Source organism: Halomonas sp. KAO, from assembly GCF_015595025.1.
GTDB lineage: Bacteria > Pseudomonadota > Gammaproteobacteria > Pseudomonadales > Halomonadaceae > Halomonas.
Window position 1 is genome coordinate 59,135 of sequence record NZ_JADNRL010000025.1, and the last position, 55,109, is coordinate 114,243.

At 64.6% G+C, this 55,109-nt stretch carries 60 protein-coding genes and 4 tRNA genes (1 of these 64 cut by a window edge); 52 read left to right on the forward strand and 12 right to left on the reverse strand.

What is annotated here, in order from left to right:
* The 47 genes from IOC61_RS12925 to rplQ form a co-directional block, all read left to right on the forward strand.
* Positions 1-329, forward strand: a 329-nt coding sequence (locus IOC61_RS12925) for a hypothetical protein (RefSeq protein WP_229333131.1), incomplete at its 5' end; no start/stop codon positions are given.
* On the forward strand, positions 326-1,309 hold the full coding sequence (locus tag IOC61_RS12930) for a biotin--[acetyl-CoA-carboxylase] ligase (RefSeq protein ID WP_195689204.1): 984 nt from the start codon (positions 326-328) through the stop codon (positions 1,307-1,309). The genes IOC61_RS12925 and IOC61_RS12930, both read left to right, overlap by 4 nt.
* Positions 1,306-2,145, forward strand: coding sequence for a type III pantothenate kinase (locus IOC61_RS12935; RefSeq protein WP_195689205.1), 840 nt, complete (start codon positions 1,306-1,308; stop codon positions 2,143-2,145). The genes IOC61_RS12930 and IOC61_RS12935 overlap by 4 nt, the downstream gene beginning before the upstream one ends.
* Positions 2,146-2,267: 122 nt before the next feature.
* Positions 2,268-2,351: transfer RNA gene (locus IOC61_RS12940), tRNA-Tyr, on the forward strand.
* A gap of 51 nt (positions 2,352-2,402) precedes the next feature.
* Positions 2,403-2,476, forward strand: a tRNA-Gly gene (locus tag IOC61_RS12945).
* A gap of 23 nt (positions 2,477-2,499) precedes the next feature.
* A tRNA-Thr gene (locus IOC61_RS12950) sits at positions 2,500-2,574 on the forward strand.
* Between the two features lie 148 nt (positions 2,575-2,722).
* A tRNA-Trp gene (locus IOC61_RS12955) sits at positions 2,723-2,798 on the forward strand.
* A 72-nt stretch (positions 2,799-2,870) separates the two neighbouring features.
* Positions 2,871-3,239 carry a preprotein translocase subunit SecE gene (secE, locus tag IOC61_RS12960; RefSeq protein ID WP_195689206.1) on the forward strand — a complete coding sequence of 123 codons (369 nt, stop codon included), beginning with the start codon at positions 2,871-2,873 and terminating at the stop codon, positions 3,237-3,239.
* An 8-nt stretch (positions 3,240-3,247) separates the two neighbouring features.
* Positions 3,248-3,781: a transcription termination/antitermination protein NusG gene (nusG, locus tag IOC61_RS12965; protein WP_132044068.1), complete on the forward strand. Its 534-nt coding sequence runs from the start codon at positions 3,248-3,250 to the stop codon at positions 3,779-3,781.
* An 84-nt stretch (positions 3,782-3,865) separates the two neighbouring features.
* A complete protein-coding gene (rplK, locus tag IOC61_RS12970) occupies positions 3,866-4,297 on the forward strand; it encodes a 50S ribosomal protein L11 (RefSeq protein WP_132044070.1) in 432 nt (143 codons plus the stop codon).
* 2 nt (positions 4,298-4,299) lie between these two features.
* Complete coding sequence (gene rplA, locus IOC61_RS12975; RefSeq protein WP_195689207.1) at positions 4,300-4,992, forward strand: 50S ribosomal protein L1; 693 nt, start codon at positions 4,300-4,302, stop codon at positions 4,990-4,992.
* 274 nt (positions 4,993-5,266) lie between these two features.
* Complete coding sequence (rplJ, locus tag IOC61_RS12980; protein ID WP_132044074.1) at positions 5,267-5,770, forward strand: 50S ribosomal protein L10; 504 nt, start codon at positions 5,267-5,269, stop codon at positions 5,768-5,770.
* 89 nt (positions 5,771-5,859) lie between these two features.
* A complete protein-coding gene (gene rplL, locus IOC61_RS12985) occupies positions 5,860-6,231 on the forward strand; it encodes a 50S ribosomal protein L7/L12 (protein WP_195689208.1) in 372 nt (123 codons plus the stop codon).
* Between the two features lie 235 nt (positions 6,232-6,466).
* Positions 6,467-10,546: a DNA-directed RNA polymerase subunit beta gene (gene rpoB / locus IOC61_RS12990; RefSeq protein ID WP_195689209.1), complete on the forward strand. Its 4,080-nt coding sequence runs from the start codon at positions 6,467-6,469 to the stop codon at positions 10,544-10,546.
* Between the two features lie 85 nt (positions 10,547-10,631).
* On the forward strand, positions 10,632-14,852 hold the full coding sequence (rpoC, locus tag IOC61_RS12995; protein WP_195689210.1) for a DNA-directed RNA polymerase subunit beta': 4,221 nt from the start codon (positions 10,632-10,634) through the stop codon (positions 14,850-14,852).
* 177 nt (positions 14,853-15,029) lie between these two features.
* Positions 15,030-15,404, forward strand: a complete 375-nt coding sequence (gene rpsL, locus IOC61_RS13000) for a 30S ribosomal protein S12 (protein ID WP_102626761.1) — start codon at positions 15,030-15,032, stop codon at positions 15,402-15,404.
* Between the two features lie 129 nt (positions 15,405-15,533).
* Complete coding sequence (rpsG, locus tag IOC61_RS13005) at positions 15,534-16,004, forward strand: 30S ribosomal protein S7 (RefSeq protein ID WP_132044083.1); 471 nt, start codon at positions 15,534-15,536, stop codon at positions 16,002-16,004.
* Positions 16,005-16,048: 44 nt separating this feature from the next.
* Entirely contained in the window at positions 16,049-18,169 is a 2,121-nt protein-coding gene (gene fusA, locus IOC61_RS13010) for an elongation factor G (RefSeq protein WP_195689211.1), read from the forward strand.
* Between the two features lie 29 nt (positions 18,170-18,198).
* Positions 18,199-19,392, forward strand: coding sequence for an elongation factor Tu (gene tuf, locus IOC61_RS13015; RefSeq protein ID WP_195689212.1), 1,194 nt, complete (start codon positions 18,199-18,201; stop codon positions 19,390-19,392).
* Between the two features lie 163 nt (positions 19,393-19,555).
* Positions 19,556-19,867 carry a 30S ribosomal protein S10 gene (rpsJ, locus tag IOC61_RS13020; protein WP_021819602.1) on the forward strand — a complete coding sequence of 104 codons (312 nt, stop codon included), beginning with the start codon at positions 19,556-19,558 and terminating at the stop codon, positions 19,865-19,867.
* 149 nt (positions 19,868-20,016) lie between these two features.
* The gene (gene rplC / locus IOC61_RS13025) at positions 20,017-20,655 is read left to right on the forward strand and encodes a 50S ribosomal protein L3 (protein WP_132044089.1); all 639 of its coding nucleotides are present in this window, start codon (positions 20,017-20,019) and stop codon (positions 20,653-20,655) included.
* Between the two features lie 14 nt (positions 20,656-20,669).
* On the forward strand, positions 20,670-21,275 hold the full coding sequence (gene rplD, locus IOC61_RS13030; RefSeq protein WP_195689213.1) for a 50S ribosomal protein L4: 606 nt from the start codon (positions 20,670-20,672) through the stop codon (positions 21,273-21,275).
* Positions 21,272-21,568, forward strand: a complete 297-nt coding sequence (gene rplW, locus IOC61_RS13035) for a 50S ribosomal protein L23 (protein ID WP_132044093.1) — start codon at positions 21,272-21,274, stop codon at positions 21,566-21,568. The genes rplD and rplW overlap by 4 nt, the downstream gene beginning before the upstream one ends.
* A 17-nt stretch (positions 21,569-21,585) precedes the next feature.
* A complete protein-coding gene (rplB, locus tag IOC61_RS13040; protein WP_132044095.1) occupies positions 21,586-22,413 on the forward strand; it encodes a 50S ribosomal protein L2 in 828 nt (275 codons plus the stop codon).
* A gap of 22 nt (positions 22,414-22,435) precedes the next feature.
* Positions 22,436-22,711: a 30S ribosomal protein S19 gene (gene rpsS, locus IOC61_RS13045; RefSeq protein WP_084286553.1), complete on the forward strand. Its 276-nt coding sequence runs from the start codon at positions 22,436-22,438 to the stop codon at positions 22,709-22,711.
* 18 nt (positions 22,712-22,729) lie between these two features.
* Positions 22,730-23,062, forward strand: coding sequence for a 50S ribosomal protein L22 (rplV, locus tag IOC61_RS13050; protein WP_027962354.1), 333 nt, complete (start codon positions 22,730-22,732; stop codon positions 23,060-23,062).
* A gap of 11 nt (positions 23,063-23,073) precedes the next feature.
* Complete coding sequence (gene rpsC / locus IOC61_RS13055; RefSeq protein WP_132044097.1) at positions 23,074-23,772, forward strand: 30S ribosomal protein S3; 699 nt, start codon at positions 23,074-23,076, stop codon at positions 23,770-23,772.
* Between the two features lie 15 nt (positions 23,773-23,787).
* Positions 23,788-24,201 carry a 50S ribosomal protein L16 gene (rplP, locus tag IOC61_RS13060; protein ID WP_023007545.1) on the forward strand — a complete coding sequence of 138 codons (414 nt, stop codon included), beginning with the start codon at positions 23,788-23,790 and terminating at the stop codon, positions 24,199-24,201.
* Positions 24,201-24,392: a 50S ribosomal protein L29 gene (gene rpmC, locus IOC61_RS13065; protein WP_023007544.1), complete on the forward strand. Its 192-nt coding sequence runs from the start codon at positions 24,201-24,203 to the stop codon at positions 24,390-24,392. Before rplP ends, rpmC begins: the two co-directional genes overlap by 1 nt.
* A 1-nt stretch (position 24,393) precedes the next feature.
* The gene (gene rpsQ, locus IOC61_RS13070; RefSeq protein WP_132044203.1) at positions 24,394-24,654 is read left to right on the forward strand and encodes a 30S ribosomal protein S17; all 261 of its coding nucleotides are present in this window, start codon (positions 24,394-24,396) and stop codon (positions 24,652-24,654) included.
* A gap of 38 nt (positions 24,655-24,692) precedes the next feature.
* Complete coding sequence (gene rplN / locus IOC61_RS13075) at positions 24,693-25,064, forward strand: 50S ribosomal protein L14 (RefSeq protein ID WP_027962358.1); 372 nt, start codon at positions 24,693-24,695, stop codon at positions 25,062-25,064.
* Between the two features lie 14 nt (positions 25,065-25,078).
* Positions 25,079-25,393, forward strand: a complete 315-nt coding sequence (gene rplX / locus IOC61_RS13080) for a 50S ribosomal protein L24 (RefSeq protein WP_040183125.1) — start codon at positions 25,079-25,081, stop codon at positions 25,391-25,393.
* Positions 25,394-25,411: 18 nt separating this feature from the next.
* Positions 25,412-25,951, forward strand: coding sequence for a 50S ribosomal protein L5 (gene rplE, locus IOC61_RS13085; RefSeq protein ID WP_132044101.1), 540 nt, complete (start codon positions 25,412-25,414; stop codon positions 25,949-25,951).
* A gap of 10 nt (positions 25,952-25,961) precedes the next feature.
* Entirely contained in the window at positions 25,962-26,267 is a 306-nt protein-coding gene (rpsN, locus tag IOC61_RS13090; protein WP_132044103.1) for a 30S ribosomal protein S14, read from the forward strand.
* Positions 26,268-26,296: 29 nt separating this feature from the next.
* Entirely contained in the window at positions 26,297-26,689 is a 393-nt protein-coding gene (rpsH, locus tag IOC61_RS13095; protein WP_195689214.1) for a 30S ribosomal protein S8, read from the forward strand.
* 9 nt (positions 26,690-26,698) lie between these two features.
* Positions 26,699-27,229 (forward strand): 50S ribosomal protein L6, encoded by a 531-nt coding sequence (gene rplF / locus IOC61_RS13100; protein WP_132044107.1) that lies wholly within the window; start codon positions 26,699-26,701, stop codon positions 27,227-27,229.
* 9 nt (positions 27,230-27,238) lie between these two features.
* Positions 27,239-27,589 carry a 50S ribosomal protein L18 gene (gene rplR, locus IOC61_RS13105; RefSeq protein WP_027962364.1) on the forward strand — a complete coding sequence of 117 codons (351 nt, stop codon included), beginning with the start codon at positions 27,239-27,241 and terminating at the stop codon, positions 27,587-27,589.
* Between the two features lie 11 nt (positions 27,590-27,600).
* The gene (gene rpsE, locus IOC61_RS13110) at positions 27,601-28,101 is read left to right on the forward strand and encodes a 30S ribosomal protein S5 (protein WP_027962365.1); all 501 of its coding nucleotides are present in this window, start codon (positions 27,601-27,603) and stop codon (positions 28,099-28,101) included.
* Between the two features lie 5 nt (positions 28,102-28,106).
* A complete protein-coding gene (gene rpmD, locus IOC61_RS13115) occupies positions 28,107-28,289 on the forward strand; it encodes a 50S ribosomal protein L30 (RefSeq protein ID WP_132044109.1) in 183 nt (60 codons plus the stop codon).
* Positions 28,290-28,292: 3 nt separating this feature from the next.
* Positions 28,293-28,727 (forward strand): 50S ribosomal protein L15, encoded by a 435-nt coding sequence (gene rplO / locus IOC61_RS13120; RefSeq protein WP_132044111.1) that lies wholly within the window; start codon positions 28,293-28,295, stop codon positions 28,725-28,727.
* Positions 28,728-30,059 (forward strand): preprotein translocase subunit SecY, encoded by a 1,332-nt coding sequence (gene secY / locus IOC61_RS13125; RefSeq protein WP_132044113.1) that lies wholly within the window; start codon positions 28,728-28,730, stop codon positions 30,057-30,059.
* A gap of 72 nt (positions 30,060-30,131) precedes the next feature.
* The gene (gene rpmJ, locus IOC61_RS13130) at positions 30,132-30,245 is read left to right on the forward strand and encodes a 50S ribosomal protein L36 (protein WP_031384759.1); all 114 of its coding nucleotides are present in this window, start codon (positions 30,132-30,134) and stop codon (positions 30,243-30,245) included.
* 126 nt (positions 30,246-30,371) lie between these two features.
* Positions 30,372-30,728: a 30S ribosomal protein S13 gene (rpsM, locus tag IOC61_RS13135; RefSeq protein ID WP_161430190.1), complete on the forward strand. Its 357-nt coding sequence runs from the start codon at positions 30,372-30,374 to the stop codon at positions 30,726-30,728.
* Between the two features lie 39 nt (positions 30,729-30,767).
* A complete protein-coding gene (gene rpsK, locus IOC61_RS13140; RefSeq protein WP_132044117.1) occupies positions 30,768-31,154 on the forward strand; it encodes a 30S ribosomal protein S11 in 387 nt (128 codons plus the stop codon).
* A 12-nt stretch (positions 31,155-31,166) separates the two neighbouring features.
* Positions 31,167-31,787 (forward strand): 30S ribosomal protein S4, encoded by a 621-nt coding sequence (gene rpsD, locus IOC61_RS13145; protein WP_132044119.1) that lies wholly within the window; start codon positions 31,167-31,169, stop codon positions 31,785-31,787.
* Positions 31,788-31,873: 86 nt separating this feature from the next.
* Positions 31,874-32,872, forward strand: coding sequence for a DNA-directed RNA polymerase subunit alpha (locus IOC61_RS13150; RefSeq protein WP_195689215.1), 999 nt, complete (start codon positions 31,874-31,876; stop codon positions 32,870-32,872).
* A 39-nt stretch (positions 32,873-32,911) separates the two neighbouring features.
* Positions 32,912-33,295: a 50S ribosomal protein L17 gene (gene rplQ / locus IOC61_RS13155; protein ID WP_132044123.1), complete on the forward strand. Its 384-nt coding sequence runs from the start codon at positions 32,912-32,914 to the stop codon at positions 33,293-33,295.
* A gap of 233 nt (positions 33,296-33,528) precedes the next feature.
* On the opposite strand, the gene uvrA is transcribed toward rplQ, so the two are convergent.
* Complete coding sequence (uvrA, locus tag IOC61_RS13160) at positions 33,529-36,390, reverse strand: excinuclease ABC subunit UvrA (RefSeq protein WP_195689216.1); 2,862 nt, start codon at positions 36,388-36,390, stop codon at positions 33,529-33,531.
* 175 nt (positions 36,391-36,565) lie between these two features.
* On the opposite strand from uvrA, the gene IOC61_RS13165 reads away from it, so the two are divergent.
* The 4 genes from IOC61_RS13165 to IOC61_RS13180 all read left to right on the forward strand — a co-directional run bounded on the left by IOC61_RS13165 (position 36,566) and on the right by IOC61_RS13180 (position 40,449).
* Positions 36,566-37,954 carry an MFS transporter gene (locus tag IOC61_RS13165; protein ID WP_195689217.1) on the forward strand — a complete coding sequence of 463 codons (1,389 nt, stop codon included), beginning with the start codon at positions 36,566-36,568 and terminating at the stop codon, positions 37,952-37,954.
* Positions 37,955-38,109: 155 nt separating this feature from the next.
* Positions 38,110-38,775, forward strand: a complete 666-nt coding sequence (gene ssb / locus IOC61_RS13170) for a single-stranded DNA-binding protein (protein ID WP_195689218.1) — start codon at positions 38,110-38,112, stop codon at positions 38,773-38,775.
* Between the two features lie 40 nt (positions 38,776-38,815).
* Positions 38,816-39,703, forward strand: coding sequence for a sugar nucleotide-binding protein (locus IOC61_RS13175; RefSeq protein ID WP_195689219.1), 888 nt, complete (start codon positions 38,816-38,818; stop codon positions 39,701-39,703).
* The gene (locus tag IOC61_RS13180) at positions 39,700-40,449 is read left to right on the forward strand and encodes a lysophospholipid acyltransferase family protein (protein ID WP_195689220.1); all 750 of its coding nucleotides are present in this window, start codon (positions 39,700-39,702) and stop codon (positions 40,447-40,449) included. The genes IOC61_RS13175 and IOC61_RS13180 overlap by 4 nt, the downstream gene beginning before the upstream one ends.
* Positions 40,450-40,591: 142 nt before the next feature.
* On the opposite strand, the gene fabB is transcribed toward IOC61_RS13180, so the two are convergent.
* From fabB to IOC61_RS13225, 9 genes are all read right to left on the reverse strand, one after another.
* Complete coding sequence (fabB, locus tag IOC61_RS13185; protein WP_195689221.1) at positions 40,592-41,809, reverse strand: beta-ketoacyl-ACP synthase I; 1,218 nt, start codon at positions 41,807-41,809, stop codon at positions 40,592-40,594.
* 13 nt (positions 41,810-41,822) lie between these two features.
* Positions 41,823-42,338: a 3-hydroxyacyl-[acyl-carrier-protein] dehydratase FabA gene (gene fabA / locus IOC61_RS13190; protein ID WP_195689222.1), complete on the reverse strand. Its 516-nt coding sequence runs from the start codon at positions 42,336-42,338 to the stop codon at positions 41,823-41,825.
* A gap of 347 nt (positions 42,339-42,685) precedes the next feature.
* Positions 42,686-43,957, reverse strand: coding sequence for an SAM-dependent methyltransferase (locus IOC61_RS13195; RefSeq protein WP_229333144.1), 1,272 nt, complete (start codon positions 43,955-43,957; stop codon positions 42,686-42,688).
* Between the two features lie 21 nt (positions 43,958-43,978).
* Positions 43,979-44,749 carry a DUF1365 domain-containing protein gene (locus tag IOC61_RS13200; protein WP_195689224.1) on the reverse strand — a complete coding sequence of 257 codons (771 nt, stop codon included), beginning with the start codon at positions 44,747-44,749 and terminating at the stop codon, positions 43,979-43,981.
* Entirely contained in the window at positions 44,746-46,113 is a 1,368-nt protein-coding gene (locus IOC61_RS13205) for an NAD(P)/FAD-dependent oxidoreductase (protein ID WP_195689225.1), read from the reverse strand. The genes IOC61_RS13200 and IOC61_RS13205 overlap by 4 nt, the downstream gene beginning before the upstream one ends.
* A complete protein-coding gene (locus IOC61_RS13210; protein WP_195689226.1) occupies positions 46,110-46,895 on the reverse strand; it encodes an SDR family NAD(P)-dependent oxidoreductase in 786 nt (261 codons plus the stop codon). Before IOC61_RS13210 ends, IOC61_RS13205 begins: the two co-directional genes overlap by 4 nt.
* A gap of 41 nt (positions 46,896-46,936) precedes the next feature.
* Entirely contained in the window at positions 46,937-47,377 is a 441-nt protein-coding gene (locus IOC61_RS13215) for a nuclear transport factor 2 family protein (protein ID WP_195689227.1), read from the reverse strand.
* A 15-nt stretch (positions 47,378-47,392) separates the two neighbouring features.
* Positions 47,393-48,808 carry a deoxyribodipyrimidine photo-lyase gene (phrB, locus tag IOC61_RS13220; RefSeq protein ID WP_195689228.1) on the reverse strand — a complete coding sequence of 472 codons (1,416 nt, stop codon included), beginning with the start codon at positions 48,806-48,808 and terminating at the stop codon, positions 47,393-47,395.
* A gap of 10 nt (positions 48,809-48,818) precedes the next feature.
* Positions 48,819-49,742, reverse strand: a complete 924-nt coding sequence (locus IOC61_RS13225) for a MerR family transcriptional regulator (protein WP_195689229.1) — start codon at positions 49,740-49,742, stop codon at positions 48,819-48,821.
* A 153-nt stretch (positions 49,743-49,895) separates the two neighbouring features.
* On the opposite strand from IOC61_RS13225, the gene IOC61_RS13230 reads away from it, so the two are divergent.
* Entirely contained in the window at positions 49,896-50,801 is a 906-nt protein-coding gene (locus IOC61_RS13230; RefSeq protein WP_195689230.1) for a TIGR01777 family oxidoreductase, read from the forward strand.
* Here IOC61_RS13230 and rapA read toward each other — a convergent pair.
* Entirely contained in the window at positions 50,798-53,746 is a 2,949-nt protein-coding gene (gene rapA / locus IOC61_RS13235; protein WP_195689231.1) for an RNA polymerase-associated protein RapA, read from the reverse strand. The two genes, IOC61_RS13230 and rapA, sit on opposite strands and share 4 nt — an antisense overlap.
* 258 nt (positions 53,747-54,004) lie before the next feature.
* Positions 54,005-55,109 carry the 3' portion of an aldehyde dehydrogenase family protein gene (locus IOC61_RS13240; protein WP_195689232.1) on the reverse strand. The gene runs 344 nt beyond the window's last position, so the window shows 1,105 of its 1,449 coding nt (coding positions 345-1,449); its start codon lies beyond the right edge, outside the window — the gene reads right to left on this strand; the stop codon is at positions 54,005-54,007.

Consider the following 55,109-nt stretch of genomic DNA (forward strand, 5'->3'; position numbering starts at 1 on the left):
TCCCCATGGAGCGTCCCGGAGTGCCGGCCAAGTCATCGTCAGGCACTTATACCGAGAAAACCCCGGGCATTCAGTTGCTCGGGTTTTTTTCATGGCAGGACGCTGCCCATGCAGCGTCCCGAATGCCGGCCATCGAGGCGCCGCTCATCGGAGCTCGGCGCCCGGAACAACGGCCGGAATATCTCCAGGCACTTACCGGAAAAAGCCCCGAGCTCATCATGAGCTCGGGCTTTTTTCGTTTGCAGGCAGGCTTTCCGATGCGTCGCGTTTCCGGGGGTGCGCTGCATCCGATAGAATGGGATCTTTTCGGTCCGGGATCCCTGGCATGACCATCGGTGACCTCATACGCCTTCTTGGCGACGGCGAGTTCCATTCGGGCGAGCAGCTCGGTGAGCAGTTCGGTGTATCGCGCGCTGCGGTATGGAAGCAGTTGCGCAAGCTCGAGTCTCTGGGCATCAGCATGGAGGCGGTGAAAGGGCAGGGGTATCGGCTTGCCGAACCCCTGGAGCTTCTGGATGGGCCGCGCATCATCGCTGGTCTCTCTCGTCAGGCACGAGGCCATCTGACTCGCCTGATCGTCGAGGAAACCCTTCCCTCCTCCAATGCCTTTCTGCGTGAACGCTTCGATCATGGGGCGGGGCACGGTGAAGTCTGCCTGGTGGAGCAGCAGAGCGCCGGGCGCGGTCGCCGTGGGCGGGCCTGGAACACCCCCTGGGGTAAGAGCCTGATGCTCTCCCTGGGGTGGCGAGTCGAGTCCGGCATCGCTGCCCTGGAGGGGCTGAGCCTTGCCGCAGGGGTGGCCCTGGCCCGGGTGCTGGAGAGTCACGGGGTTTCGCCGCTACTGAAGTGGCCCAATGATGTGCTGCTGAAGAGGCCGGATGGTGACTACGGCAAGCTGGCGGGCATCCTGGTGGAGGTCAGTGGGGACGCCTCCGGCCCCTGTGAGGTGGTGATCGGCATGGGGCTCAACCTTTCCCTGAGCGATGCGTTCCGCGGCTCCCTGGGACAGCCGGCCGCGGCTGTCGAGGATCAGGTCACCGGGGTATCCCGCAACGCACTGGCAGTCGACCTGCTGGAGGCGCTGCTTCCCCTGGTGGCGGAGTTCGAGCGTGAGGGGTTTGCCCCATGGCGCGATGCCTGGAACGCCCGACACGCCTTCGCCGGCCGTGAGGTGGACGTGTTGAGCGGCAATGCGCGGGAGGTGGCGCTGGTCGAGGAGGTGGATGCCTCCGGCAACCTGGTGGTGGTTCAGGGTGGAGAGCGACGCTACCTGGCGGGTGGCGAGATCAGTCTGCGTGTGCGCTCATGATTCTCGACCTCGATATCGGCAACACGCTCTCCAAGTGGCGCCTCAAGGATGTCGATACCAGCGAGATCCGGTCTCGAGGGGCGGTATGGACGCGAGAAGAGTGGCGGCCTGGGGCCGATATTCCCAATCTCGAGGTGGTCGAGTCGGTGCGCATATCCAGCGTCGCGAGGCGAGCGGTGCTCGAGGAGACCGTCCAGCTGCTGCGTCAGCGCGTGGGGGCCGTTTATGTGGCCAGCTCCACCCCCGAGGCCCTGGGTGTCACCAATGGCTATGAGGAGCCCGAGCGGCTCGGGGTCGATCGCTGGCTGGGAGTGCTGGCGGGTTACCAGCAGGTTGGCGCCTGTTGTGCCGTGGACTGTGGCAGTGCCATCACCATCGATTTCGTGCTGCCGGGGGGGCGCCACCTGGGTGGGTATATCCTGCCGGGGCTGAGGCTGATGAAGGAGAGCCTCAAGCTTGGTACCCGTAACGTGGCCATCGATCCCGACAGTGAGCCGGAAGAGCTGTTGGTGCCCGGAAAGCGTACGGTGGAGGCGGTCAATCATGGCATCTACATGGCGGCGGTCAGCGCGATCAATCGTGTCTATGCCGAGGTGTGCGATAGCGAAGGAGTTGCGTTGCCGCTGATGCTGACCGGCGGCGATGCGCGGGTGGTGGCTCGTGGACTCCAGGTGCCCCACGCCGTCTGGCCCGATATGGTCTATGGCGGACTCGAGGCATGCTTCCCGCTGACGGCTGCCGAGCGGGCAGGGCGAATGGCGGGTGCCCCGTGCGTTCCATCGCCGGTGGCACTGGAAAAGATTCGTGCCGGGCTTGCATTCTCCATGCTGCTTTGACACAATGCGCCGCGTTCCGAAGAGAAGGGCGGCGGCGTCACGAGTCGCTCTAGATACTAAAAGCTACTGGTAAAACAATGGCTTGACATTCGGAATGGCGCTGGTAGAATAGGCCGCCAGTTGGAGGGGTTCCCGAGTGGCCAAAGGGAGCAGACTGTAAATCTGCCGCGAAAGCTTCGAAGGTTCGAATCCTTCCCCCTCCACCAGAATCAGGCAGCGATGATGCGATTGGTCATCGAGGTCGCAAGAGTGGGTAGGCGGGCATAGTTCAATGGTAGAACCTCAGCCTTCCAAGCTGATGATGCGGGTTCGATCCCCGCTGCCCGCTCCAGCATCTTCGGGTGCAAAGGTTAGGCTCATGTAGCTCAGGGGTAGAGCACACCCTTGGTAAGGGTGAGGTCGACGGTTCAAATCCGTCCATGAGCTCCACATTGAAAGGCGAGCCACGGCTCGCCTTTTCTCTTTCTCGCCATTGATGGATCCAAAGTGGCGAGAGGGGTTGCCAGGCGAAGCGGCTTTCGCTATGATGGCGCCCGCTGTCGCAAGCCACCTGCAAAGGGTGGAGAAAGGCAGATACAGGCCAGTAGCTCAATTGGCAGAGCAGCGGTCTCCAAAACCGCAGGTTGGGGGTTCGATTCCCTCCTGGCCTGCCAGTCTTCCCCAGGCTGGCTTACTCCCGTAAGAATTCACGTTTCGATTGCCGCGCCTTGAGGAGTCTCGTTTTCATGAAACATAACGCCGAGGTGCAGGAGTCGCGCCACGACGGGCTCAAGTGGGCGGTTGTCGTCACTCTGCTGGTTCTGGCCGTGGTAGGCAATACCTACTTCGCCGACCAGGCTCTGCTCTATCGCGTGTTGGGTGTCGTGGCGTTGAGCGTCATGGCGGCCCTGGTGGCCATGACCACCGCCAAGGGGCGCAGCCTCGCCGAGCTGGCTCGTGCCGCCAAGAAAGAGATCCAGCGCGTAGTGTGGCCGACGCGGCCCGAGACCATCCAGACTACCGTCATCGTGCTGGTCGCCGTGCTGGTGGTCGGCCTGATGCTGTGGTTGATCGACACCCTTCTTGGCTGGGCGATGTCCGGCGTTATCGGTTAGGAGCCCCCATGTCCAAGCGTTGGTATGTCATTCACGCCTACTCCGGCTTCGAGAAGCATGTCATGCGTTCACTGGGTGAGCGCGTGAAGATGTTTGGCATGGAGGATCGCTTCGGCGAGATTCTGGTGCCAACCGAAGAAGTCGTCGAGATGCGTGATGGCAAGCGCCGCAAGAGCGAGCGCAAGTTCTATCCCGGCTATGTGCTGGTCGAGATGGAAATGGATGACGAAACCTGGCACCTGGTCAACGAAACCCCGCGCGTCATGGGGTTCATCGGTGGCACCAAGGAGAAGCCGGCACCCATCACTCAGAAAGAGGCCGATGCCATCCTGCGTCGGGTCGAGGATGGGACTGACAAGCCAAAGCCCAAGACCCTGTTCGAGCCGGGGCAGTCGGTTCGGGTCATCGATGGCCCCTTCGCCGACTTCAACGGTGTCGTCGAGGAAGTGAACTACGACAAGAGTCGCGTTCAGGTCAGCGTGCTGATCTTCGGACGCTCGACCCCTGTCGAGCTGGAATTCGCGCAGGTCGAGAAAGAGTAACGCTCGACCTGATGCAGGCAGGGCCGCAGCAGCGGCCGCAACACCGGGGAGCCGAAAGGCGCTATTACCCAACTGGAGTCCAATATGGCCAAGAAAGTACAGGCTTACATCAAGCTGCAGGTAGCAGCTGGTAAGGCCAACCCGAGTCCCCCCGTGGGCCCCGCGCTGGGTCAGCACGGCGTCAACATCATGGAGTTCTGCAAGGCGTTCAACGCCGCGACCCAGGAAATTGAGCCGGGTCTGCCCACTCCGGTGGTGATCACCGTCTACTCCGACCGCAGCTTCACCTTCATCACCAAGACCCCGCCCGCGGCGGTCCTGCTGAAGAAGGCGGCTGGCATCAAGTCCGGCTCCGGTGAGCCGAACAAGAACAAGGTCGGTACCGTGACCCGTGAACAGCTCGAAGAGATCGCCAAGACCAAGGAGCCGGATCTGACGGCTGCCGATCTCGACGCCGCGGTGCGTACCATTGCCGGTAGTGCCCGCAGCATGGGCCTGAACGTGGAGGGTCTCTGATCATGGCCAAGCTGTCCAAGCGCGCGAAGATGATTAGCGAGAAGGTCGACTCCACCAAGGTCTACTCTCTCGAGGAAGCCGTGGCTCTGCTCAGCGAGCTCTCCACGGTCAAGTTCAAGGAGTCCCTGGACGTCGCCATCAACCTGGGCGTCGATCCGCGCAAATCCGACCAGGTGGTCCGTGGTGCGACCGTGATGCCCAACGGAACCGGCAAGGACGTTCGCGTCGCCGTGTTCACCCAGGGTGCCAACGCCGATGCCGCCAAGGAAGCCGGTGCCGATATCGTCGGCATGGATGACCTGGCCGAACAGGTCAAGAAGGGCCAGCTGGACTTCGACGTGGTGATCGCTTCGCCCGACGCCATGCGCGTGGTCGGCCAGCTGGGCCAGATCCTCGGTCCGCGCGGCCTGATGCCGAACCCCAAGGTCGGCACCGTGACGCCTGACGTGGCGACTGCCGTCAAGAACGCCAAGGCCGGTCAGGTGCGTTTCCGTACCGACAAGAACGGCATCATCCACACCACCCTTGGCAAGGTCGACTTCGACGCCACCGCCATCCAGGGCAACCTGGACGCGCTGGTCGCCGACCTGAAGAAGCTCAAGCCGAGCACCTCCAAGGGCGTGTATTTCAAGAAGGTCACCCTGTCCACCACCATGGGCCCGGGCGTGACCATCGACCACTCCGCTCTGGTCTGATCGGGCGGTAGGTCGAACATTCAGCAAGAACTTTGCGGTCCCCGTGTCGAGTCCTGACTCGCCGGCGGGGCACCGTCAAAGACCGCAGGCGCCGCCTTGCCCAAGCCAGGGCGGCTTAATCATCCCTTCGGGGCTGGCCTGCGCAGATGGTGTGGCCGCCAGGCTTCTGGTGAGCACCATCACCCAGGACTTCCGGCCCGCCTTCGGGCAGCCGGGAGAGATGGTAACCACCGGAACCCTCATCGCGAGGTTCCGGCACGAAGGAGTGATCACCGTGCCACTAGCACTCGAAGGCAAGAAGGCGATTGTTGCCGAGGTCAGTGAAGCGGCCAAGGATGCGCTCTCCGTCGTAGTTGCCGATTCTCGTGGCGTCGCGGTCAGCAAGATGACCGAACTGCGCAAGCAGGCCCGCGAGAATGGCGTCCAGGTGCGTGTTGTCCGCAACACCCTGGCACGCCGCGCCCTGTCCGGAACTCCCTGGGAGATTCTGGACGAAAGCTTCTCGGGTCCGACCCTGCTGGCTTTCTCCTACGAGCACCCGGGCGCCGCCGCCCGTCTGTTCAAGGAGTTCGCCAAGGAGGAGAAGAGCTTCGAAGTCAAGGCGCTGGCCTACGAAGGTGAGCTGATTCCGGCCACCGAACTCGATCGTCTGGCGACGCTGCCGACCTACGACGAGGCCATTGCCAAGCTGATGTCCGTCATGAAAGAGGCATCTGCCGGCAAGCTGGTCCGTACCCTGGCCGCCCTGCGCGACCAGAAGCAGGAAGAAGCCGCCTGATCGGCGAACTCCTGCAGGCAGCCTGAATCGAATATTGAATCCCGAGCCGACGCTTGAGCGTGGCTCCCGCAAAGTTAGGAATCGTGACAATGGCACTGACCAAAGAAGATATCATCAACGCCGTCTCCGACATGACCGTCATGGAAGTGGTCGAGCTGATCGAGGCCATGGAAGAGAAGTTCGGCGTCTCCGCTGCTGCCGCTGTCGTGGCTGGCCCGGGTGGCGGTGAAGCCGCTGCCGAGGAAGAGCAGACCGAGTTCGACCTGGTGCTGACCAGCGCTGGCGACAAGAAGGTCAACGTGATCAAGGTCGTCCGTGAGATCACCGGTCTGGGCCTGAAGGAAGCCAAGGGTGCCGTCGACGGCGCACCGGCTACCGTCAAGGAAGCTATGTCCAAGGAAGACGCAGAAGCGGCCAAGGCCAAGCTGGAAGAAGCCGGCGCGAGCGTGGAGCTCAAGTAAGTCCTTGAGCAACATGGCTTCACGCGCGGCGTAAGCTTCCACGGCTGGTGGCGGGACACCCGCTGCCGGCCTTTTTCTGTTGTCACTGGCCGCTGCTTCGGCAGTCCGGCCAGACGAATTCCAGAAGGCGAGCGTCCCTCTAGGCGCTTGCCTTCATCGCCTGACGGAGCCGCACCCCGTCGGGTGGCGCCGACCACGCATCGGTCACCCATGGTGAACAAGCTGGGGAATACAGATGGCTTACTCATACACTGAGAAAAAACGCATCCGCAAGGATTTCGGCAAACTGCCCCAAGTGATGGATGTGCCCTACCTGCTGGCGATCCAGCTTGATTCCTATTACGACTTCCTCCAGCAGGACCGAGCGCCCGATGAGCGTCTCGAGACCGGCTTGCATGCTGCCTTCAGGTCGGTGTTCCCGATCGAGAGCATGTCCGGCAATGCTGCGCTGGAGTATGTCAGCTACCGCTTCGGTACGCCGGCCTTCGACGTCAAGGAGTGTCAGCTGCGTGGTGTCACCTATTCGGCTCCACTGCGCGTCAAGGTTCGCCTGATCATCTATGACAAGGAGTCATCGAACAAGGCGATCAAGGACATCAAGGAGCAGGAAGTCTACATGGGGGAGATCCCCCTGATGACGGAGAACGGTACCTTCGTGGTGAACGGTACCGAGCGGGTTATCGTTTCCCAGCTGCACCGCTCTCCCGGCGTGTTCTTCGATCACGACAAGGGCAAGAGCCACTCCTCCGGCAAGCTGCTCTACTCCGCGCGGGTCATCCCCTACCGCGGCTCCTGGCTCGACTTCGAGTTCGATCCCAAGGACAGTGTCTTCGTGCGTATCGACCGTCGCCGCAAGCTGCCGGCCTCGGTACTGCTGCGCGCGCTGGGCATGAGCGCCGAGGAGATCCTCGAGGAGTTCTTCGAGACCAGCACCTTCCACGTCGAGAAGAAGGGATTCTCCGTGGAGCTGGTGCCGTCGCGCCTGCGCGGCGAGACCGCCACCTTCGACATCAAGGATGCCGATGGCGGCCTGATCGTCGAGGAAGGGCGTCGCATTACCCAGAAGCATATCCGTCAGCTGGAGAAGGCCGGCCTCGAGCGTCTCGAGGTGCCGATGGAGTATCTGTTCGGCAAGACCCTGGCCAAGGATCAGGTCGACCCGAACACCGGTGAGCTGCTCTGCCCCTGCAACACCGAGATCACCCCGGAGCTGCTCGAGAAGCTCGGCCAGGCCGGCATCACTACCCTCGAGACGCTGTACACCAACGATCTCGACTGTGGTCCCTTCATCTCCGACACCCTCAAGCTGGACACCACCGGGTCCCAGCTCGAGGCGCTGGTCGAGATCTATCGCATGATGCGTCCCGGCGAGCCGCCCACCAAGGAGGCCGCCGAGACCCTGTTCAACAACCTGTTCTTCAGCGAAGACCGTTACGACATCTCCAGTGTCGGTCGCATGAAGTTCAACCGCCGCCTGCGCCGCGAGTCCGATACCGGCTCCGGCGTACTGGATCGTCGCGACATCCTTGATGTGCTCAAGGAGCTGATCCATATCCGTAACGGCTTCGGCGAGGTGGACGACATCGACCACCTGGGCAACCGCCGTATCCGCTGCGTGGGCGAGATGGCCGAGAACCAGTTCCGCGTCGGCCTGGTGCGCGTCGAGCGCGCGGTCAAGGAGCGTCTCTCCATGGCCGAGAGCGAGGGCCTGATGCCCCAGGACCTGATCAACGCCAAGCCCGTCGCCGCGGCGGTCAAGGAGTTCTTCGGTTCCAGCCAGCTCTCCCAGTTCATGGACCAGAACAACCCGCTCTCCGAGGTCACCCACAAGCGTCGTGTTTCCGCGCTTGGCCCGGGCGGCCTGACCCGCGAGCGGGCCGGCTTCGAGGTGCGTGACGTTCACGCGACCCACTATGGCCGTCTGTGCCCGATCGAGACCCCGGAAGGCCCCAACATCGGTCTGATCAACTCCCTGGCGACCTACAGCCACACCAACAGCTATGGCTTCCTCGAGACGCCGTACCGCAAGGTGGTGGACAGTCAGTTGACCGACGAGGTGGTTCACCTCTCGGCCATCGAGGAGGGCAACTTCGTTATCGCCCAGGCCTCGGCGACCGTGGATGAGAGCGGCAAGCTGGCCGACGACCTGGTGCAGGTGCGCCACAAAGGCGAGACCACCTTCATGCGTCCCGAGCAGGTGACGCTGATGGACGTGTCGCCGCGCCAGGTGGTATCGGTTGCCGCCGCGCTGATTCCCTTCCTCGAGCACGATGACGCCAACCGCGCCCTGATGGGGGCCAACATGCAGCGTCAGGCGGTGCCGACCCTGCGTGCCGACAAGCCGCTGGTGGGTACCGGCATGGAGCGCTTCGTCGCCCGTGACTCCGGGGTCTGTGAGGTGGCGCGTCGCGGCGGGGTGATCGACTCCGTGGATGCCAAGCGCATCGTGGTACGTGTCAACGAGGATGAGATCATCGGCGGTGAGGCCGGCGTCGATATCTACAATCTCACCAAGTATGTGCGCTCCAACCAGAACACCTGTCAGAACCAGCGGCCGATCGTGCGTCCTGGTGACGCGGTGGCGCGTGGCGACATCCTCGCCGATGGTCCCTCCGTGGACATGGGTGACCTGGCGCTTGGCCAGAACATGCGCATCGCCTTCATGCCCTGGAACGGCTACAACTTCGAGGACTCGATCCTGCTCTCGGAGCGGGCGGTGGAAGAGGACCGCTTCACCACCATCCATATCCAGGAGCTGACCTGTGTCTCCCGCGACACCAAGCTGGGGCCGGAGGAGATCACCTCCGATATCCCCAACGTCGGCGAATCGGCGCTCTCCAAGCTGGATGAGGCCGGTGTGGTCTATATCGGCGCTGAAGTCGGTCCCGGCGATATCCTGGTCGGCAAGGTCACGCCCAAGGGTGAGACCCAGCTGACGCCGGAGGAGAAGCTGCTGCGTGCGATCTTCGGTGAGAAGGCCAGCGACGTGAAGGACACCTCCCTGCGTGCCCCGACCGGCATGAAGGGGACCGTCATCGACGTCCAGGTCTTCACCCGCGACGGTGTGGAGAAGGACTCGCGTGCGCTCTCCATCGAGCAGATGCAGCTCGACGAGGTGCGCAAGGACCTCCAGGAGACCTACCGCATCGCCGAGGATGCCACCTTCGAGCGTCTCAAACGCACCCTGAGCGGCCAGGCGGTGAACGGTGGTCCCCAGCTCAAGAAGGGTGACGTGCTCTCCGAGAGCTACCTCGACGAGCTGCCGCGTCAGCAGTGGTTCAAGCTGCGCCTCCAGGACGAGACGCTCAACGAGCTGCTGGCCCAGGCCGACGAGCAGCTGGAGACGCGTCGCAAGGAGATGGACGAGCGTTTCGAGGACAAGAAGCGCAAGCTGACCCAGGGGGACGACCTGGCGCCCGGCGTGCTCAAGATCGTCAAGGTCTACATGGCGGTCAAGCGTCGCCTGCAGCCGGGCGACAAGATGGCGGGTCGTCACGGTAACAAGGGTGTCATCTCGGCGATCATGCCCATCGAGGACATGCCGTTCGACGATCAGGGCGAGCCGGTCGACATCGTGCTCAACCCGTTGGGCGTGCCCTCGCGCATGAACGTCGGTCAGATCCTGGAAACCCATCTGGGCCTCGCCGCCTGGGGGCTGGGTCGCAAGATCGACGCCCTGCTGCGCGATGCACGTGAGCAGCAGGTGGCCGAGATCCGCGAGTTCCTGGGGCAGGTCTACAACACCACGCCGGGCACCCGGATCGAGGCACTCGACACGCTTTCCGACGAGGAGGTGATCGCCCTGGCGAAGAACCTCAAGGGAGGGGTGCCGATGTCCACGCCGGTGTTCGATGGCGCCGAAGAGGATGAGATCAAGCATCTGCTGCGCCTGGCCGAGCTGCCGGATTCCGGTCAGATGACGCTCTATGACGGCCGTACCGGCGATGCCTTCGACCGTCCGGTGACCGTTGGCTACATGTACATGCTCAAGCTCAACCACCTGGTGGACGACAAGATGCACGCCCGTTCCACCGGCTCCTACTCGCTGGTGACCCAGCAGCCGCTGGGCGGCAAGGCGCAGTTCGGTGGTCAGCGTTTCGGTGAGATGGAGGTCTGGGCCCTGGAGGCCTATGGCGCCGCCTATACCCTCCAGGAGATGCTCACCGTCAAGTCCGATGACGTGGAGGGTCGTACCAAGATGTACAAGAACATCGTGGATGGCGATCACGCCATGCAGGCGGGCATGCCGGAATCCTTCAACGTGCTGGTGAAGGAGATCCGCTCGCTGGGCATCGACATCGAGCTCGAGAGCTGAGGCGGCCGACGCTTCACATTATGACGGTCCGCGGGGGTGGCAGCATCGCCCCCGCCCATGACAACTCCGCAGCGGAGCCGACCCCATGAAAGATTTGGTGAAAGTCCTCAAATCGCAGTCTCAGTCCGACGAGTTCGACGCGATCAAGATTACCCTGGCGTCCCCGGACCTGATCCGTTCCTGGTCATTCGGGGAGGTCAAGAAGCCCGAGACCATCAACTACCGTACCTTCAAACCGGAGCGGGACGGCCTGTTCTGTGCCAAGATCTTTGGCCCGGTCAAGGACTACGAGTGCCTGTGCGGCAAGTACAAGCGCATGAAGCACCGCGGCATCATCTGCGAGAAGTGCGGCGTGGAGGTCACCAAGGCCGCCGTGCGTCGTGAGCGCATGGCGCATATCGAGCTGGCCAGCCCCGTCGCCCATATCTGGTTCCTGAAATCGCTCCCGTCACGTATCGGCATGTTCCTGGACATGACCCTGCGTGATATCGAGCGCGTGCTCTACTTCGAGAGCTTCGTGGTCATCGACCCGGGCATGACCACGCTGGAGCGCGGTCAGCTGCTCAACGACGAGCAGTACTTCGAGGCCCTCGAGGAGTTTGGTGACGACTTCGACGCCCGCATGGGTGCCGAGGCGGTCCAGGCGCTGCTCAAGGATATCGACATGCTGGAGGAGATCGATCGCCTGCGCGAGGAGATCCCCCAGACCAACTCCGAGACCAAGATCAAGAAGCTCTCCAAGCGGCTCAAACTGCTGGAGGCCTTCCAGGGCTCCGGCAACGATCCGGCCTGGATGGTCATGGAGGTGCTGCCGGTGCTGCCGCCGGACCTGCGTCCGCTGGTGCCGCTGGACGGTGGGCGCTTCGCGACCTCGGATCTCAACGACCTCTATCGCCGGGTGATCAACCGCAACAACCGCCTGAAGCGGCTGCTCGACCTCAATGCGCCCGACATCATCGTGCGCAACGAGAAACGCATGCTGCAGGAGGCGGTCGATGCGCTGCTCGACAACGGTCGTCGTGGCCGTGCCATCACCGGTTCCAACAAGCGCCCGCTGAAGTCCCTGGCCGACATGATCAAGGGCAAGCAGGGGCGCTTCCGTCAGAACCTGCTGGGCAAGCGCGTCGACTACTCCGGCCGTTCGGTGATCACCGTCGGCCCGACCCTGCGCCTGCATCAGTGTGGCCTGCCCAAGAAGATGGCGCTGGAGCTGTTCAAGCCGTTCATCTACTCCAAGCTGCAGTCGCTGGGCCATGCCTCCACCATCAAGGCGGCCAAGAAGATGGTCGAGCGCGAGACGGCCGAGGTGTGGGATATCCTCGCCGACGTCATCCGCGAGCACCCGGTACTGCTCAACCGCGCACCGACCCTGCACCGCCTCGGCATCCAGGCCTTCGAGCCGCTGCTGATCGAGGGCAAGGCGATCCAGCTGCACCCGCTGGTGTGTGCCGCCTACAACGCCGACTTCGACGGTGACCAGATGGCGGTCCACGTGCCGCTGACCCTGGAGGCTCAGCTCGAGGCGCGCACGCTGATGATGGCGACCAACAACGTGCTGTCGCCGGCCAACGGTGAGCCGATCATCGTGCCCTCCCAGGACGTGGTGCTGGGTCTGTACTACATGACCCGGGAGAAGATCAACGCCAGGGGCGAGGGCATGGTCTTCACCGACCTCAACGAGGTGGAGCGCGCCTTCAACACCCAGAATGTGGCGCTGCATGCCCGCATCAAGGTGCGTCTCGACGAGGTCCTCATCGATGAGGAGAGCGGCGAGAAGACCCATCAGCGCATGCTGCGCGACACCACCGTCGGGCGTGCACTGCTGTTCCGCATCCTGCCGGAGGGCGTGCCCTTCGAGCTGGTCGACCAGCCGATGAAGAAGAAGGCGATCTCCGGCCTGCTCAACGAGGTCTATCGTCGTTCGGGCCTCAAGCCGACGGTCATCTTCGCCGACCAGCTGATGTACACCGGCTTCCGCCTGGCCACCTGGTCCGGCGCCTCCATCGGTGTCAACGACTTCGTCATCCCGGACGCCAAGGCCGAGATCGTCGAGGCCGCCGAGGAGGAGGTCAAGGAGATCGAGGACCAGTTCTCCTCGGGCCTGGTGACCGCGGGCGAGAAGTACAACAAGGTGATCGACATCTGGTCCAAGGCCAACGACAAGGTGGCCAAGGCGATGATGGTGGGGATCTCCAAGGAGACCGTGATCGACCGCGAAGGCAAGGAGGTCGAACAGGACTCCTTCAACAGCGTGTTCATCATGGCCGACTCCGGTGCTCGGGGTAGCGCCGCCCAGATCCGCCAGCTGGCGGGCATGCGTGGCCTGATGGCCAAGCCGGACGGCTCGATCATCGAGACGCCGATCGTGGCGAACTTCCGTGAGGGTCTGAACGTACTCCAGTACTTCATCTCCACCCACGGTGCCCGTAAGGGTCTGGCGGATACCGCCCTGAAGACCGCCAACTCCGGTTACCTGACCCGTCGTCTGGTCGACGTGGCCCAGGACATGGTGATCACCGAGACGGACTGCGGCACCGAGCGTGGCCTGACCCTGCATCCGGTGATCGAGGGCGGCGATATCATCGTGCCCCTGGCGCAGCGAGTGCTGGGCCGTGTGGTCGCCCAGGATGTCATCGACCCGGCCAGCGACGAGGTGCTGATCCCGCGCAACACCCTGCTCGACGAGAAGTGGTGTGCCGATCTCGACACCATGGGTGTCGACGAGATCGTGGTGCGCAGTGCGATCAGCTGTGAGACCGCCCATGGCGTCTGCTCGGCCTGTTACGGCCGTGACCTGGCGCGTGGCCATCAGGTCAACATCGGCGAGTCCGTCGGCGTCATCGCCGCGCAGTCGATCGGTGAGCCGGGCACCCAGCTGACCATGCGTACCTTCCACATCGGTGGTGCCGCATCGCGGGCCTCTGCGGTGGACAGCGTCCAGGTCAAGCATGGCGGCAAGGTGCGCCTGCACAACATCAAGCATGTCGAGCGTGCCGACGGCAAGCTGGTGGTGGTCTCGCGCTCCAGTGCCCTGGCCGTCGCCGACGAGCATGGTCGCGAGCGCGAATACTACAAGCTGCCCTACGGTGCCGAGCTGTCGGTGCGCGACGGCGACAGCGTCGACGCCGGCCAGGCGGTGGCCAAGTGGGATCCGCACACTCACCCGATCGTCGCCGAGGCCGAGGGTGCCGTGCAGTACGCCGACATGGATGAGGGCGTCACCATCCACCGCAGCGTGGACGAGATGACCGGTCTCTCCTCCATCGAGGTGATCGAGGCGGCGGCACGGCCCATGGCCGGTCGCGACAAGCGCCCGATGATCCTGCTCAATGACGAGTCCGGCAAGCCGGTCACCGTTCCCGGCTCCGACACCCCCGTGCAGTATCCGCTGCCCGGCAAGTCGATCGTCACCGCCGACAACGGCGCCCGGATCGGTATCGGTGAAGTGGTCGCGCGTATCCCGGTGGAGGCCTCTTCCAACAAGGACATCACCGGTGGTCTGCCGCGCGTCGCCGACCTGTTCGAGGCGCGCAAGCCCAAGGAGCCTTCGATCCTCGCCGAAGTCAGCGGCGTGATCAGCTTCGGCAAGGAGACCAAGGGCAAGCGTCGCCTGACGATTACCCCGGAAGGCGGTGGCGACCCCTTCGAGACACTGATCCCGAAGTGGCGCCAGATCGCGGTCTTCGAGGGCGAGTCGGTCGAGAAGGGCGAGGTCATCTCCGATGGCCCCAGCAACCCCCACGACATCCTGCGTCTGCTGGGTGTCGAGGAGCTCGCCAAGTACATCACCGCCGAGATCCAGGAGGTCTATCGCCTTCAGGGCGTGGGCATCAACGACAAGCACATCGAGGTGATCGTGCGTCAGATGCTGCGCAAGGTCGAGATCACCGATGCCGGTGACTCCGACTTCATCCCCGGCGATCAGGCCGAGCTGGTGCGGGTGCTCGAGCAGAATGCGCGCCTCGAGAAGGCCGGCAAGTTCCCGGCCAAGTATCAGCGTGTGCTGCTCGGTATCACCAAGGCCAGCCTGGCGACCGAGTCGTTCATCTCCGCGGCCTCCTTCCAGGAGACCACGCGAGTGCTGACCGAAGCCGCGGTGACCGGCAAGCGCGACTACCTGCGCGGCCTCAAGGAGAACGTCGTGGTGGGTCGCCTGATCCCGGCCGGTACCGGACTGACTCACCATGCCGAGCGTCGCCGCCGGCGCGATGGTGTCGAAGAGCCCGCCGCGCCGTCGGCCCATGACGTCGAGCAGGAGCTGGGCGCTCAGCTGACCGCGCTGGATTCCGACGACGACGAGATCTGACATCCCCGGCAGGCCCGGCCGCTGCGGCGGCCGGGCTTGACGAAGGGTGGTGTCAGCCAGTAGAATGCGCAGCCTTTAACAGTGGGGCGGGTGCGCCCGAACCTGCTGGTAAGGTAGCGTAGTACAGGAAAGCGAGCGGCTACCTCGCTTCCGCAAGGCAACCCATTGGAGCAATAGATGGCAACAATCAATCAGCTGGTGCGCAAGCCGCGCAAGCGCCCCGTCAGCAAGAGTGACGTGCCGGCGCTGCAGGCCTGCCCGCAGAAGCGCGGCGTTTGCACCCGCGTCTACACGACTACCCCGAAGAAGCCGAACTCCGCACTGCGTAAGGTGTGCCGTGTTCGCCTGACCAACGGGTTCGAGGTTTCCTCATACATTGGTGGTGAGGGGCACAACCTGCAGGAGCACTCCGTGGTGCTGATCCGCGGCGGTCGAGTCAAGGACCTTCCCGGTGTGCGTTATCACACCGTCCGCGGCGCGCTGGACACCTCCGGTGTACAGAACCGTAAGCAGGGTCGTTCCAAGTACGGTACCAAGCGTCCCAAGGCCTGATCGGCCCGGATCGCGATTCACCACCCATTGATATCGGTCTGATAAGAGTAAGGTCGGGCGTCGCGGGCTCAAGGCGAGCGCGTGGGAGTTCCGGGTTTACCTGAAGGACCCTTCAACAGAGGGCTTATCATGCCTAGAAGAAGAGTTGCGGCCAAGCGTGAGATCCTGCCGGATCCCAAGTTCGGAAGCGAACGCCTGGCGAAGTTCATGAACCACCTGATGATCGGCGGCAAGAAGTCCGTAGCTGAGCGCATCGTCTATGGTGCGCTGGACAGGGTTGCCGAGCGCAGTAACGAAGAGCCGCTGGAGATCTTCGACAAGGCGCTGGAAAGCATCCAGCCGATGGTCGAGGTGAAGTCACGCCGCGTCGGCGGCGCGACCTATCAGGTGCCGGTCGAGGTGCGTCCCTCACGTCGCCAGGCGCTGGCCATGCGTTGGCTGGCAGACGCCGCGCGCCGCCGTGGTGAAAAGACCATGGTGCTGCGCCTCGCCGGCGAGATGCTCGATGCCGCCGAAGGCAAGGGCTCTGCGGTCAAGAAGCGTGAAGACGTGCACCGTATGGCAGAAGCCAACAAGGCCTTCTCGCACTTCCGGTTCTAAGTGCCGGCCGCAAAACGCATCGCCAACCAACGGGGAGTTCCACCGTGGCTCGCAAAACTCCGCTAAAACGCTATCGCAACATCGGGATCGTCGCCCACGTCGATGCCGGCAAGACCACCACGACCGAGCGCGTGCTGTTCTATACCGGTATCAACCACAAGCTGGGCGAGACCCACGAAGGTGCCTCCACGACCGACTGGATGCAGCAGGAGCAGGAGCGTGGTATCACCATCACCTCCGCTGCCGTGACCACCTTCTGGAAGGGCATGAACCACCAGTTCGATGAGCACCGCATCAACATCATCGACACCCCCGGGCACGTCGACTTCACCATCGAGGTGGAGCGCTCCCTGCGCGTGCTCGACGGTGCCGTCGTGGTGCTGTGTGGCTCTTCCGGCGTTCAGCCGCAGACCGAGACCGTCTGGCGTCAGGCCAACAAGTACGAAGTTCCGCGCATGGTGTTCGTCAACAAGATGGACCGTACCGGCGCCGACTTCTTCATGGTCGTCGACCAGCTCAAGGATCGTCTGGGTGCCAACGCCGTGCCGATCCAGATCAACTGGGGCACCGAGGAAGACTTCAAGGGCGTCATCGACCTGATCGAGATGAAGGCCATCCAGTGGAACGAAAGCGATTTCGGTGCCACCTATGACCTGATCGACATCCCCGCCGAGCTCCAGGAGACCGCGGAGAAGTATCGCGAGGAGATGGTCGAGGCTGCAGCCGAAGCTTCCGAAGAGCTGATGGACAAGTACCTGGAAGGCGGCGAGCTTTCCAAGGAAGAGATCAAGGCCGGTCTGCGTCGTCGTACCCTCGACAACGAGATCGTGCTGGTCACCTGCGGCTCTGCGTTCAAGAACAAGGGCGTGCAGGCGGTGCTGGACTCCGTCGTCGAATATCTGCCGTCGCCCACCGAGGTCAAGGCGATCGAGGGCGAGCTGGATGACAAGGCCGGCACCATCGAGACCCGCGAGGCAGACGACAAGGCGCCCTTCGCCGCCCTGGCGTTCAAGATTGCCACCGACCCCTTCGTCGGCACCCTGACCTTCATCCGCGTCTACTCCGGCGTGCTGAACTCGGGTGACAGCGTCTACAACTCCGTGCGCAACAAGAAGGAGCGCATCGGGCGTCTGGTACAGATGCACGCCAACTCCCGCGAGGAGATCAAGGAAGTGCTGGCCGGCGACATCGCCGCCTGTATCGGCCTGAAGGATGTCACCACCGGCGATACCCTGTGCGACCTGAATGACAAGATCATTCTGGAGCGCATGGAGTTCCCGGACCCGGTTATCTCCGTGGCCGTCGAGCCGAAGTCCAAGGCGGACCAGGAGAAGATGGGTGTGGCACTGGGCAAGCTGGCCCAGGAAGACCCCTCCTTCCAGGTGCGTACCGACGAGGAGACCGGCCAGACCATCATCTCCGGCATGGGCGAGCTGCACCTCGACATCATCGTCGATCGCATGCGCCGTGAGTTCAAGGTCGAGGCCAACATCGGCAAGCCGCAGGTCGCCTACCGCGAGACCATTCGTGGCTCGGTCGAGCAGGAAGGCAAGTTCGTGCGCCAGTCCGGTGGTCGTGGTCAGTACGGTCACGTGCATCTGCGCATCGAGCCGCTGACCGCGGAAGACAAGGGCGAAGATGAAGACATGAGCTTCAAGTTCGCTTCAGAGATCGTCGGCGGCGTGGTTCCCAAGGAGTACGTGCCGGCCGTCGAGAAAGGGGCCTACGAGCAGCTGCAGAACGGTGTCATCGCGGGCTACCCGATGATCGACGTCAAGGTTACGCTGTACGATGGTTCCTACCACGACGTGGACTCCAACGAGACCGCGTTCAAGGTTGCTTCTTCCATGGCAGTCAAGGAAGGTGCCAAGAAGGCCAAGGCGGTGCTGCTCGAGCCGGTAATGAAGGTCGAGGTCGTCACCCCCGAGGACTTCATGGGCGACGTCATGGGTGACCTCAACCGCCGCCGTGGTCTGGTATCCGGCATGGATGACTCGCCCATGGGCAAGGTCATTCGCGCCAGAGTTCCGTTGGCTGAGATGTTCGGTTACGCGACCGATCTGCGTTCTCAGACCCAGGGACGCGCAAGCTACGTCATGGAGTTTGCGGATTACGAAGAGGCGCCGTCCAGCGTCGTTGAAGCCGTCATCAACCAAAACGGTTAACCGTTAGCTAACGTAAAGAGGTTATAGCAGTGGCTAAGGAAAAATTTGAGCGTTCCAAACCGCACGTCAACGTCGGTACCATCGGTCACGTCGACCACGGCAAGACCACTCTGACTGCGGCCCTGACCCGTGTTTCCGCCGAGGTGTTCGGTGGTGACTGGAGCGAGTTCGACGCCATCGACAACGCTCCCGAAGAGCGTGAGCGTGGCATCACCATCGCCACCTCTCACGTCGAGTACCAGTCCGAAGCGCGCCACTACGCGCACGTCGACTGCCCGGGGCACGCCGACTACGTCAAGAACATGATCACCGGTGCCGCCCAGATGGACGGCGCTATCCTGGTCTGTTCCGCTGCCGACGGCCCCATGCCGCAGACTCGCGAGCACATCCTGCTGTCTCGTCAGGTTGGCGTTCCGTTCATCGTCGTGTTCCTGAACAAGGCCGACATGGTCGACGACGAAGAGCTGCTCGAGCTGGTCGAGATGGAAGTTCGTGAGCTCCTCGACGAGTACGACTTCCCGGGTGACGACACTCCGATCATCACCGGCTCTGCCCTGATGGCGCTGGAAGGCAAGGATGACAACGGCATGGGTACCACCGCCGTTGCCAACCTGATCAAGGCCCTGGACGACTACATCCCGGAGCCGGAGCGTGCCATCGATCAGCCGTTCCTGATGCCGATCGAGGACGTGTTCTCCATCTCCGGTCGCGGCACCGTGGTCACCGGTCGTGTCGAGCGCGGTATCGTCAAGGCTGGCGAGGAAGTCGAGATCGTCGGTATCAAGGACACCGTCAAGACCGTCGTTACCGGCGTCGAGATGTTCCGCAAGCTGCTCGACGAGGGTCGTGCCGGTGAGAACGTCGGCGCCCTGCTGCGTGGCACCAAGCGTGACGACGTCGAGCGTGGTCAGGTTCTGGCCAAGCCGGGCACCATCACCCCGCACACCAAGTTCGAGGCCGAGGTGTACGTGCTGTCCAAGGACGAGGGTGGTCGTCACACTCCGTTCTTCAAGGGCTACCGTCCGCAGTTCTACTTCCGTACCACCGACATCACCGGTACCTGTGAGCTGCCGGAAGGCGTCGAGATGGTCATGCCGGGCGACAACGTCAAGATGGTGGTCAGCCTGATCGCGCCGATCGCCATGGACGACGGCCTGCGCTTCGCCATCCGTGAAGGCGGTCGTACCGTCGGCGCTGGCGTCGTGGCCAAGATCGTCGAGTAAGCATCGCGCTGCTTGAATGATCAGAAGGGGCTCCAGGAGGAGCCCCTTTGCTGTTCATCGTCAACGAGTGTTTGACTCTCGTTTTCGGTGTGCCTATAATGCGCATCCTTTGAATGCGTGGGTTGACGGCTCGCGCCGTCAGAATCCATTGGAGTTAGGGCAAATGCAGAACCAGAAGATTCGCATTCGGTTGAAGGCCTTCGACCATCGCCTGATCGACCAGTCCGCTGCGGAGATTGTCGAAACCGCCAAGCGTACCGGCGCCCAGGTTCGTGGACCGATTCCTCTGCCGACCAACCGCGAGCGCTACACCGTGCTGATCTCGCCGCATGTCAACAAGGACGCGCGTGACCAGTACGAGATCCGCACTCACAAGCGCGTGCTCGATATCGTCGAGCCGACGGAGAAGACCGTCGATGCCCTGATGAAGCTCGATCTCGCCGCCGGCGTGGACGTGCAGATCAAGCTCGACTGATTATTACACTAGACACCGCGGCCCAGCGTTCGACAATTCGCTCGAGCAGCAGCCGCCGCGCCGTGAGGCGCCACACAACGTGCTAGTGGAATGCTCTGGAAAGGGCAGCCATAGCGGGTGATAGCCCCGTACACTATAGGAGACTGAGAATGACTATCGGTTTAGTCGGCAAGAAGGCCGGGATGACCCGTGTCTTCACCGAAGACGGCGCTTCCGTGCCCGTAACCGTGATCGAGGTTGAGCCTAATCGCGTCACTCGCGTCAAGACCGTCGAAAGCGACGGCTACGCGGCGATTCAGGTGACAACTGGCTCCCGCAAGGCCAAACACCTGTCGAAGGCCCAGGCTGGGCAGTTCGCCAAGGCAGGTATCGAGGCCGGTCGTTCGCTGATGGAGTTTCGCCTGGCAGAAGGCGATGAGGCTCCGGAAGTGGGCGGCGAACTCACCGTATCCCTCTTCGAAGCTGGTCAATCGATCGATGTGACCGGCAGCTCCAAGGGCAAGGGTTTCCAGGGCGCAGTCAAGCGCTGGAACTTCCGCACCCAGGACAACAGCCACGGTAACTCCCTGGCCCACCGCGCGCCGGGCTCCATCGGCATGTGCCAGACCCCTGGACGAGTGTTCAAGGGCAAGAAAATGGCTGGCCAGATGGGCAACGTGCGTTGCACCGTCCAGAGTCTTGAAGTCGTCCGCGTCGATGCTGAGCGTAATCTGCTGCTGGTCAAGGGCGCCGTGCCCGGTGCCACCGGTAGTGACGTTATCGTGCGCAGCGCCGTGAAAGCTGGCTGAAGGGGAATCTACCGATGAATCTGAATCTTGCTGCCGGCGCCGGCACCGTCGACGTGTCTGACGCCACCTTTGGCAAAGAATTCAATGAAGCGCTCGTGCACCAGGTCGTCACCGCCTATCTGGCCGGTGGTCGTCAGGGTACCCGCGCTCAGAAGAACCGTTCCGACGTGCGTGGCGGCGGCAAGAAGCCGTGGCGTCAGAAGGGCACCGGTCGTGCCCGTGCCGGTACCATCCGCTCGCCGATCTGGCGCAGTGGCGGTGTGACCTTTGCGGCTCGTCCCCAGGACTACACCCAGAAGGTCAACCGCAAGATGTACCGTGCGGCGATGCGCTCGATCCTCTCCGAGCTGGTGCGCCAGGAACGCCTGGTGGCCGTCGAGGAGTTCGCCGTCGACGCTCCGAAGACCAAGCAGCTGGTCGCCAAGCTCAACGAGCTGGGTCTGGAGAAGGTGCTGATCGTCACCGAAGAAGTCGATGAGAACCTCTACCTGGCCGCCCGCAACATCCCCAACGTGGATGTGGTCGATGTGGCCGCCGCCGATCCGGTGAGCCTGGTCGCCTTCGACAAGGTGCTGGCCACCGTCTCCGCCCTCCGTAAATTCGAGGAGAAGCTGGCATGAACCAGGAACGTGTATTCAAGGTGCTGCTCGGCCCGCACGTGACCGAGAAGGCCGCCATGGCTGCTGAACGCAACCAGTACGTGTTCAAGGTGGCCAGCGACGCGACCAAGCCCGAGATCAAGAAAGCCGTCGAGGCTCTGTTCGGCAAGAAGGTCGACCGCGTTCAAGCGCTGAACGTCAAGGGCAAGACCAAGCGCACCGCGCAGGGTCTGGGTCACCGCAAGGGGTATCGCAAGGCCTACGTCACGTTGGCCGCCGGCGAGACCCTTGAAGACTTCTCTGGCGCCGAATAAGGGCAGGAGTACGGACAATGGCAATCGTCAAGACTAAACCCACATCCGCCGGTCGTCGCCACCTTGTAAAGGTCGTGAACAGCGAGCTCCACAAGGGTGCACCCTACGCGCCTCTGCTCGAGAAGCAGTCGCGCAATGGCGGACGTAACAACAACGGTCGTATCACTACCCGTCACGTGGGCGGTGGTCACCGTCAGCACTACCGGATCATCGACTTCAAGCGCACCAAGGATGGCGTTCCGGCCATCGTTGAGCGTCTCGAGTACGATCCGAACCGTAGCGCCAACATCGCGCTGCTGAAGTATCTCGATGGCGAGCGTCGCTACATCCTGGCGCCCAAGGGCGTGAGCGCCGGCGACCGTCTCGAGTCCGGCGTCAACGCGGCCATCAAGAAGGGCAACGCTCTTCCGCTGCGTAACATTCCGCTGGGTTCCACCGTGCACTGCATCGAGCTCAAGCCCGGCAAGGGCGGCCAGATCGCTCGTAGCGCCGGTACCAGCGCCCAGCTGGTCGCTCGTGAGGGCAACTATGCCACCCTGCGTCTGCGCTCCGGCGAGATGCGCAAGGTGCTGAGCGAGTGCCGCGCGACCCTGGGAGAAGTGGGCAATTCAGAGCACAGCCTGCGTCAGCTTGGCAAGGCCGGTGCGAAGCGCTGGAAAGGTGTGCGTCCGACCGTTCGCGGCGTGGCCATGAACCCGGTGGATCACCCGCACGGTGGCGGTGAAGGCCGCACCAGCGGTGGTCGTCATCCGGTGACTCCGTGGGGCGTTCCCACCAAGGGCCACAAGACCCGCAAGAACAAGCGCACCGATGCGCTGATCGTTCGTCGCCGCAAGGCCAAGTAACACACTTTAAGAGGTAACGGCTGTGCCACGTTCACTGAAGAAAGGTCCCTTTATTGACCTTCATCTGCTGAAGAAGGTCGAGGCTGCTGTGGAGAAGAGTGACCGCAAACCGATCAAGACCTGGTCGCGTCGCTCCATGATCCTGCCCAACATGGTAGGACTCACCATCGCAGTCCATAACGGTCGCCAACACGTCCCGGTGCATGTCTCCGAGGAAATGGTTGGCCACAAACTGGGCGAATTCGCTGCTACCCGCCTCTATCGCGGTCATGCGGCGGACAAGAAAGCCAAACGGTAAGCCAGAGAGGATTGAGAGATGGAAGTCACAGCTAAGCTGCGTGGCGCTCGTTTATCCGCCCAGAAGGCCCGTTTGGTGGCTGACCAGGTGCGCGATAAGCCGGTCGCCGAGGCGCTGGACCTGCTGACCTTCTCACCGAAGAAGGCTGCCAAGCTGGTCAAGAAAGTGCTGCAGTCCGCCATCGCGAACGCGGAAGAAAACAACGGCATGGATATCGACGAGCTGCGTGTCTCGACCATCTGCGTCGATGAGGGCATGACGCTCAAGCGTATCAAGCCGCGTGCCAAGGGCCGCGCGGATCGTATCTTGAAGCGCACCTGCCACATCACCGTCAAGGTAGCCGAGAAGTAGGAGTCGACCAGATGGGTCAGAAAGTCAATCCAACAGGCATCCGCCTGGGTATCGTCAAAGACCATACCTCGGTGTGGTACGCCGAGCGCGGCGCCTATGCCGACAAGCTGAACAGCGACCTCGCGGTGCGCAGCTTCCTGGAAGAGCGTCTCAAGAACGCCTCCGTGAGCCGCATCACCATCGAGCGTCCGGCCAACAACGCGCGCATCACCATTCACACTGCCCGTCCGGGCATCGTGATTGGCAAGAAGGGCGAGGACGTCGACCGTCTGCGCCGCGAGCTGACCGCGATGATGGGCGTGCCCGTGCACGTCAATATCGAGGAAGTTCGCAAGCCCGAGCTGGATGCCATGCTCGTGGCCCAGAACATCGCCGGCCAGCTCGAGCGCCGCGTGATGTTCCGTCGTGCCATGAAGCGCTCCGTGCAGAACGCCATGCGCCTGGGCGCCGGCGGCATCAAGGTGTCGCTCTCCGGTCGTCTCGGCGGCGCGGAAATCGCCCGTACCGAGTGGTACCGGGAAGGTCGTGTTCCGCTGCACACGCTGCGCGCCGACATCGACTACGCCGCCTACGAGGCCAAGACCACCTACGGCATCATCGGTGTCAAGGTTTGGGTCTTCAAGGGTGAAATCCTCGGGGGCATCGAGGAGGTCCGCGCCAAGGCTAAGCAGCCGCAGGCCGCGCCCTCCAAGAAGAAAGGTTCCAGGTAAGGGGAGAGCGAGTCGATGTTACAACCCAAGCGTATGAAGTTCCGCAAGATGCAGAAGGGCCGCAACCGTGGCCTGGCGCATCGCGGAAGCAAGGTAAGCTTCGGCGAATACGGCCTCAAGGCGACTGGCCGTGGTCGTATCACCGCCCGTCAGATCGAAGCCGGTCGTCGTGCGATCACCCGTCACGTCAAGCGTGGTGGCAAGATCTGGATTCGGGTGTTCCCGGACAAGCCGATCTCCAAGAAGCCCCTCGAAGTCCGTATGGGTAAGGGGAAGGGTTCCGTCGAGTACTGGGTCGCGCAGATTCAGCCCGGTCGGATCCTCTACGAGATCGAAGGCGTGTCCGAGGAGCTGGCACGCGAGGCCTTTGGCCTGGCGGCGCAGAAGTTCCCGGTTTCCACCACCTTTGTGAAACGGACGGTGATGTGATGAAAGCCCAGGAAATCCGTGAAAAGTCAGTCGACGAGCTGAACGATCAGCTCCTCGAACTCCTCCGCGAGCAGTTCAACCTGCGCATGCAGAAGGCCACTGGCCAACTCAGCCAGACGCACCTGCTCAAGCAGGTTCGTCGGGACATCGCCCGGGTGAAGACTGTGCTCAACGAGAAGGCAGGTGACTGAGATGGCCGAAGAGAAGAAAACCCGTACGCTCACCGGCAAGGTGGTGAGCGACAAGATGGACAAGTCCATCGTCGTGATGATCGAGCGCCGTGAGCGGCACCCGATCTACGGCAAGTACGTTAAGCGCTCCACCAAGCTCCACGCCCATGACGAGGCGAACCAGGCGAAGGCCGGTGATACGGTCTCCATCCAGGAGTGCCGTCCGCTGTCCAAGACCAAGTCCTGGACGCTGGTCGAGGTGGTCGAGCAGGCCAAGGGCTAACCCTACACCTGCTGTCAGATTAGGTTTGGAGAAAACCGATGATTCAGACTCAGACAATGCTGGACGTCGCCGATAATAGTGGAGCGCGCCGGGTGCAGTGCATCAAGGTGCTGGGCGGTTCACATCGCCGCTATGCCCACGTTGGCGACATCATCAAGGTCACGGTGAAAGAAGCCATTCCGCGTGGCAAGGTCAAGAAAGGCCAGGTCCTCAAGGCGGTGGTGGTTCGCACCCGCAGCGGTGTCCGTCGTTCCGACGGCTCGCTGATTCGCTTCGACGGAAATGCGGCGGTTCTGTTGAACAACACCAATGATCAGCCGATCGGCACCCGTATCTTCGGGCCGGTGACCCGTGAGCTTCGTAACGAGAAGTTCATGAAGATCATTTCCTTGGCGCCTGAAGTGCTGTAAGGAGCGAGGCGAATATGCAAAAGATCAAACGTGACGATGAAGTCATCGTCATCGCCGGCAAGGACAAGGGCAAGCGCGGCACCGTCAAGCGGGTTCTCGAAAACCGCTTCGTGGTGTCCGGTGTGAACATGATCAAGCGTCACACCAAGCCCAATCCCATGGCGGGTAATCAAGGCGGTATCGTCGAGCGCGAGGCTCCGATTCACGCGTCCAACGTGGCCATCTTCAACCAGGAGACCGGAAAGGCAGATCGCGTCGGCTTCCAGGTTCAGGAAGACGGTACCAAGGTACGTATCTACAAGTCGACGCAGTCGCAGATCGACGCCTAACGCGAGTCGGGTAGCATAATGGCGAACTTGAAAGAACGTTATCAGAACGAGGTGGTGGCTCAACTCAAAGAGCAGTTCAGCTACGCCAACGTGATGCAGGTGCCGCGAGTCACCAAGGTGACTCTGAATATGGGCATCGGCGAAGCGACCAGCGATAAAAAGCTGATCGACAACGCTATCGGCGACCTGGAGAAGCTCTCCGGTCAGAAGCCGGTGGTAACCAAGGCACGCAAGTCCATCGCGGGCTTCAAGGTGCGTGAAGGCTGGCCGATCGGGATCAAGGTGACCCTGCGCTCCGAGCGCATGTGGGACTTCCTCGATCGCCTGGTGAATATCGCGATCCCCCGCGTTCGTGACTTCCGTGGTCTCAACCCGAAGTCCTTCGACGGTCGTGGCAACTACTCCATGGGGGTGCGTGAGCAGATCATCTTCCCGGAACTCGAGTATGATAAGATCGACCGGATTCGTGGTCTGGATGTCACCATCACCACCACCGCCAACACCGATGATGAAGGTCGTGCGCTGCTGAGCGCGCTGAACTTCCCGTTCAAGAAATAAGGGTGGGATCATGGCAAAGAAAAGCATGGTAGAGCGTGAGCTCAAGCGCGCCAAGCTGGTGGAGAAGTACTCCGCCAAGCGTGCCGAGCTCAAGGCGATCATCCAGGACGCGAACGCTTCCGACGAAGAGCGCTTCGAGGCTACGCTGAAGCTTCAGCAGCTGCCGCGCGACTCCAGCCCGGTGCGTCAGCGTAACCGCTGCCGTATCACTGGACGTCCGCACGGCTTCTACAACAAGTTCGGTCTCGGCCGCAACAAGCTTCGTGAAGCCGCCATGCGTGGCGATGTTCCCGGACTCAAGAAGTCCAGCTGGTAAGCCACGCAAGAATCAGGAGCGCAACGTAAATGAGCATGCAAGACACTCTGGCGGATATGTTTACCCGTATCCGCAATGCGCAAATGGCCACCAAGGAGACGGTCACCATGCCGTCTTCCCGCCTCAAGGTTGAGGTGGCCCGCGTATTGAAGGAAGAGGGTTACATCAACGACTTCGCGGTGTCCGAAAGCGCCAAGCCGGAGCTGGCCGTGACCCTCAAGTATTTCGAGGGCAAGCCGGTCATCGAGCACATCCAGCGAGTTTCCAAGCCCTCCCTGCGCCAGTACAAGGGCAAGGACGCGCTGCCGAAAGTCGCCGAGGGCCTGGGTATCGCTATCGTCACCACCTCCAACGGGGTGATGACCGATCGCGCGGCTCGCAAGGCCGGTGTCGGTGGCGAAGTCATCTGCACCGTATTCTAGGAGTTTGGAATGTCCCGCGTAGCCAAATATCCAGTAAAAGTGCCCGCTGGCGTCGAGATCAAGATCGACGGTGACCAGCTGACCGCCAAGGGCGGCCAGGGCACGCTGTCAATGACCATCCACCACGACGTGGTGGTAGGTCAGGAAGAGGGTCAGCTGACCTTCGCCCCCAGCGAGTCTGCCAAGACCTGGGCCATGGCCGGTACCACCCGCGCCCTGGTGCAGAACCTGGTGACCGGGGTAAGCGAAGGCTTCACCAAGTCCCTCGAAATCATCGGCGTCGGTTATCGTGCCCAGGCCAAGGGCCAGACGCTCAATCTGTCACTAGGCTTCTCGCACCCGGTCGAGTATACGCTGCCTGAGGGTGTCTCCGCGGAAACGCCGAAGAACACCCAGATCGTGCTGAAGAGCGCGGACAAGCAGAAGCTCGGCCATGTGGCCGCGGAAATCCGCGCCTTCCGTCCGCCCGAGCCCTACAAGGGCAAGGGTGTCAGGTACGCCGACGAGCAGGTGCGTCGCAAAGAAGCCAAGAAGAAGTAAGGCAGGGTTATGAACGCGAAGAAAGAATCTCGTCTCCGTCGTGCCCGCCGCGCTCGCGCCAAGATCCGCGAGCTGGGCGTGTATCGCCTGTGCGTCAACCGTACCCCGCGTCACATCTACGCGCAGATTATCTCGCCGGATGGTGGCAAGGTGCTGGCCAGCGCCTCTACGCTGGACAAGGTCCTGCGTGAGGGTGCTACCGGCAACGCTGACGCCGCCGCCAAGGTTGGCGAACTGATTGCTGAGCGCGCCAAGCAAGCGGGCATCACCCAGGTAGCCTTCGACCGCGCCGGTTTCAAGTACCACGGCCGCGTCAAGGCCCTGGCCGACGCCGCTCGTGAAGGCGGCCTGGAATTCTAAAGGGTTTTACGATGGCGAAGAACGAACAGCAAAGCGGCGACCTCCAGGAGAAGCTGGTACAGGTCAACCGTGTTGCCAAGGTGGTCAAGGGTGGCCGTGTCTTCGGTTTCACCGCTCTGACCGTCGTGGGCGACGGCAAGGGTCGTGTCGGCTTCGGTCGCGGCAAGGCACGTGAAGTGCCGGTCGCTATCCAGAAGGCGATGGACCAGGCGCGTCGCAACATGGTCAAGGTGCACCTCTCCGGCGGCACCCTGCAGTACCCGATCAAGGCCCGTCACGGTGCCTCCAAGGTGTACATGCAGCCCGCCTCCGAGGGTACCGGCGTTATCGCCGGCGGTGCCATGCGCTCCGTGCTGGAGCTGGCCGGCGTCCATGACGTCCTGGCCAAGTGCTACGGCTCCACCAACCCGGTGAACGTGGTACGGGCGACCGTCAAGGGCCTGAGCGCCATTCAGTCGCCGGAAGACATCGCCGCCAAGCGCGGTATGCCTGTCGAAGCGATCACGGGGTGAGCACCATGGCAGCAACGATCAAGGTTACCCAGACCCGCAGCACCATCGGCGTGCTGGCCAAGCACAAGGCCACCATTCAGGGCCTCGGCCTGCGCCGCATCGGTCACACGGTCGAACTGGAAGATACCCCCGCCGTACGCGGCATGATTCACAAGGTTAACTACCTTGTGCGCGTTGAGGGAGAGTAATCCATGAAACTCAATAGCCTGAGCCCGGCACCGGGTTCCAAGCACGCCGAAAAGCGTGTCGGTCGTGGCATCGGCTCCGGTCTGGGCAAGACCGGCGGCCGTGGCCACAAGGGCCTCAAGTCGCGCAGCGGCGGTAGCGTCAAGCCCGGCTTCGAGGGCGGTCAGATGCCGCTCCAGCGGCGTCTGCCGAAGTTCGGCTTCACCTCCGCGAAGTCGCTGGTTTCCGAGGAAGTGCGCCTGGCCGAGCTGGCCAAGGTCGCCGGTGACGAAGTCACCCTCGAGACCCTCAAGCAGGCCAACGTGCTGAAGGACGCCACGCTGCACGCGAAGGTGATCCTCTCCGGCGATCTGAACAAGGCGGTTACGGTTCGCGGTCTCAAGGTCACCAAGGGTGCCCGTGCCGCGATCGAAGCCGCCGGTGGCAAGGTAGAGGACTAAATGGCGAAGTCAGGAAAAATGCCGGCGATGGGCAGCGGTCTAGGTGAACTGTGGGCGCGTCTGCGCTTCGTGCTCCTCGCCATCGTGGTGTACCGCATCGGTGCCCACATCCCCGTGCCCGGTATGAATCCTGACCAGCTTGCTGCCTTGTTCAGGGAGCAGCAGGGTACCATCCTTGGCATGTTCAACATGTTCTCGGGTGGCGCCCTGGAGCGCATGAGCATCTTCGCCCTGGGCATCATGCCCTATATCTCGGCGTCGATTATCATGCAGCTGCTGACCGCGGTCTCGCCCCATCTTGAGCAGCTCAAGAAGGAAGGCGAGGCCGGGCGGCGCAAGATCAGCCAGTACACCCGCTACGGTACCGTTGCCCTGGCACTGGTACAGGCCACCGGCATGTCGGTGGGGCTGGCCAGCCAGGGCATCGCCTATACTGCCGACTTCAGCTTCTACTTCACCGCCATCGTCACGTTCGTGGGTGGTGCGGTATTCCTGATGTGGCTGGGTGAACAGATCACCGAGAAGGGGATCGGCAACGGCATCTCGCTGCTAATCTTCGCCGGTATCGTGGCGGGCCTGCCCGGCGCCGTCGGTCAGGCCTTCGAGCTGGCTCGCAACGAAGGGGCGTGGAACGTCCTGCCGCTGCTGGCACTCACTGCCCTGGGCGTTGCTACCGTGGCCTTCGTGGTGTTCATCGAGCGCGGTCAGCGCCGCATCACCGTGAACTACCCGCGTCGTCAGGTCGGCAACAAGATGTATGCTGGTCAGAGCAGCTATCTGCCGTTGAAGGTGAACATGGCGGGCGTCATTCCGCCGATCTTTGCCTCCAGCATCCTGCTGTTCCCGGCCTCGCTGGGGCAGTGGGTCGGTGCCGGTGACGGTCTCGACTGGCTGCAGCGTGCGTCCCAGGCCCTCGGCCCGGGTCAGCCGCTGTACATCTTGCTTTTTGCCGCTGCGGTGGTATTCTTCTGCTTCTTTTACACAGCGCTGGTCTTCAATCCCAAGGACGTCGCCGACAACCTCAAGAAGTCGGGTGCCTTCCTGCCGGGGATTCGCCCTGGCGAGCAGACGGCTCGCTACGTCGACAAGGTCATGACTCGTCTGACCCTGTTTGGCGCCTTGTACATCACTGCGGTTTCCCTGATGCCCCAGTTCCTGATCGTGGCGTGGAACGTGCCGTTCTTCTTTGGCGGTACCTCGCTGCTGATCGTGGTGGTGGTCATCATGGACTTCATGGGTCAGGTGCAGTCGCACCTCATGTCGCACCAGTACGAGTCGGTGATGAAGAAGTCCAACCTGAAAGGCTACGGCGGCGGCGGCATCATGCGCTGAGGCGCCGTTCGTCGAACTGGCGCGTTGCGGCCCGCAAGGGCCGCCTCGCTAGCCGACTTTGGAGATGGAACGATGAAAGTTCGAGCTTCCGTGAAGAAAATGTGCCGCAACTGCAAGATCATCCGTCGCAATGGCGCCGTCCGCGTCATCTGCACGGAGCCGCGGCACAAGCAGCGTCAGGGTTGATCCTGGCGACTGCGCTGAACCGGGTGCCGGCATGCCCCCTTGCCCTGAGCAGGGTAAAGGGGTATGCTGTTGCGCCTTTTGTAGTAGACCCAACGAGCAAGCCGCTCACATATTCGGAGTAAGCTGATGGCCCGTATTGCAGGCGTCAATATCCCGGACAACAAGCATGCGGCGATCTCGCTGACCTATATCTTCGGGATTGGCCGCACTCGTGCACAGGATATCTGTGCCGCGTCCGGCATCGCGCCGACCACCAAGATCCAGGAACTGTCATCTGAAGAGATCGACACCCTGCGTTCCGAAGTCGGCAAGTATACCGTTGAAGGTGACCTTCGTCGTGATGTGACGCTGAATATCAAGCGTCTCATGGACCTGGGTTGCTACCGTGGTCTGCGTCATCGTCGTGGTCTTCCGCTGCGTGGTCAGCGTACCAAGACCAATGCGCGTACCCGCAAGGGCCCGCGTAAGCCGATCCGCAAATAACACGCACGTTCTGGCGTAAAGACAGGAAGAATCATCAACATGGCTAACCCGCGTAGCAATCGCAAGAAGGTTAAAAAGCAGGTGGTGGATGCCGTCGCGCATATCCACGCCTCTTTTAACAACACGATCATTACGATCACAGACCGCCAGGGCAATGCCCTTTCCTGGGCAACTGCCGGTGGTTCGGGTTTTCGTGGTTCTCGCAAGAGCACCCCGTTCGCTGCTCAAGTGGCAAGCGAGCGTGCAGCGACCGCTGCAGCCGAGTATGGTGTGAAAAACGTCGACGTGCTGGTCAAGGGCCCCGGTCCTGGCCGTGAATCCGCCGTGCGCGCACTCAACGCCGCCGGCTTCCGCGTGCAGAGCATCATTGACGCGACGCCCATTCCCCACAATGGCTGCCGTCCGCCGAAGAAACGCCGCGTTTAAGGAGACAGATTCATGGCTCGTTACATTGGACCGAAGTGCAAACTGTCTCGTCGTGAGGGGACCGACCTCTTTCTGAAGAGCGGTGTCACTCCCTTCGAGAAGAAGTGCAAATCCGAGCAGATTCCGGGTGTGCACGGCCAGCGCCGTCAGCGTATTTCCGAATACGGCTTGCAGCTTCGCGAGAAGCAGAAAGTACGTCGCATGTATGGCGTACTCGAGAAGCAGTTCCGCAACTACTACAAGGAAGCGGCCCGTCTCAAGGGCGCGACCGGCGAAGTGTTGCTGCAGCTTCTCGAATCCCGACTGGACAACGTCGTCTACCGCATGGGCTACGGCTCGACCCGCTCCGAGGCTCGGCAGCTGGTCAGCCACAAGGCCATCGCCGTGAATGGCAAGACCGTCAACGTGGCTTCCTATCAGGTCAAGCCCGGCGATGTGGTCTCCGTTCGCGAGAAGGCGAAGAATCAGGCGCGCATCCAGAACGCCCTGGCCCTGGCCGCCAACCGCGGCGACGTGGCCTGGATCGAGGTCGATGCCAAGAAGATGGAAGGCACTTTCAAGGCGCTGCCCGAGCGTGGCGACCTGACTGCCGACATCAACGAGGCCCTGATCGTCGAGCTGTACTCCAAGTAAGCGGTGCCAAGCGCCGTGCCTGCTCTCGGTAACGAGGGCAGGCCAAGAGTACCCAGTATCCGTTTGGCAGCCTGAAAGGTGTTCATATGCAGCGTTCAGTGACAGAGTTTCTTCGCCCGCGCGACATCAAGGTCGAAGAGATCAGTGCACACCACGCGAAGATCGTGCTCGAGCCCTTCGAGCGTGGCTTCGGCCACACGCTGGGCAACGCCCTGCGTCGCATCCTGCTCTCGTCCATGCCCGGCTGTGCCGTGGTAGAGGCCGAGATCGGCGGCGTCGAGCATGAGTACAGCGCGATCGAGGGCGTCCAGGAAGATGTCATCGAGATCCTCCTGAACCTCAAGGACGTGGCGATCAAGATGCATAGCCGCGACGAGGCGGTGCTCTCGCTGAACAAGCAGGGCCCGGCCGTCGTGACTGCGGGCGATATCGCCCTCGACCATGACGTCGAGATCATCAATCCCGACCACGTCATCGCCCACGTCAACGAGGGCGCCGAGCTGAAGATGCAGCTCAAGGTGGCGCGCGGCCGCGGCTATGAGCCGGCGGATGCACGTGTCGGTGCAGATGACGAGTCTCGCGCCATCGGCCGCCTGCAGCTGGATGCGACCTACAGCCCCGTCCGTCGTGTTTCCTACAGCGTCGAGGCCGCGCGTGTCGAACAGCGCACCGACCTCGACAAGCTGATCATCGACCTGGAAACCGACGGCACCCTGGATCCCGAAGAGGCGATCCGTCGCAGCGCGACCATCCTGCAGGATCAGCTGGCCGCGTTCGTCGATCTGGAAGCCGACAAGGAACAGGAAGTGGAGGAGGAAGAGGATCATATCGATCCGATCCTGCTGCGCCCCGTAGACGATCTCGAGTTGACCGTTCGCAGCGCCAACTGCCTGAAGGCCGAGAATATCTACTACATCGGCGATCTGATCCAGCGCACCGAGGTGGAGCTGCTCAAGACGCCGAACCTCGGCAAGAAGTCCCTGAACGAGATCAAGGACGTGCTGGCAGCACGCGGTCTTTCCCTGGGCATGCGGCTGGAAAACTGGCCGCCGGCAAGCCTGAAGGACGACAAGGCCTCCGCGTGAGCGCCGACTCGAGTCCCAGTTTGGTAAGGAATCACAACCATGCGTCATCGTAAAAGCGGTCGCCAGTTGAACCGTAACAGCTCGCATCGCCAGGCCATGTTCAAGAACATGAGCGTGTCGCTGATCGAGCACGAGGTCATCAAGACAACCCTGCCCAAGGCCAAGGAGCTGCGTCGCGTCATCGAGCCGCTGATCACTCTGGCCAAGCAGGACAGCGTCGCCAATCGTCGTCTGGCCTTCAGCCGCACCCGCTCCAAGGAAGCGGTCGGCAAGCTCTTCAATGAGCTGGGTCCGCGTTACGCCGAGCGTCCGGGCGGTTACGTCCGTATCCTCAAGTGCGGCTTCCGCACCGGCGACAACGCCCCCATGGCCTTCGTCGAGCTCGTCGACCGCCCGGTCGTCGAGGATGCCGACGAGGAGTGATCCTCGGGCCCCTGGGCCAGGCATACGCTGTAAAGAAAAACCGGCTCCCGCAAGGGACCGGTTTTTTTCTTTGAGTGCCGAGCGTCGAGCTACAAGCGCCAAGCTGCTTGGGTCGGGCAGCGGGTGTGGTGGATGGCGTAAGGCAAGAAGAAACCCCGCAGACTCTCTGGTCGGCGGGGTTTCTCTTTTCACCGTGCTCTGTACTTGACCGTTTGGGCGCGCCCGGCTCGCTATCAGGCAGGGGTCTCGGATGCCGTCTTGTTGCTCCTGGCCCGCTCCAGCAGCGGCTTGAGGAAGCGTCCGGTGTGGGAGACCTCGCTGCGGGCCACCTGCTCCGGGGTGCCCTCGGCGATGATGCGTCCGCCGCCGGAGCCGCCCTCGGGACCCAGGTCGATCAGCCAGTCGGCGGTCTTGATCACGTCCAGATTGTGCTCGATGACCACGATGGTGTTGCCGTGGTCGCGCAGGCGATGGAGCACGCCGAGAAGCTGGCGGATATCCTCGAAGTGCAGGCCGGTGGTGGGCTCATCGAGGATATACAGCGTCTTGCCGGTGTCGCGTTTGGCCAGCTCCCGGGCGAGCTTGACCCGCTGGGCCTCGCCGCCGGAGAGGGTGGTGGCGCTCTGGCCCAGGCGGATATAGGAGAGGCCCACATCGAGCAGGGTCTGCAGGCGGCGGGCGATGGCCGGCACGGGGCTGAAGAACTCCAGGGCCTCCTCCACCGTCATCCCCAGCACCTCGTCGATGCTCTTGCCCTTGTACTCGATCTCCAGGGTCTCGCGGTTGTAGCGCTTGCCCTTGCAGACATCGCAGGGCACATAGATATCGGGCAGGAAGTGCATCTCGACCTTGATCATGCCCTCGCCCTGGCACGCCTCGCAGCGCCCCCCCTTGACGTTGAAGGAGAAGCGGCCGGGCTTGTAGCCCCGCGAGCGCGCCTCCTGGGTGCCGGCGAAGAGTTCGCGGATCGGCGTGAAGATCCCGGTGTAGGTGGCCGGGTTGGAGCGCGGGGTACGCCCGATGGGGCTCTGATCGATATCGATCACCTTGTCGAGATGATCGAGCCCCTCGATCTCATCGTGGGCCGAGGGCGTCAGGCTGGTGGCGTGGTTGAGCTCGCGGGCGGCGATGGGCATCAGGGTCGAGTTGATCAGCGTCGACTTGCCGGAGCCGGAGACGCCGGTGACGCACACGAACAGGCCCAGCGGCAGCTCCAGGGTGACATCCTGAAGGTTGTTGCCGCGGGCGCCTGAGAGGCGCAGTACCTTCTCCGGGTTGCCGGGGATGCGCCAGGGCGGGACCTCGATGCGCCGGGTGCCGGCCAGATACTGGCCGGTGAGCGAATCGGCGGTCGCGGTCACCTCCTCGGGGGTGCCCTGGGCGATGATCCGGCCGCCGTGAACGCCGGCTCCGGGGCCGATGTCGAGCACATGGTCGGCGGCACGGATGGCATCCTCGTCGTGCTCCACCACGATCACGGTGTTGCCCAGGTCGCGCAGCCGCTCGAGGGTCTGCAGCAGCCGGTCGTTGTCACGCTGGTGCAGGCCGATGGAGGGCTCATCGAGGATATACATCACTCCCACCAGGCCGGCGCCGATCTGGCTGGCCAGGCGGATACGCTGGGCCTCGCCGCCGGAGAGGGTCTCGGCGCTGCGCTCCAGATTGAGGTAGTCGAGACCGACGTTGACCAGGAACTCCAGGCGGGCATGGATCTCGTTGATGATCTTGGTGGCGATCTCACCGCGCCGGCCCGGCAGCTCGAGCTCCTGGAAGTAGTGCCAGGCCTCGCCGATGGGCAGGCGCACCATGTCGGGCAGGGAGCGCTCGTCGATAAAGACATGGCGCGACTCCTTGCGCAGTCGCGACCCGTCGCAGCCCGGGCAGGGCTGGAGCGCGATATAGCGTGCCAGCTCCTCGCGCACCATGTTCGACTCGGTCTCACGGTAGCGGCGCTGCAGGTTGGGCAGCACCCCCTCGAAGGGGTGTTCGCGACTCACCTTGCGGCCACGATCATTGACATAGTGGAAGGCGATATCGTCGTGACCGCTGCCGTAGAGAATCACCTCGCGCTCGTGGCGTGCCAGCTCCTGCCAGGGGGTCTCCAGGGTGAAGCGGTAGTGATCGGCCACCGCCTGGAGCTGATTGAAGTAGAAGACGCTGCGCCGGTCCCAGCCCTTGATCACGCCCTCGGCCAATGACAGTTCCGGGTGGCTGATCAGCTTGTCGGGATCGAAGACCTGCTGCACCCCCAGGCCATCGCAGGTCGAGCAGGCGCCGGCGGGGTTGTTGAAGGAGAACATGCGCGGCTCGAGCTCGGCGATCGAGTAGCCGCACACCGGACAGGCGAAGCGTGCCGAGAAGGCGATATCCTCCCGCTCGCCATCCATGAAGTGGACCATGGCGACGCCGTCCGCCAGGCCGAGGGCGGTCTCGAAGGACTCCGCCAGGCGCTGCTGCAGGCCGTCGCGAACCTTGATGCGGTCCACCACCACGCTGATATCGTGCTTGCGGGTCTTCTCCAGCGGGGCGATATCGTCGAGCTCCAGGACCTGGCCGTCGACCATCGCGCGCACGAAGCCCTGAGCGCGCAGCTCGGCGAGCAGCTGCAGGTGCTCGCCCTTGCGCCCCTTGACCACCGGGGCCAGCAGCATCAGCTTGCTGCCCTCGGGCAGTGCCAGCACCTGATCGACCATCTGCGAGACGGTCTGGGCTTCCAGGTCCTCGCCGTGTTCCGGGCAGCGCGGCGTGCCGGCCCGCGCGAACAGCAGACGCAGGTAGTCGTAGATCTCGGTGATGGTACCCACGGTAGAGCGGGGGTTATGGGAGGTGGACTTCTGTTCGATGGAGATCGCCGGCGAGAGCCCCTCGATATGATCGACGTCGGGCTTCTCCATCATCGACAGGAACTGGCGGGCATAGGTGGAGAGCGACTCCACATAGCGCCGCTGCCCCTCGGCATAGAGCGTATCGAAGGCCAGCGAGGACTTGCCCGAGCCGGATAGGCCGGTGACCACGATCAGCTTGTCGCGGGGCAGCTCGACGTCGATATTCTTCAGGTTGTGGGTGCGGGCACCCCTGACCAGAATCCTGTCCATTCCCACCTCATGAGCGCGGCAAAAGAGCGCGGCAAAAGGCCGATTATACGGGCCGGCTCCCGGCGGCGGCAAAGCGGGTTGGATGTCGACTTTCCCCGGCAGGTGGCAAACCGCTAGAATAGACGGTCAACTCCTGGGCGCATGACGCCCCCTCCAGGGAAGATACGCTACGCCTATGCGCAAGGTCTCCGGGCTGCTGCTCCCCGCCGAACGGCGCGCCATCACCGGCCTGGCCGGTCTCTACGCCACTCGTATGCTGGGCCTGTTCATGGTGCTGCCGGTTCTCGCGCTGTATGCCGAGGACCTGGCCGGCGCCACGCCGCTGCTGGTGGGGCTGGCGCTGGGCATCTACGGACTGACCCAGGCGGCACTGCAGATTCCCTTCGGGCTGCTCTCCGATCGCCTTGGGCGCAAGCCGGTGATCGCCGCCGGCCTGGTGCTGTTTGTGCTGGGCAGCGTGGTGGCCGCCGCCGCCGACACCATCGGCGGCGTCATCCTGGGGCGTTGCCTGCAGGGCAGCGGTGCGGTGGCCGCGGCGATCATGGCGCTGCTGGCCGACCAGACACGCGAGCAGGTGCGCACCGCGGCGATGGCCACCATCGGCCTCTCCATCGGAGTGGCCTTCGCCGTGGCCATGGTGCTGGGGCCGCTGGTGGCCGCCAGCTTCGGCCTTTCGGGAGTGTTCTGGTTCAACGCCCTCCTGGCTGCCATGGGGCTACCGGTGCTGTGGCGACTGGTGCCGCCCGCGCCGCGCCGGTTGCGTCATCGCGATGTGGGCATCGACCGCGCCCAGCTGGGGCGCACCCTGAGGCGGCTCGACCTGCTGCGCCTGGACTTCTCCATCTTCGCCTTGCACCTGGTGCTGATGGCGATCTTCGTTGCGGTACCCTTCCGGCTGATCGAGACGGGGCTTCCCTCGGAGCGCCACGGGTTGGCCTATCTGGGCGTGATGCTGCTGGCCTTCATCGGCATGGTGCCACTGGTCGTGGTGGCCGAGAAGCGTCGACGCATGAAGGCGATGTGCCTGCTGGCCATCTCGGCGATGCTGGTCAGCCTGCTGGGCATGGCCTGGGGCGGTGCCGGTCTCTGGGGGTTGCTGGCCTGGCTGTTGGCCTACTTCATCGGCTTCAATCTGCTCGAGGCCACGCTGCCATCGATGATCAGCAAGCTGGCACCGGCCGGGGCCAAGGGCACCGCCATGGGGGTCTACTCGACCAGCCAGTTTCTGGGGGCCTTCCTGGGCGGCGTGCTGGGTGGCGCCCTGGCCCAGCAGTGGGGACTGTCGGCGGTCTTCCTGGGGGCAGCCGCGTTGGCCGCGGTCTGGCTCGCGGTCATGGTGGGCATGCGCCAGCCGCCGCATCTGGTCAGTGAAGTGGTGGCACTCGACGGTGATCACGGCGATGATGCCCTGGAGACTCTGATGGCGAGGTTTGCCGAGGTGGCCGGCGTCGAGGATGTGCTGGTCGTCCCCGAGGAGCGCCTGGCCTATCTCAAGGTGGATCGTCAGCGCCTCGACGAGGAGGCGCTGGCCAGACTGATCGACCCGGGAAGGGAGCGTGCCTGACGGCGCCCTTATCCACGCCGGCCGGCATGACACGCCAGGTGGCGACCCCGGCCCGCGAAACCGTGCATTGATGGCATCTCTTTCCTGACAACACTTTCCTGTATCTCTTTTCTGACAACGTTTCTGAAAACTTTTTTGAAAACAAGGAGTCCCTCATGGCCCGTGGCATCAACAAGGTCATCCTCATCGGCAATCTGGGGCAGGACCCCGAGGTTCGCTTCACCCCCTCCGGTACCGCCGTTGCCAATGTCAACCTGGCGACCACCGATACCTGGATGGATCGCCAGAGTGGCCAGCGCCAGGAGCGTACCGAGTGGCACCGTCTGGTGATGTTCAACAAGACCGCCGAGATCGCCCAGCAGTACCTCAAGAAAGGCAGCAAGATCTATGTCGAGGGACGCCTGCAGACCCGCAAGTGGCAGGGCCAGGATGGCCAGGATCGCTATACCACCGAGATCGTGGTCAATGACATGCAGATGCTCGACGGCCGCGCCGGCGGTGGAGACTTCCAGGGGGGCGGCTTCGGCGGTGCCCAGCAGCAGGGTGGCTATGGTGGTGGCCAGCCCCAGCAGGGCGGTTATGGCGGTCAACCCCAGCAGGGCGGCTATGGTAACCAGCCTCAGCAGGGTGGTGCTCCCCAGCAGGGCGGAGGCTTCGGCGGTGGAGCGCCCCAGCGTCCCCCGCAGCAGCCTCCCCAGCGTCCCGCCCAGGGTGGCCAGCCGGGTGGCGGTCAGCAGCAGGGCGGTCAGCAGCAGGGCGGCAACTTCGGGGCGCCCGATCCGGGCAGCTTCGACGACTTCGATGACGAGATCCCGTTCTGATACGTCGATCCGCTGACGCCATGGCGAGAGAGGTGCGCGAGTGAAGCTGCTGGTACTGGATGCCGGACACTGTCTGAGCCTGGCCCTGGCTCGGGAGGCCAATCGCCGCTCGGATACCGAGCTGATCATCGAGGAGAGCCTGACGCCGGACCCCGACTGGCTGGCGGAGGTGGCGCCGGACGCCCTGGTGATTCCGCCGCTGTCGCGGCCGATCATCGCCGCTCCGGCGGAGGTGACGGCGCACGCCGAGGCGGTGGAGCGCTGCATGGAGCTGTGTCGAGAGGCGGATATTCCGCTGGTGTGGTGTGTCTCCGACCAGCTCTACGAGGATGGCTTCGCCGAGCCCATCGACGAACATGTCATTCCACGCCCGCGAGACGAGAGCCTGCGACGCCTGGTCGTTACCGGTGATCGCATCCGAGCCGAGCACCCTCACCACCTGATCGTGCGGCTGGGACCGCTGTTCGCGCTGGAGGGCAGTCACGCCTGGCTCAACGAGCTGATCGATACACTGATCGTTGGCGGTGAGGTGCGCGGCGAGGTCGATGTGACCTGCTGCCCCACCTCGGCCGATGCGGTGGCCATGGCGCTGATCGGCATGCTGCAACAACAGCAGTGCGGGGCCGGCGCCTGGGGTAGCTATCATCTGGCGGGTACCGAGCCGGTCAGTATCTACACCTTTGTCTCGGTGGTGCGCACCCAGCTGGCCACCCGACTCGAGGGGCGCGGTGAGAAGCGAGAGCTGGGCCCGCTGCGCGCCCTGCATCATCATCACGACCATCCGCTGCGCCGTGTGCTCAACTGCCGACGCGTGCTGGAGGTCTTCGGTGTCCATCAGAAACCCTGGCGCCTGGAGCTGAGCAATATGCTCGATGCCTGGTGTCTGGCCAATGCGCCGGCGTGCAGCAAGGAGGAGAGCACATCGTGAACGTGCTGCGCAGCCTGATCTTCTACCTGGGCTACTTTATCGCCATGCTGGTGTGTGGCGTGCTGTTTCTGCCGCCGGCGCCCTTCCTGCCGCTGGGCTCTCGCTATCGTCTGCTCAACCTCTACAACCACTTCATCATCAGCTGGTTCCGGCTGGTCGTCGGGGTGCGCTACGACTTTCGTGGCCGTGAGAACGTGCCCGATGGCCCCTGTGTGATCCTTGCCAATCATCAGTCCGAGTGGGAGACCGTCTATCTGCAGCTGCTGCATCCGCCGGTGTGCACGGTGCTCAAGAAGGAGTTGCTGAATCTGCCGATCTTCGGCTGGGGGCTGCGCCTGCTGCACCCCATCGCCCTGGACCGCTCGCGGCCCTCGCGGGCCATCAAGCAGGTGCTCACCCAGGGCAAGCAGCGCCTGGGAGAGGGACTGTCGGTGCTGATCTTTCCCGAGGGCACCCGGGTCGCCCCGGGCAGCCGCAGGCGCTACAACAAGAGTGGGGCGGTGATTGCCTGCCGTGCCGGGGTGCCGGTGGTGCCGGTGGCCCACAATGCCGGCGAGCGCTGGCCAGGGCGCCACTGGGTAAAGAGCCCGGGCCGGTTGTCGCTGGTGGTGGGGGCTCCCATCGCCACCGAGGGGCGTAGCCCGGAGGAGGTCCTGCTCGAGGTGGAGGCGTGGATCGAAGCGACTCTCGAAGAGATCTCCGAGGTGCCGAGGCCAGTGGCCGATAGGGCAGCCTCTGCCGTGTGACGCCCGAGGCGACGGATAGCCTGGCTGTCGGGGCTGATCTGGCGACAAGCCCTACGAGCGTGATGCCACTATCGCGAGTGACGAATGCAAGACGGCGCCCCTGAGGGCGCCGTCTTGCGTTGCGGTGCATGGCCGAGTGCCATCAGTCGCGGAAGGTCTCCAGCACCAGGCAGGCGTTGGTGCCGCCGAAGCCGAAGCTGTTGGAGAGCACACGCTCGACCTTCACCCCGTCACGACGCTGGGTCACGATATCGACGCCTTCGGCCTGCTCGTCGAGGGTCTCGATATTGGCCGAGGCGGCGATGAAGTCGTTCTCCATCATCAGCAGCGAGTAGATCGCCTCCTGCACGCCGGTGGCCCCCAGCGAGTGACCGGTCAGCGACTTGGTGGAGCTGATCGCCGGGGTCGCGTCGCCGAACACCTCACGGATCGCCCGTAGCTCGGAAATATCGCCTACCGGCGTCGAGGTGCCGTGGGTGTTGATGTAGTCGATCTTGCCGTCGACGGTGGCCATGGCCTGGCGCATGCAGCGCACGGCTCCCTCGCCGGAGGGGGCAACCATGTCGTGACCGTCGGAGTTGGCGCCGTAACCGGTCACCTCGGCATAGATCTTGGCGCCCCGGGCGCGCGCATGCTCCAGCTCCTCGAGCACCAGCATGCCGCCACCGCCTGCAATGACGAAGCCATCGCGGGCCTGGTCATAGGGGCGTGAGGCCTTTTCCGGCGTATCGTTGTACTGGGTGGAGAGGGCACCCATGGCGTCGAACAGGCAGGAGAGGGTCCAGTGCTCCTCCTCGCCGCCGCCGGCAAAGACCACATCCTGCTTGCCCAACTGGATCTGCTCCACGGCGTTGCCGATGCAGTGCACGGAGGTGGCGCAGGCAGAGGAGATGGAGTAGTTGATGCCCTTGATCTTGAACGGCGTCGCCAGGCAGGCCGAGACGGTGCTGCCCATGGTGCGGGTGACCCGGTACGGGCCCACGCGGCGTAGCCCCTTCTCGCGCATGACGTCGGCGGCCTCCACCTGGTTGGCGCTGGAGGCGCCACCGGAGCCGGCGATCAGGCCGGTACGTTCATTGGATACCTGCTCCGGCGTCAGCCCCGCGTCCTCGATGGCCTGGGCCATGCTGACATAGGCGTAGGCAGCGGCATCACCCATGAAACGACGCTGCTTGCGATCGATCAGGGCGTCGAGGTCGATATCGACCACACCGGCCACATGACTACGGAATCCGCGCTCGGCGTACTCCTCCTTGAAACGAATACCGGAGCGCCCTTCACGGAGCGCCTCCAGAACCTGCTGCTTGTCGTTGCCCAGGCAGGAGACGATGCCCAGGCCGGTGACTACCACTCGTCGCATGGAAACCTCCTGGTCAGAAGTTCGCGGTGGAGGTGAAAAGGCCGACGCGCAGGTCGTTGGCCTGGTAGATGTCGCGGCCGTCGACGGAAACAGTGCCGTCGGCCATGCCGAGAATCAAGCGCCGGGTGATGATGCGCTTGATATTGATGCGGTAGGTGACCCTCTGGGCATCGGGCAGGATCTGGCCGGTGAACTTCACCTCACCACAGCCCAGGGCGCGACCGCGACCGGGGTGGCCAAGCCAGCCCAGATAGAAGCCCACCAGCTGCCACATGGCATCCAGGCCCAGGCAGCCGGGCATGACCGGATCACCGGGAAAGTGGCAGTCGAAGAACCACAGGTCGGGATGAATATCGAGCTCGGCGATCAGTTCGCCCTTGCCATGCTCCCCGCCATCCTCGGTGATCGAGATGATGCGATCGAGCATCAGCATGTTGGGGGCCGGCAGCTGGGCATTGCCCGGGCCGAACAGTTCGCCTTGCGAACAGGCCAGCAGTTCATCGCGGTTGAAGGAGTGTTGCTTGGTCACAGAGTCATTCCGAGAGTCGAATGTTATTAAGGGCGTAGTCTACTGCCCGTGAAAGGTGAATGCACGTGGTCCGCGCGTTCACGAGCTCACTGCCCAGGGGTGGGGTGATCGCCCAGTCGCCGGCATGGCCACAGGCAAAGGTCGGCCCGGATAACCGCCTGGGCGGGCAGCAGCCAGGGAGCGGGGGGCAGCTCGGCGCCGGCATGGGGTAGGAGAGCGGGCCGCCGACGGCCCCGCCCAGCACTCAGGCCGGCCTGCCCGCCTCGAAGGCCGGCAGGTTGGCCAGCAGGCGCGGGGTCGAGAGTCGCCGACCCGAGGGTGGCTCAGGCAACGGTTCGGGCATCGGATCAGGCATCGGCCCGGGTGTCGATGAGCGGGGTCGGGCGGGCGCCGGGCTTGGCCAGCAGCAGGTGGCAGGTGCCGATGGTGCGCTCGAGGAAGCCGCCCTCGCAGTAGCACAGGTAGTAGCGCCACATGCGAATGAAGCGTTCGTCATAGCCCAGATTGCGTACGGTCTCCAGGCTGGCCTCGAAGCGCTGGCGCCATTCGCGCAGGGTGCGCGCGTAGTGCGGGCCAATCTCGCTCAGGGCCAGCACATTGAGCGAGGTGCTTCGCGTCACCCCCTGCAGGATGGCGTGGTGGGAGGGTGGGAAGCCCCCGGGGAAGATATGGCGCTTGATGAAGTCCATCTCGCGCTTGGCGGCCTCGAAGCGCTGGTCGCGGATGGTGATCGCCTGCAGCATCGCCAGGCCGTCGTCGGTGAGCAGCCGATCCAGGGTGGCCAGGTAGGTCTCCAGATACTGGTGGCCCACCGCTTCGATCATCTCCACCGAGATCAGCCGGTCGTAGCGGCCCTCGAGCTCGCGGTAGTCCTGCCTGAGCAGGGTGATACGCTCTCCGAGCCCCTCCTCCTCGATGCGGCGCGCGGTGTGGGCGTACTGCTCCTCGGAGATGGTGGTGGTGGTGACCCGACACCCGCGGGTCCTGGCCGCGTGGATGGCGAGCCCGCCCCAGCCGGTGCCGATCTCCAGCAGATGGTGGTTGGGGCGCACATCCAGCCGCTCCAGCATGAGGTCCAGCTTGTGGGTGGAGGCCTCCTCCAGGCTCGCCTCGGCGTGGGGGAAGACGGCGCTGGAGTACATGCGGTGTTCGCGGTCGAGGAAGGTGGCAAACAGCTCGTTGCCGATGTCGTAGTGGGCCGAGATGTTGCGTCGTGAACCCGACAGGCTGTTGCGCTGCAGGCGGTAGAGGGCGGTCAGCAGCCAGCGTCCCAGGCGCGCTGGGCCGTTCTCGATCTCGCCGTTGACCCGCTCCAGGTTGGCGGCGCAGAGCCGTACCAGCGCGACCAGGTCATCGGTATCCCAGTCGCCATCCATGTAGGCCTCCGCCGCCCCCACGGTGCCGCCCAGCGCCAGGCGCCTCCAGGCCCGGCTGTCGCGCACCACCAGGTTGGCCACCAGTGGCCCGCCCCGGCCCAGACAGTGGCGACGATGCCCCTCGATCAATGTGATCTGGCCGCCCTCCAGGCGGTCCAGCTGGGCCAGCAGGCGCGGGCGTAGCCAGCGTGTCAGGCGGTCGGCGTCGTCCGTCAGGGGACGAGTGGTGGTGGCGGAGCGCAGCGTGTTCACGTCGGTCTCTCCTTACGAACGGTCGGGGCCGGGGTGGTCATGGATCGGTACTCGCTTGGCCCACAGGCGCAGTGCCTCGAAGTGGATGCCGGCCAGGGTCTTGGCCCCCATCCACGGCTGGCGTGCCAGGGTGGTGAGCAGCACGCCACGGGTCGCCGGGCGACCCTCGAGGGTCAGGGTGGCGTCGAAGTGGCGCTCCCCTTCGCGCCAGTTCTCCATATGCATCAGCAGCCGCTCGCCGGGGGTGTTGAAGCGCCAGCGATAGATCATGTCCATGGGGTTGAAGGGCGAGACGTGCATCACCTTGGTGAACTCGGCCGCATGGGCGTGCCGACTCGGGCCCACGGCGCAGGCATAGCGGGTGCGCTCGCCCCAGGGGGTATTGCTCACCTCACCCAGCACGGCGCGAAGCTCGTCACGGGCATCGAAGGCGTAGTAGAGCGAGATGGGGTTGAAGCCCAGGCCCAGGGTGCGCAGCTGGGTGAGCAGGCAGATGCGCCCGCCGGGAGCATCGCCCAGCTGGCGCGAGAGCTCCTCACGCACCGCCTGCTCGAGCGGGAGATCCTCGGACACCGGCCCGCCCTTGAGATGATCTTCGCGGCGGAAGCGAGCCAGGGCGGGGCGCCGGGCGCTGAAGCCGGGCACACCGTCGAAAAGCTCGGGCAACTCACCGAGATCGAGCCAGGCCATCCATGTCCCGTAGGTGAAGGCGTGCTCGCGAGGCAGGAAGCGCCGATGACGCAGCTCGCCGCGATAGATGCGTGAGCGGGGCGTGGCGATCATGCGCTCATGGCCCCCTCGACCACTGGGGCGAGCAGGTTGGTGACCTCCTCGGGTCCCGCCTCGTCACCGCCCAGGGCGTGAGCCACGCGCAGGGCGCTCCAGACGCCATCCTCGTGGAAGCCGTTGCGCCAGTAGGCGCCACAGTAGTGGGTGTGGAAGGCGGTGCCGGAGATCTCGCCATGGCGGGTCTTGGCCGCTTCGCCGGCCAGGGTGAACTGTGGGTGGGCATAGGTGAATCGATCCAGCACCTTCTCCGGCGCGATCGCCTCGCTGTCGTTGAGGGTGACGCAGAAGGTATGCGGCGCCTCCAGGCGCTGCAGGATATTCATGTCATAGGTCACCGAGACGCGCGCCGTCTCGTCGCGACCATCCAGTCGATAGTTCCAGCTCGCCCAGGCGCGACGGCGGCGGGGCAGCAGGCGGGTGTCGGTATGCAGCACCACCTCGTTGTCCCGGTAGGTCAGGGCGCCCAGGAGCTCGCGCTCGGCGGGGCTGGGGTCCTCCAGCAGCGCCAGGGCCTGGTCGGCGTGGCAGGCCATCACCACCTCGTCGAAGCGCTCCACGCCGAGGGCGCTGCGTACCGCCACGCCGTCACCCAGCCGGCGGATGCCGCGCACCGGTGTCGACAGGCGGATGCGGCCGGCGTAGGGCGCGGTGACCAGCGGGATATAGCTGCGCGAGCCGCCGACCAGGGTGTACCACCGGGGCCTGTCGTTGACCGAGAGCAGACCGTGGTGGCGGAAGAAGCGCACGAAGAACTGCAGCGGGAAGTCGCGCAGGTCGCTCAGGCTTGCCGACCAGATCGCCGCTCCCATGGGCAGCAGGTAGCGCCTCTGGAAGGCGCCGTCGAAGCCGCGCGCCTCGAGCCATGTACCCAGGGTCATGGCGGGATCGAGTGCGCCGTCATCCATGGCGCGTATCGCCTCGCGGTTGAAGCGCAGGATCTCGCGCAGCAGGCCGTAGAAGCTGGGGCGCAGCAGGTTGCGCCGCTGAGCGAACAGGCTGGCCAGGGTGTGGCCGTTGTATTCGAAGTCGCGGGCGGTCTCATGCACCGAGAAGCTCATCTCGGTGGGTTGGGAGAGCACACCGAGGCGCTGCATCAGGCGCTGAAAGTGGGGATAGGTCCAGTCGTTGAAGACGATGAAACCGGTGTCGATGGCGTAGTGGCGGCCCGCGAGCTCCACATCCACGGTGGCGGTGTGGCCGCCCAGGCGTGCATCGGCCTCGAAGAGAGTCACCTCGTGGCGGCCCGACAGGTACCAGGCGGCGGCCATGCCGGCGATGCCGCTGCCGATCACGGCGATGCGCCTGCTGTCCACGGTGTTGGTCTGCCCGGTCGTGGTGAGAGGGGGGCGAGCATTCATCGGGTGTTCTCCGTGGCGGTCTCGGACCGCGTCATGCGTCGCCCCAGCCGGTAGCGCAGCGTGGCGGGCAGGATGCCCATCAGCTTGAGCGGCAGGGTGAAGCGTCGAGGGAAGTGGATGTCCAGGCGGCGGCGGGCGAGGCCGTCGAGGATCGCCTCGGCGGCCTGGTCGACCTCCACTCGCATGGGCATCGGGAAGTCATTGCGGTCGGTGAGTGGCGTGCGCACGAAACCAGGGTGGATCAGGCTGACGTCGATCCTTTCGTCGGCCAGATCCAGGCGCAGCGACTCCAGGAAGTGACTCAGCGCCGCCTTGGAGGCGCCGTAGGCCTCCGCCCGGGGCAGGGGCAGGTAGGCCGCGGCACTCGAGGTGGCGGCGAGCAGCGGGTTCCCGCCCTCGATGCGGGCGCGGCGCAGCAGTGGCAGGGCGGCATCGATGCAGTGGAGGGCGCCGTGGAAGTTGGCGGCGAAGACTCGCTCCACCAGGTCGACGTCGAAGTGGCGAGCATCGAGATATTCACAGGTGCCGGCATTGAGAATCACCAGGTCGAGGCCACCCAGGGCGGCCGCCAGTTGCCGACTGGCGCCGCGCACCGCCCCGCGGTCGGTCACATCCAGCGGCAGTACCAGGGCGTTGGCGCGGCCGGCGGCCAGCTCATCGAGGGCCGCCGTGTTGCGGCCGCTGAGTGCCACGCGGTCGCCGCGGGCCAGCAGGCGTTCGGCCAGGGCGCGGCCGATACCCGAGCTGGCGCCGGTGAGCCAGATGCGCTGGGAGTCGGACATGGGGCCTCCGGGGGTGGTTGCCATGCCCGGGGCCGTTGTCCTCAGGCGTCGAGCTGGCGCTTGATCAGTCGGATGGCACCGCCCAGCAGGGGGAGCCGTTCATAGAGCAGCTCACCGGCATCGAAGTAGTCGCGATGGTGGGCGATCCGTCCGCTGTCATCTTCCGCGAAGGCGAGATGGGAGCATCCTTCCACCGTGATCTCGCGGCCGCTCTCCAGGCGGGGGTGCACCAGGTGCATGGTCCAGGTGACGAAGGCCTCCCGGCCCAGGCGCTGCCGACTGTGAAAGCGAAATCGGCATTTGGTGACATTTCTGTACAAGGCCGAGAAGTAGCGCTCGAGTGCCTCTATACCCTCGATATGGTGGAGCGGGTCGTGAAAGATGATGTCCTGAGTATAGAACTCGTCCACCTTTTTTGTACAGCTCTTGTCTAGATTTTTAAAGAAGGCGCAGAAGGCCTCCAGCTGAGGGTCGGCTGACATCGGGCGCTCCTTGGTTCAGTCGGCCTTGAGTGCCTTGAAGGCCTCCAGTGCGCGCAGACGCGCCGCCTTGTGGTCGACGATGGGGGAGGGATAGTCGCTGCCGCCGAGCAGATCCCGGGGAGGCGCATGGCGGGCCTTGACGGGCAGTTCGGCCAGCTCCGGCAGCCACTCGGCCAGGAAGGTGCCATCGGGGTCGAAGCGCGTGGACTGGGTGGTGGGGTTGAAGATGCGGAAGTAGGGAGCCGCATCGGTGCCGGTGGAGGCGGCCCACTGCCAGCCACCGTTGTTGGCGCAGAACTCGCCATCCACCAGGTGGCGCAGGAAGAAGGCCTCGCCTCGGCGCCAGTCGATCAGCAGGTGCTTGCTCAGGAACATGGCGGTAACCATGCGCAGGCGGTTGTGCATCCAGCCGGTGGCGACCAGCTGGCGCATGGCGGCATCGACGATGGGGTAGCCGGTGCGGCCCTCGCACCAGGCGCGGAAGCCTGCGTCGTCATCGCGCCAGGCGAGCCCCTCGGTATGGCGCTGGAAGGCGCGATGCCGACATACGCGGGGAAAGCCCACCGCCACATGACGATAGAACTCGCGCCACACCAGCTCATTGACCCAGGCAGTCAGGCCCGCATCGCCCTCGGCCAGGCTGCCGTCATTCTTGGCGAGCACCGCCTGCAGACACTGACGCCAGGAGATCATGCCCAGTGCCAGGTAGGGCGAGAGCTCGCTGGTGCCGCGGATCGCCGGGAAGTCGCGCTGGTTGGCGTAGTGGCGAGCACGGAAGCGCAGGAAACGCTCCAGACGGTCCGCGGCGGCCTCCTCACCGGCGGGCCACTGGCGGCCATCGATGGGGGTGTCCGCCAATGCCGGAAGGGCGGGCAGCGGGTCGCTCTCGATACCGATGGATGCCTGGGGGGGCGGGGTGTCTGCCAGCGCCAGGCGCTCCGCGCTCAGCTGGCGGTGCCAGGCCCGTGCGAAGGGGGTGAAGACCCCGTAGTAGTCGCCCTTGCCGGTGAGCAGCTCTCCCGGGGCGAAGGCCACGGCATCGTGGTGGCCTCGTGCCTCGAGGCCTGCCGCCCGGAAGGCCTCGATCACCGCGGCGTCCCTGGCGAGCTCGTCCACCGGGTACTCGCGATTGAAGTGCACTCTGCCGGCGCCGGTTTCGCGGGCGATGGTCAGCAGCGTTTCCGGGGCCTCGCCGAAGTCGTCGATATCGCGATGCAGCAGCGGGATGCCCAGGCCGCGCAGCGCCGTCTCGAGGGCCGCCACGCCGCGGGCGCGGAAGTCGAGCTGGTTGGCGCCATGGCCGTGGCGTTGCCAGTGGGGCAGGGCGCGCAGGTAGACGGCGATCACCGGGCCGCGGTGTGCGGCGGCGGCCAGGGCACGGTTGTCATGGATTCGCAGGTCGCTGCGAAACCACATCAGGGTCGGGGACATATCGGCTCCATCAGGTGGTGGGCAGCAGGGACTGCAGGCGCGTGATGGCCGCGATGAGGTCGTCACCCAGTGCCGCCACGCCGCTGTCGTCGAGTTCGGACTGGCGGATGCGTGCCACCGGCCCGCACAGCCCCAGCGGGACCTCGAGCTGTTCTGCCAGGCGCGGCAGCTGGCGGCGGATCAGCTCGGTGCGTCCGGCATGGCTGCCGGCCAGCAGCACACCGCTGGCGCTCAGGCGCTCCACCGCCAGGGGCAGCTCGCCCAGGGGGGGAGCGGCATCAAGCAGCATGACACTCAGGCCTCGGTCGCCGGCCAGCAGGGCGGCGAGCAGCAGCCACAGGGTGCCGGGGTCGTCGGGCAGTGGCATGGCCAGCAGGGTTGGCCCCGTGGCCTGGGCGTTGGTGTGGTAGAGCCGCATGCCGATGCGCGAGCGCAGGAAGGACTCCAGGGTGCGGCGCTGGAGTGCATGGCCCAGGCGCTCGTCACCCCAGCGCTCCTCCAGTTCGTGCAGCGTCGGCGCCCACAGCTCGGCGACACAGGTGGCCACCGGGTAGAGTGCCAGTGACTGGTTGTAGAGGCTCTCCAGGCGCGAGAGATCCATCGCCTCCACGGCCTCGGTCAGCCGGCGGCGCTGGGCGGGCCAGTCGCCCGGGGCGGGGGGCGGGGCCTCGGGCTCGTCGCTGGTGGGACGGTCGAGCAGCTCGCGCACCTGGCTCACCGGTACGCCACGGTTGAGCCAGCGCAGGATCTGCTCGACCCGCTCGATATCCTCACGGGCATAGAGACGATGCCCCTTGGGAGTGCGGCGCGGCTTGATCAGCGCATAGCGACGCTCCCAGGCGCGCAGGGTCACGGAGTTGACGCCGGTGAGGCGTGACACCTCGCGAATCGGATAGAGCGGAGTGTCGTCGCCGTGCTGGGTCGGCTCGTTCATGTTACGGGGGATCCTCTGTCGGGGCGTTGCCATACGGCGCTGGCGATAAGGGACCGGAGCTGAGTCATGACACCCTCGCAGGATGGTTTTCCGCTAGACTAGCAGAAGTGTACAACAGCTGTATAACTCACCACGGTTTACCAGGAGGTCCGGATGCGCGTGCTGATTACCGGAGGAAGCGGTTTCGTGGGCCAGCGCCTGTGCCAGCGGCTGGTCGAGGCGGGGCATCGGGTGCAGGTGGTCTCGCGAGATCCCGCCGCGGCGCACTCGCGGTTGCCCGAGGCGGTGGATGTGCGACGCTCGGCGCTGGACTTCGTCGATGCCCCGCCCGATGCCCTGGTCAACCTGGCGGGCGAGCCGATCGCCGCCAGGCGCTGGAGTCACGACCAGAAGGAGAAGCTGATCGACTCGCGCCTCAACGCCACCCGTGAACTGGTGGGGCTCTGCGAGCAGCTGCAGCAGACCGGCACCCGGGTGCCTCGCGTCATGGTGTCCGGTTCGGCGATGGGCTATTACGGCGATCAGGGCGACCGTGAGGTGACCGAGGAGACCCCACCCCACGATGAGTTCGCCCACCGTCTCTGTCGCCGCTGGGAGGAGGCCGCCCTCGAGGCCGAGGCGTTTGGTGTGCGGGTCGCCCTGCTGCGTACCGGCCTGGTGCTGGACCAGGGAGGTGGCAGCCTGGCGAAGATGCTGCCCCCCTTCAAGCTGGGGCTGGGCGGGCGCTTCGGCAGCGGCAGACAGTACATGCCCTGGATCCACCGCGAGGATCTGGTGCGCGCCATTCTCTTCCTGCTCGAGCGCGACGAGCTGGCGGGAGCCTTCAACGGCAGCGCCCCGCATCCGGTCACCAACGCCGAGTTCACCCGCGCCCTGGCCGGCCAGTTGAAGCGCCCGGCGCTGCTCCCGGTGCCCGCCATCGTGCTTCAGACCGCCTTCGGCGAGATGGCGAGACTGCTGCTGACCGGCGCCGATATGCGCCCAGCCCGGCTCCTCGAGGCCGGCTTCGAGTTCCGATTCGAGACGCTGGAGGAGGCCCTGGCGGATATCCTGGCCTAGCGGGTTTCTTCCCCCACCGTCACGATGACCCGCACCGCGTCCAGGCGCAGCCGCGCCCCCTCGATGGCCTCGTCCAGGGCGGCGCGCTCGTCGCGTAGTGCGGCCAGCTCCTCCTCGCGTACCGCCGGGTTGCGCCGCGCCAGGGCGGTCAGCCGCGCCAGCTCTCCGTCAAGCTCCTCGCGCATGCGACCCTGGGCGGCCTCGACGATGGAGGGCAGCTCGCGAGCCGCTTCCCCCTCGCCACGGTCGAGCAGATCGCGCAGCACCTCGAGACGGCTGCGGATCAGGTCCCGAGCCATCACCTTCTTGACCTTCTGCAGGTTCTTCGAGAGCCCGGTGAAGGAGATCTTGTCGGTCAGGTTGGCCCCGGACTCATCCAGCAGCACGCGCACCGCGGTGGGCGGCAGGAAGCGGTTGAGATGCAGCTTCCTGGGGGCCGGGCAGTGGGTGCGATAGATCAGCTCCACCATCACCCGCCCGGGGGGCAGCGAGGGATGCCGGAGCAGCGCCAGCGCGGTATTGCCCATGCTGCCGTCGAGGATGCGCCCCATCATCTCGCGCACCACCGGATGCTCCCAGGAGAGCCGCTGGACATCGTCACGGGCCAGCGCCCGCGAGCGCGAGAGGGTGGCGGAGAAGCCCTCCTCGCCCTTGGCCAGCCCCGGCAGGCCGTCGAGCATCTGCGGGCCGGCCACCAGGTGCTGGATATCACCGCCCAGGTCCTGGTTGTCGACGCCGAAGATATCCAGGGCAAGGTCCAGGTAGCGGCGCAGGGCGCGGTCCTCATCCAGCTCGCCGATCGCCGCGGCCACCGCCTCGGCACGCTCGTGCCGGCAGGCGTTGAGCTCCAGCAGGCGATTGCGGCCGGCATCGCGTTCGGCCAGGCGGCTCTCGAACAGCGCCCGGGTCTCCTCGATGACCTCCTCGAGGGACTCGTCGTCGAGCAGGGCTTCGGCCAGGGGGTCGCCGAAGGCATCGAAGATCTCGCTGCCGATGCCGTGGGGCGCGCTGAAGGCGTCCATGCCGTCGCGGTACCAGCGCAGCAGCTTCTCGCCGGGACTGGCCTCGAAGACCGGCACGTGAATCTCGATGGCATGGCGCTGGCCGATACGGTCCAGGCGGCCGATGCGCTGCTCCAGCTGGTCGGGGTGCAGCGGCAGGTCAAACATCACCAGGTGGCGGCAGAACTGGAAGTTGCGCCCCTCGGAGCCGATCTCGGAGCACACCAGCACCTGGCAGCCCTCCTCCTCGTCGGCGAAGGCGGCGGCGGCGCGGTCGCGCTCCACCAGCGAGAGTCCCTCGTGGAACACCGGGGCATGGTAGCCACCCAGCACGCGCAGGGCCTCGGCCAGGCCCTCGGCGGTCTCCCGCTCGTGGGCAATCACCAGCACCTTGTCACCGGCCAGTCCGCCCTCGCCGTCATCGGCCAGGCGCTCCAGCAGCCAGTTGACCCGCGGGTCGATCTGCCACCAGGGCTCGCCGTTGAGCGGATCGTCGGAGAGGGCGCGGTACATGGCGTCCAGGTAGATCAGCACCTCGGGGTGGTCGAGGCCGGTCTCGATCAGCAGGTCGTCGAGGTACTCCTCGTCGCGGCCCAGCTTGCGCAGCACGCGTCGATAGGCGGCCGGGGGGGCAAGCTCCGTCACATGCAGACGGCGCTCGGGGAAGCCCCCCACGTGGCGCCGGCTGTTGCGAAACATCACCCGGCCGGTGCCGTGACGGTCGAGCAGCTGATCGCGGAGCTGGTCGCGAGCGGCATCACGCTGGGTGGCGTCGGCCTCGGGGTTGGCCAGGGTGGCAAGCAGCGCCAGGCTGTCGGGTTCGTCGATCACCGCGGCGACCCGCTCGCGCTCCTCGTCGCCGCCGGGCAGGCGATCCAGGGCGTCGATCGCCTCGGCGACCGCCACATAGTGGGTCTCCTCCTCGCGGAAGGCCGCCAGGCTGTGATAGCGACCCGGGTCGAGCAGGCGCAGGCGGGCGAAGTGGCTCTCGATGCCCATCTGCTCCGGGGTGGCGGTCAGCAGCAGCAGGCCCTCGCTCTCGGCGGCCAGCTGTTCCACGCAGGCGTAGCCGGTGCCGACCTGCTCCGCGCTCCAGTCGAGGTGATGGGCCTCGTCGACGATCAGCAGGTCCCAGGTGCAGGCCTGGGCCTGAGCCTGACGGTGAGGATTGGCGAACAGCCAGTCCTGGCTGGCCAGGATCAGCTGGCCGGCCTCGAAGGGGTTGGTGTCGCCATGGGCCTGGCTCTGCTGCTCGTCGAGCAGGGTCACCTCGAGGGCGAAGCGACGCAGCAGCTCCACCAGCCACTGATGGGTCAGGCTGTCCGGGACCAGGATCAGGGCGCGCTCGGCGCGCCCGGTGAGCAGCAGGCGGTGCAGGATCAGTCCCGCCTCGATGGTCTTGCCCAGGCCCACCTCGTCGGCCAGCAGCACCCGCGGGGCGTGACGGCGCGACACCTCATCGGCGATATAGAGCTGGTGGGGGATCAGGTCGATGCGCGGACCGGAGAGGCCCAGCGCCGGGTTCTGCTCCACACGATGGTAGTGGTGCAGGGTGCGAAAGCGCAGGTCGAACCAGTCGTTGCGGTTGACCTGGCCGGTGAGCAGGCGGTCGCGGGCCTGATCGAACTGCATGCTGTCGGCCAGGCGCGCCTCGGAAAGCTCGGTGAGTTCACCCTGTTCGTCCTCGCCGATATAGACGATCAGGCCGCCGACCTCCTTGGTGTCATCGACGGTCAGCGTCCAGCCTTCGGCGGCGCGGATGCGGTCGCCGCTGCCGAAGGCCACGCGCGTCAGCGGGGCCTGGCGGCTGCTGTAGGTGCGGGTTTCCTGGCTGGCGCCGAACAGCACGGTCACGCTGCGCGGGTCACAGTTGAGGATGGTGCCTAGGCCGAGTTCGGCCTCGCCGTCGCTGATCCAACGCTGACCGGGGGTGAAGTCGCTCATGATGCCTCGAGGATGCTGTAACAGGGTGCGCTCACGGCCGCAGGGAAGGGGCGACCTGGACAAAGGCGCGGTATCTTACAGCAAAGCTCGACGCGGCTTAAGCCTCGCACGCTGCCCTTGACGCCAGAGCCGCTGCCAGACCCGACGCCGACGCCTTGATGGGAGGGCCCACTGGCCCCTCGACGCGAACGCCCCGGCCGCTGGGCCGGGGCGTCGCTGGTATCGGCGAGGGTATCGACAAGGGTATCGGCGAGGGCCTCAGCCCTGGGGGCCGATCAGGTGCTTGACCTCCAGGTAGCCGGCCAGCCCCCAGGGGCCTAGCTCTCGACCGATGCCGCTGATCCCGAAGCCGCCCCAGCTGGCCTCGGGCATCACCAACTGCTCGCTGTTGAACCAGATGCTGCCGGCGCGCAGGGCGCGTCCCACTCGGCGGGCACGCTCGTTGTCTCCCGAGATGACCGTGGCGGCGAGTCCGAAGGGCGAGTCGTTGGCCAGCTCGATCGCCTCGGCCTCGCTGGCCACGCTGCGGGCACACAGCACCGGCCCGAAGATCTCTTCCCGCCACAGGCGGCTGCTGGTCGGCACGTCGCGATAGAGCGTCGGGGCGACGAACTCACCCTGGTCGGGCAGGTCGCGATGGCGGCCGTCGCGGACCGCCACCAGCCCTTCGGCCCTGGCGACCTCGAGGTAGCGCTCCACCGCCTCGCGCTGGCGGGCACTGGTCATCGGCCCCATGTCGGTGCCCTCGACCAGAGGATCCCCCAGGGTCAGCGCATCGATGCGCTCGGCCAGCGCCTGGTAGAGCGGCTCCGCCAGCGACTCGTGGACGAGCAGCCGGGAGGTGGCCGAGCAGATCTGCCCGGAGTTGAAGTAGATGCCGGCCATCACCCAGTCGGCGGCGCTCTCCACTTCGGCGTCATCGAGCACCAGGATCGGTGATTTGCCACCGAGCTCCAGCGATACGCCGCGCACGCCGTTGGCGGCGGCCTGCATGACCTTCTCGCCCACCGCGTTGCTGCCGGTGAACGACAGCTTGTCCACACCCGGATGGGCGGACAGCGGCGCACCGATGCCGTCGCCGTCACCATTGAGCAGGTTCAGCACCCCGGCGGGCAGGCCGACCTCCAGGGCGATCTCGGCGAGCACGGCCTCCGGTAGCGGGGTGACCTCGGAGGGCTTGAAGACCACCGTACAGCCGGCGGCCAGTGCCGGGGCAATCTTCCAGGCACTGGTGACCAGCGGGAAGTTCCAGGGAGTGATCAGACCGACCACCCCGGCGGGGTCCTCGAAGACCCGCGCCTCGATGCCCGCCATGCCGTGCTCGATCCGGCGCCCCTGTCGCTGCTCGAGAGCCTTGGCCTGG

Excerpts from the sequence above, each read along its gene's own strand:
- IOC61_RS12930 (WP_195689204.1), top strand. The coding sequence starts at position 326 with ATGACCATCGGTGACCTCATACGCCTTCTTGGCGACGGCGAGTTCCAT.
- IOC61_RS12935 (WP_195689205.1), top strand. The coding sequence starts at position 1,306 with ATGATTCTCGACCTCGATATCGGCAACACGCTCTCCAAGTGGCGCCTC.
- secE (WP_195689206.1), top strand. The coding sequence starts at position 2,871 with ATGAAACATAACGCCGAGGTGCAGGAGTCGCGCCACGACGGGCTCAAG.
- nusG (WP_132044068.1), top strand. The coding sequence starts at position 3,248 with ATGTCCAAGCGTTGGTATGTCATTCACGCCTACTCCGGCTTCGAGAAG.
- rplK (WP_132044070.1), top strand. The coding sequence starts at position 3,866 with ATGGCCAAGAAAGTACAGGCTTACATCAAGCTGCAGGTAGCAGCTGGT.
- rplA (WP_195689207.1), top strand. The coding sequence starts at position 4,300 with ATGGCCAAGCTGTCCAAGCGCGCGAAGATGATTAGCGAGAAGGTCGAC.
- rplL (WP_195689208.1), top strand. The coding sequence starts at position 5,860 with ATGGCACTGACCAAAGAAGATATCATCAACGCCGTCTCCGACATGACC.
- rpoB (WP_195689209.1), top strand. The coding sequence starts at position 6,467 with ATGGCTTACTCATACACTGAGAAAAAACGCATCCGCAAGGATTTCGGC.
- rpoC (WP_195689210.1), top strand. The coding sequence starts at position 10,632 with ATGAAAGATTTGGTGAAAGTCCTCAAATCGCAGTCTCAGTCCGACGAG.
- rpsL (WP_102626761.1), top strand. The coding sequence starts at position 15,030 with ATGGCAACAATCAATCAGCTGGTGCGCAAGCCGCGCAAGCGCCCCGTC.
- rpsG (WP_132044083.1), top strand. The coding sequence starts at position 15,534 with ATGCCTAGAAGAAGAGTTGCGGCCAAGCGTGAGATCCTGCCGGATCCC.
- rpsJ (WP_021819602.1), top strand. The coding sequence starts at position 19,556 with ATGCAGAACCAGAAGATTCGCATTCGGTTGAAGGCCTTCGACCATCGC.
- rplC (WP_132044089.1), top strand. The coding sequence starts at position 20,017 with ATGACTATCGGTTTAGTCGGCAAGAAGGCCGGGATGACCCGTGTCTTC.
- rplD (WP_195689213.1), top strand. The coding sequence starts at position 20,670 with ATGAATCTGAATCTTGCTGCCGGCGCCGGCACCGTCGACGTGTCTGAC.
- rplW (WP_132044093.1), top strand. The coding sequence starts at position 21,272 with ATGAACCAGGAACGTGTATTCAAGGTGCTGCTCGGCCCGCACGTGACC.
- rplB (WP_132044095.1), top strand. The coding sequence starts at position 21,586 with ATGGCAATCGTCAAGACTAAACCCACATCCGCCGGTCGTCGCCACCTT.
- rplV (WP_027962354.1), top strand. The coding sequence starts at position 22,730 with ATGGAAGTCACAGCTAAGCTGCGTGGCGCTCGTTTATCCGCCCAGAAG.
- rpsC (WP_132044097.1), top strand. The coding sequence starts at position 23,074 with ATGGGTCAGAAAGTCAATCCAACAGGCATCCGCCTGGGTATCGTCAAA.
- rplP (WP_023007545.1), top strand. The coding sequence starts at position 23,788 with ATGTTACAACCCAAGCGTATGAAGTTCCGCAAGATGCAGAAGGGCCGC.
- rpmC (WP_023007544.1), top strand. The coding sequence starts at position 24,201 with ATGAAAGCCCAGGAAATCCGTGAAAAGTCAGTCGACGAGCTGAACGAT.
- rpsQ (WP_132044203.1), top strand. The coding sequence starts at position 24,394 with ATGGCCGAAGAGAAGAAAACCCGTACGCTCACCGGCAAGGTGGTGAGC.
- rplN (WP_027962358.1), top strand. The coding sequence starts at position 24,693 with ATGATTCAGACTCAGACAATGCTGGACGTCGCCGATAATAGTGGAGCG.
- rplX (WP_040183125.1), top strand. The coding sequence starts at position 25,079 with ATGCAAAAGATCAAACGTGACGATGAAGTCATCGTCATCGCCGGCAAG.
- rplE (WP_132044101.1), top strand. The coding sequence starts at position 25,412 with ATGGCGAACTTGAAAGAACGTTATCAGAACGAGGTGGTGGCTCAACTC.
- rpsN (WP_132044103.1), top strand. The coding sequence starts at position 25,962 with ATGGCAAAGAAAAGCATGGTAGAGCGTGAGCTCAAGCGCGCCAAGCTG.
- rpsH (WP_195689214.1), top strand. The coding sequence starts at position 26,297 with ATGAGCATGCAAGACACTCTGGCGGATATGTTTACCCGTATCCGCAAT.
- rplF (WP_132044107.1), top strand. The coding sequence starts at position 26,699 with ATGTCCCGCGTAGCCAAATATCCAGTAAAAGTGCCCGCTGGCGTCGAG.
- rplR (WP_027962364.1), top strand. The coding sequence starts at position 27,239 with ATGAACGCGAAGAAAGAATCTCGTCTCCGTCGTGCCCGCCGCGCTCGC.
- rpsE (WP_027962365.1), top strand. The coding sequence starts at position 27,601 with ATGGCGAAGAACGAACAGCAAAGCGGCGACCTCCAGGAGAAGCTGGTA.
- rpmD (WP_132044109.1), top strand. The coding sequence starts at position 28,107 with ATGGCAGCAACGATCAAGGTTACCCAGACCCGCAGCACCATCGGCGTG.
- rplO (WP_132044111.1), top strand. The coding sequence starts at position 28,293 with ATGAAACTCAATAGCCTGAGCCCGGCACCGGGTTCCAAGCACGCCGAA.
- secY (WP_132044113.1), top strand. The coding sequence starts at position 28,728 with ATGGCGAAGTCAGGAAAAATGCCGGCGATGGGCAGCGGTCTAGGTGAA.
- rpmJ (WP_031384759.1), top strand. The coding sequence starts at position 30,132 with ATGAAAGTTCGAGCTTCCGTGAAGAAAATGTGCCGCAACTGCAAGATC.
- rpsM (WP_161430190.1), top strand. The coding sequence starts at position 30,372 with ATGGCCCGTATTGCAGGCGTCAATATCCCGGACAACAAGCATGCGGCG.
- rpsK (WP_132044117.1), top strand. The coding sequence starts at position 30,768 with ATGGCTAACCCGCGTAGCAATCGCAAGAAGGTTAAAAAGCAGGTGGTG.
- rpsD (WP_132044119.1), top strand. The coding sequence starts at position 31,167 with ATGGCTCGTTACATTGGACCGAAGTGCAAACTGTCTCGTCGTGAGGGG.
- IOC61_RS13150 (WP_195689215.1), top strand. The coding sequence starts at position 31,874 with ATGCAGCGTTCAGTGACAGAGTTTCTTCGCCCGCGCGACATCAAGGTC.
- rplQ (WP_132044123.1), top strand. The coding sequence starts at position 32,912 with ATGCGTCATCGTAAAAGCGGTCGCCAGTTGAACCGTAACAGCTCGCAT.
- uvrA (WP_195689216.1), bottom strand. The coding sequence starts at position 36,390 with ATGGACAGGATTCTGGTCAGGGGTGCCCGCACCCACAACCTGAAGAAT.
- IOC61_RS13165 (WP_195689217.1), top strand. The coding sequence starts at position 36,566 with ATGCGCAAGGTCTCCGGGCTGCTGCTCCCCGCCGAACGGCGCGCCATC.
- ssb (WP_195689218.1), top strand. The coding sequence starts at position 38,110 with ATGGCCCGTGGCATCAACAAGGTCATCCTCATCGGCAATCTGGGGCAG.
- fabB (WP_195689221.1), bottom strand. The coding sequence starts at position 41,809 with ATGCGACGAGTGGTAGTCACCGGCCTGGGCATCGTCTCCTGCCTGGGC.
- IOC61_RS13200 (WP_195689224.1), bottom strand. The coding sequence starts at position 44,749 with ATGATCGCCACGCCCCGCTCACGCATCTATCGCGGCGAGCTGCGTCAT.
- IOC61_RS13205 (WP_195689225.1), bottom strand. The coding sequence starts at position 46,113 with ATGAATGCTCGCCCCCCTCTCACCACGACCGGGCAGACCAACACCGTG.
- IOC61_RS13210 (WP_195689226.1), bottom strand. The coding sequence starts at position 46,895 with ATGTCCGACTCCCAGCGCATCTGGCTCACCGGCGCCAGCTCGGGTATC.
- IOC61_RS13215 (WP_195689227.1), bottom strand. The coding sequence starts at position 47,377 with ATGTCAGCCGACCCTCAGCTGGAGGCCTTCTGCGCCTTCTTTAAAAAT.
- phrB (WP_195689228.1), bottom strand. The coding sequence starts at position 48,808 with ATGTCCCCGACCCTGATGTGGTTTCGCAGCGACCTGCGAATCCATGAC.
- IOC61_RS13225 (WP_195689229.1), bottom strand. The coding sequence starts at position 49,742 with ATGAACGAGCCGACCCAGCACGGCGACGACACTCCGCTCTATCCGATT.
- IOC61_RS13230 (WP_195689230.1), top strand. The coding sequence starts at position 49,896 with ATGCGCGTGCTGATTACCGGAGGAAGCGGTTTCGTGGGCCAGCGCCTG.
- rapA (WP_195689231.1), bottom strand. The coding sequence starts at position 53,746 with ATGAGCGACTTCACCCCCGGTCAGCGTTGGATCAGCGACGGCGAGGCC.